This window comes from Nostoc sp. ChiQUE02, assembly GCF_034531305.2.
Taxonomy (GTDB): domain Bacteria; phylum Cyanobacteriota; class Cyanobacteriia; order Cyanobacteriales; family Nostocaceae; genus Nostoc.
In genome coordinates, this window is sequence record NZ_JAVRBN020000015.1 from 1 (window position 1) to 57,671 (window position 57,671).

At 42.2% G+C, this 57,671-nt stretch carries 53 protein-coding genes and 2 pseudogenes (1 of these 55 running past the window's edge); 27 read left to right on the forward strand and 28 right to left on the reverse strand.

The features are described 5' to 3' along the window. A pseudogene (locus RM347_RS16965) lies at positions 1-88 on the forward strand (IS200/IS605 family transposase); the annotation flags it as partial. A gap of 244 nt (positions 89-332) precedes the next feature. Here the strand turns inward: RM347_RS16965 and RM347_RS16970 are convergent. From RM347_RS16970 to RM347_RS17005, 8 genes and pseudogenes are all read right to left on the reverse strand, one after another. Next, entirely contained in the window at positions 333-545 is a 213-nt protein-coding gene (locus tag RM347_RS16970; protein ID WP_322717578.1) for a hypothetical protein, read from the reverse strand. A gap of 28 nt (positions 546-573) precedes the next feature. Then, entirely contained in the window at positions 574-1,011 is a 438-nt protein-coding gene (locus RM347_RS16975; protein ID WP_322717579.1) for a DUF6918 family protein, read from the reverse strand. Positions 1,012-1,397: 386 nt separating this feature from the next. Further along, positions 1,398-2,789, reverse strand: coding sequence for a malic enzyme-like NAD(P)-binding protein (locus RM347_RS16980; RefSeq protein WP_322717580.1), 1,392 nt, complete (start codon positions 2,787-2,789; stop codon positions 1,398-1,400). 326 nt (positions 2,790-3,115) lie between these two features. Continuing rightward, positions 3,116-4,219, reverse strand: coding sequence for a photosystem II q(b) protein (gene psbA / locus RM347_RS16985; RefSeq protein WP_322717581.1), 1,104 nt, complete (start codon positions 4,217-4,219; stop codon positions 3,116-3,118). 255 nt (positions 4,220-4,474) lie between these two features. Beyond that, positions 4,475-5,164 (reverse strand): annotated as a pseudogene (locus tag RM347_RS16990) (Uma2 family endonuclease). Positions 5,165-5,368: 204 nt separating this feature from the next. Next, positions 5,369-6,451, reverse strand: a complete 1,083-nt coding sequence (gene psbA, locus RM347_RS16995; protein ID WP_322717582.1) for a photosystem II q(b) protein — start codon at positions 6,449-6,451, stop codon at positions 5,369-5,371. A gap of 351 nt (positions 6,452-6,802) precedes the next feature. Then, positions 6,803-8,302, reverse strand: a complete 1,500-nt coding sequence (locus tag RM347_RS17000) for an MBOAT family O-acyltransferase (protein ID WP_322717583.1) — start codon at positions 8,300-8,302, stop codon at positions 6,803-6,805. 137 nt (positions 8,303-8,439) lie between these two features. After that, positions 8,440-11,454 carry a DUF1574 family protein gene (locus RM347_RS17005; protein ID WP_322717584.1) on the reverse strand — a complete coding sequence of 1,005 codons (3,015 nt, stop codon included), beginning with the start codon at positions 11,452-11,454 and terminating at the stop codon, positions 8,440-8,442. A 431-nt stretch (positions 11,455-11,885) separates the two neighbouring features. Between RM347_RS17005 and RM347_RS17010 the strand changes: the two genes are divergently transcribed. From RM347_RS17010 to RM347_RS17020, 3 genes are all read left to right on the forward strand, one after another. Continuing rightward, complete coding sequence (locus RM347_RS17010; RefSeq protein WP_322717585.1) at positions 11,886-12,122, forward strand: hypothetical protein; 237 nt, start codon at positions 11,886-11,888, stop codon at positions 12,120-12,122. A 102-nt stretch (positions 12,123-12,224) separates the two neighbouring features. Beyond that, complete coding sequence (gene ppc / locus RM347_RS17015) at positions 12,225-15,296, forward strand: phosphoenolpyruvate carboxylase (RefSeq protein WP_322717586.1); 3,072 nt, start codon at positions 12,225-12,227, stop codon at positions 15,294-15,296. A 104-nt stretch (positions 15,297-15,400) separates the two neighbouring features. Further along, positions 15,401-15,655: a hypothetical protein gene (locus RM347_RS17020; protein ID WP_322717587.1), complete on the forward strand. Its 255-nt coding sequence runs from the start codon at positions 15,401-15,403 to the stop codon at positions 15,653-15,655. 122 nt (positions 15,656-15,777) lie between these two features. On the opposite strand, the gene RM347_RS17025 is transcribed toward RM347_RS17020, so the two are convergent. Further along, the gene (locus RM347_RS17025) at positions 15,778-16,452 is read right to left on the reverse strand and encodes a DUF1997 domain-containing protein (RefSeq protein ID WP_322717588.1); all 675 of its coding nucleotides are present in this window, start codon (positions 16,450-16,452) and stop codon (positions 15,778-15,780) included. 178 nt (positions 16,453-16,630) lie between these two features. Between RM347_RS17025 and RM347_RS17030 the strand changes: the two genes are divergently transcribed. Together RM347_RS17030 and RM347_RS17035 are read left to right on the forward strand one after the other, a co-directional pair. Then, positions 16,631-17,287 carry an NAD(P)H-binding protein gene (locus RM347_RS17030; RefSeq protein WP_322717589.1) on the forward strand — a complete coding sequence of 219 codons (657 nt, stop codon included), beginning with the start codon at positions 16,631-16,633 and terminating at the stop codon, positions 17,285-17,287. A 464-nt stretch (positions 17,288-17,751) separates the two neighbouring features. Continuing rightward, a complete protein-coding gene (locus RM347_RS17035; protein WP_322717590.1) occupies positions 17,752-18,402 on the forward strand; it encodes a glycoside hydrolase family 24 protein in 651 nt (216 codons plus the stop codon). A 14-nt stretch (positions 18,403-18,416) separates the two neighbouring features. Here the strand turns inward: RM347_RS17035 and menH are convergent, their stop codons facing one another. From menH to metG, 5 genes are all read right to left on the reverse strand, one after another. Further along, positions 18,417-19,235: a 2-succinyl-6-hydroxy-2,4-cyclohexadiene-1-carboxylate synthase gene (gene menH, locus RM347_RS17040; RefSeq protein ID WP_322717591.1), complete on the reverse strand. Its 819-nt coding sequence runs from the start codon at positions 19,233-19,235 to the stop codon at positions 18,417-18,419. Positions 19,236-19,658: 423 nt separating this feature from the next. Further along, entirely contained in the window at positions 19,659-20,060 is a 402-nt protein-coding gene (locus RM347_RS17045; protein WP_322717592.1) for a metal-sensitive transcriptional regulator, read from the reverse strand. A gap of 198 nt (positions 20,061-20,258) precedes the next feature. After that, positions 20,259-21,470: an LPS export ABC transporter periplasmic protein LptC gene (lptC, locus tag RM347_RS17050; protein WP_322717593.1), complete on the reverse strand. Its 1,212-nt coding sequence runs from the start codon at positions 21,468-21,470 to the stop codon at positions 20,259-20,261. Then, entirely contained in the window at positions 21,470-22,099 is a 630-nt protein-coding gene (locus tag RM347_RS17055) for an NYN domain-containing protein (protein WP_322717674.1), read from the reverse strand. Before RM347_RS17055 ends, lptC begins: the two co-directional genes overlap by 1 nt. 167 nt (positions 22,100-22,266) lie before the next feature. Further along, positions 22,267-23,871, reverse strand: coding sequence for a methionine--tRNA ligase (gene metG, locus RM347_RS17060; RefSeq protein WP_322717594.1), 1,605 nt, complete (start codon positions 23,869-23,871; stop codon positions 22,267-22,269). Between the two features lie 380 nt (positions 23,872-24,251). On the opposite strand from metG, the gene RM347_RS17065 reads away from it, so the two are divergent. The 7 genes from RM347_RS17065 to fabD all read left to right on the forward strand — a co-directional run bounded on the left by RM347_RS17065 (position 24,252) and on the right by fabD (position 32,431). After that, complete coding sequence (locus RM347_RS17065) at positions 24,252-24,977, forward strand: lysophospholipid acyltransferase family protein (protein WP_322717595.1); 726 nt, start codon at positions 24,252-24,254, stop codon at positions 24,975-24,977. A gap of 88 nt (positions 24,978-25,065) precedes the next feature. Beyond that, the gene (locus tag RM347_RS17070) at positions 25,066-25,887 is read left to right on the forward strand and encodes an alpha/beta fold hydrolase (RefSeq protein WP_322717675.1); all 822 of its coding nucleotides are present in this window, start codon (positions 25,066-25,068) and stop codon (positions 25,885-25,887) included. Between the two features lie 235 nt (positions 25,888-26,122). Next, positions 26,123-27,268 carry an EcsC family protein gene (locus RM347_RS17075; RefSeq protein ID WP_322717596.1) on the forward strand — a complete coding sequence of 382 codons (1,146 nt, stop codon included), beginning with the start codon at positions 26,123-26,125 and terminating at the stop codon, positions 27,266-27,268. 223 nt (positions 27,269-27,491) lie between these two features. After that, a complete protein-coding gene (locus RM347_RS17080) occupies positions 27,492-28,973 on the forward strand; it encodes a leucyl aminopeptidase (RefSeq protein WP_322717597.1) in 1,482 nt (493 codons plus the stop codon). Between the two features lie 232 nt (positions 28,974-29,205). Next, a complete protein-coding gene (plsX, locus tag RM347_RS17085; protein ID WP_322717598.1) occupies positions 29,206-30,228 on the forward strand; it encodes a phosphate acyltransferase PlsX in 1,023 nt (340 codons plus the stop codon). A 114-nt stretch (positions 30,229-30,342) separates the two neighbouring features. Next, the gene (locus RM347_RS17090; RefSeq protein ID WP_322717599.1) at positions 30,343-31,335 is read left to right on the forward strand and encodes a beta-ketoacyl-ACP synthase 3; all 993 of its coding nucleotides are present in this window, start codon (positions 30,343-30,345) and stop codon (positions 31,333-31,335) included. Positions 31,336-31,549: 214 nt separating this feature from the next. Next, on the forward strand, positions 31,550-32,431 hold the full coding sequence (gene fabD, locus RM347_RS17095; protein WP_322717600.1) for an ACP S-malonyltransferase: 882 nt from the start codon (positions 31,550-31,552) through the stop codon (positions 32,429-32,431). A 57-nt stretch (positions 32,432-32,488) separates the two neighbouring features. On the opposite strand, the gene RM347_RS17100 is transcribed toward fabD, so the two are convergent. The 3 genes from RM347_RS17100 to RM347_RS17110 all read right to left on the reverse strand — a co-directional run bounded on the left by RM347_RS17100 (position 32,489) and on the right by RM347_RS17110 (position 40,064). Next, positions 32,489-33,691 carry an ATP-binding protein gene (locus RM347_RS17100; RefSeq protein WP_322717601.1) on the reverse strand — a complete coding sequence of 401 codons (1,203 nt, stop codon included), beginning with the start codon at positions 33,689-33,691 and terminating at the stop codon, positions 32,489-32,491. A 21-nt stretch (positions 33,692-33,712) separates the two neighbouring features. Further along, positions 33,713-34,063 carry a hypothetical protein gene (locus RM347_RS17105; protein ID WP_322717602.1) on the reverse strand — a complete coding sequence of 117 codons (351 nt, stop codon included), beginning with the start codon at positions 34,061-34,063 and terminating at the stop codon, positions 33,713-33,715. 178 nt (positions 34,064-34,241) lie between these two features. Further along, positions 34,242-40,064 (reverse strand): ATP-binding sensor histidine kinase, encoded by a 5,823-nt coding sequence (locus RM347_RS17110; RefSeq protein ID WP_322717603.1) that lies wholly within the window; start codon positions 40,062-40,064, stop codon positions 34,242-34,244. Positions 40,065-40,198: 134 nt separating this feature from the next. On the opposite strand from RM347_RS17110, the gene RM347_RS17115 reads away from it, so the two are divergent. From RM347_RS17115 to RM347_RS17130, 4 genes are all read left to right on the forward strand, one after another. After that, positions 40,199-40,837: a lysophospholipid acyltransferase family protein gene (locus RM347_RS17115; protein ID WP_322717604.1), complete on the forward strand. Its 639-nt coding sequence runs from the start codon at positions 40,199-40,201 to the stop codon at positions 40,835-40,837. Between the two features lie 154 nt (positions 40,838-40,991). Beyond that, entirely contained in the window at positions 40,992-42,029 is a 1,038-nt protein-coding gene (locus RM347_RS17120; RefSeq protein WP_322717605.1) for an AI-2E family transporter, read from the forward strand. A gap of 105 nt (positions 42,030-42,134) precedes the next feature. After that, positions 42,135-42,431, forward strand: a complete 297-nt coding sequence (locus RM347_RS17125) for a DUF2288 domain-containing protein (protein WP_322717676.1) — start codon at positions 42,135-42,137, stop codon at positions 42,429-42,431. A 202-nt stretch (positions 42,432-42,633) separates the two neighbouring features. Continuing rightward, entirely contained in the window at positions 42,634-45,051 is a 2,418-nt protein-coding gene (locus tag RM347_RS17130) for an endonuclease MutS2 (RefSeq protein WP_322717606.1), read from the forward strand. A gap of 99 nt (positions 45,052-45,150) precedes the next feature. On the opposite strand, the gene RM347_RS17135 is transcribed toward RM347_RS17130, so the two are convergent. Continuing rightward, entirely contained in the window at positions 45,151-45,549 is a 399-nt protein-coding gene (locus RM347_RS17135; protein WP_322717607.1) for a hypothetical protein, read from the reverse strand. 633 nt (positions 45,550-46,182) lie between these two features. On the opposite strand from RM347_RS17135, the gene RM347_RS17140 reads away from it, so the two are divergent. From RM347_RS17140 to RM347_RS17150, 3 genes are all read left to right on the forward strand, one after another. After that, the gene (locus RM347_RS17140) at positions 46,183-46,788 is read left to right on the forward strand and encodes a DUF3038 domain-containing protein (protein WP_069069205.1); all 606 of its coding nucleotides are present in this window, start codon (positions 46,183-46,185) and stop codon (positions 46,786-46,788) included. Positions 46,789-47,037: 249 nt separating this feature from the next. Further along, positions 47,038-48,669, forward strand: a complete 1,632-nt coding sequence (locus RM347_RS17145; protein ID WP_322717608.1) for a DUF4335 domain-containing protein — start codon at positions 47,038-47,040, stop codon at positions 48,667-48,669. 302 nt (positions 48,670-48,971) lie between these two features. Beyond that, positions 48,972-49,256: a YiaA/YiaB family inner membrane protein gene (locus tag RM347_RS17150; RefSeq protein ID WP_322717609.1), complete on the forward strand. Its 285-nt coding sequence runs from the start codon at positions 48,972-48,974 to the stop codon at positions 49,254-49,256. A gap of 176 nt (positions 49,257-49,432) precedes the next feature. Here the strand turns inward: RM347_RS17150 and RM347_RS17155 are convergent, their stop codons facing one another. From RM347_RS17155 to RM347_RS17165, 3 genes are read right to left on the reverse strand one after another with little or no spacing between them, the layout of a single operon-like run. Then, positions 49,433-49,891 (reverse strand): ferredoxin, encoded by a 459-nt coding sequence (locus tag RM347_RS17155; RefSeq protein ID WP_322717610.1) that lies wholly within the window; start codon positions 49,889-49,891, stop codon positions 49,433-49,435. Continuing rightward, positions 49,891-50,277 carry a DUF1257 domain-containing protein gene (locus tag RM347_RS17160; RefSeq protein ID WP_012406942.1) on the reverse strand — a complete coding sequence of 129 codons (387 nt, stop codon included), beginning with the start codon at positions 50,275-50,277 and terminating at the stop codon, positions 49,891-49,893. Before RM347_RS17160 ends, RM347_RS17155 begins: the two co-directional genes overlap by 1 nt. 39 nt (positions 50,278-50,316) lie before the next feature. Next, positions 50,317-50,526 (reverse strand): DUF2997 domain-containing protein, encoded by a 210-nt coding sequence (locus tag RM347_RS17165; RefSeq protein WP_012406943.1) that lies wholly within the window; start codon positions 50,524-50,526, stop codon positions 50,317-50,319. 568 nt (positions 50,527-51,094) lie between these two features. Here RM347_RS17165 and RM347_RS17170 point away from each other — a divergent pair. Together RM347_RS17170 and RM347_RS17175 are read left to right on the forward strand one after the other, a co-directional pair. Beyond that, positions 51,095-51,661 carry a protein-tyrosine phosphatase family protein gene (locus tag RM347_RS17170; RefSeq protein ID WP_322717611.1) on the forward strand — a complete coding sequence of 189 codons (567 nt, stop codon included), beginning with the start codon at positions 51,095-51,097 and terminating at the stop codon, positions 51,659-51,661. Between the two features lie 45 nt (positions 51,662-51,706). After that, entirely contained in the window at positions 51,707-52,396 is a 690-nt protein-coding gene (locus tag RM347_RS17175) for an SAM-dependent methyltransferase (protein ID WP_322717612.1), read from the forward strand. 77 nt (positions 52,397-52,473) lie between these two features. Here the strand turns inward: RM347_RS17175 and RM347_RS17180 are convergent, their stop codons facing one another. The 7 genes from RM347_RS17180 to RM347_RS17210 all read right to left on the reverse strand — a co-directional run bounded on the left by RM347_RS17180 (position 52,474) and on the right by RM347_RS17210 (position 55,394). Continuing rightward, complete coding sequence (locus RM347_RS17180; RefSeq protein ID WP_322717613.1) at positions 52,474-52,818, reverse strand: type II toxin-antitoxin system PemK/MazF family toxin; 345 nt, start codon at positions 52,816-52,818, stop codon at positions 52,474-52,476. Next, the gene (locus RM347_RS17185) at positions 52,791-53,051 is read right to left on the reverse strand and encodes an AbrB/MazE/SpoVT family DNA-binding domain-containing protein (RefSeq protein ID WP_322717614.1); all 261 of its coding nucleotides are present in this window, start codon (positions 53,049-53,051) and stop codon (positions 52,791-52,793) included. Before RM347_RS17185 ends, RM347_RS17180 begins: the two co-directional genes overlap by 28 nt. Positions 53,052-53,247: 196 nt before the next feature. Continuing rightward, positions 53,248-53,595 (reverse strand): type II toxin-antitoxin system RelE/ParE family toxin, encoded by a 348-nt coding sequence (locus tag RM347_RS17190; RefSeq protein WP_322717615.1) that lies wholly within the window; start codon positions 53,593-53,595, stop codon positions 53,248-53,250. After that, the gene (locus RM347_RS17195) at positions 53,592-53,846 is read right to left on the reverse strand and encodes a hypothetical protein (protein ID WP_322717616.1); all 255 of its coding nucleotides are present in this window, start codon (positions 53,844-53,846) and stop codon (positions 53,592-53,594) included. Before RM347_RS17195 ends, RM347_RS17190 begins: the two co-directional genes overlap by 4 nt. A gap of 105 nt (positions 53,847-53,951) precedes the next feature. Further along, a complete protein-coding gene (locus RM347_RS17200; RefSeq protein WP_322717617.1) occupies positions 53,952-54,200 on the reverse strand; it encodes a DUF4926 domain-containing protein in 249 nt (82 codons plus the stop codon). Positions 54,201-54,303: 103 nt separating this feature from the next. Then, positions 54,304-54,756 (reverse strand): hypothetical protein, encoded by a 453-nt coding sequence (locus RM347_RS17205; RefSeq protein ID WP_322717618.1) that lies wholly within the window; start codon positions 54,754-54,756, stop codon positions 54,304-54,306. Between the two features lie 239 nt (positions 54,757-54,995). Next, positions 54,996-55,394 (reverse strand): hypothetical protein, encoded by a 399-nt coding sequence (locus RM347_RS17210; RefSeq protein ID WP_322717619.1) that lies wholly within the window; start codon positions 55,392-55,394, stop codon positions 54,996-54,998. A 152-nt stretch (positions 55,395-55,546) separates the two neighbouring features. On the opposite strand from RM347_RS17210, the gene RM347_RS17215 reads away from it, so the two are divergent. From RM347_RS17215 to RM347_RS17235, 5 genes are all read left to right on the forward strand, one after another. Then, positions 55,547-55,675, forward strand: a complete 129-nt coding sequence (locus RM347_RS17215) for a hypothetical protein (protein WP_322717620.1) — start codon at positions 55,547-55,549, stop codon at positions 55,673-55,675. Between the two features lie 58 nt (positions 55,676-55,733). Continuing rightward, on the forward strand, positions 55,734-55,979 hold the full coding sequence (locus tag RM347_RS17220) for a UPF0175 family protein (protein ID WP_196521128.1): 246 nt from the start codon (positions 55,734-55,736) through the stop codon (positions 55,977-55,979). After that, positions 55,976-56,464 carry a DUF3368 domain-containing protein gene (locus RM347_RS17225; RefSeq protein WP_322717621.1) on the forward strand — a complete coding sequence of 163 codons (489 nt, stop codon included), beginning with the start codon at positions 55,976-55,978 and terminating at the stop codon, positions 56,462-56,464. Before RM347_RS17220 ends, RM347_RS17225 begins: the two co-directional genes overlap by 4 nt. A gap of 245 nt (positions 56,465-56,709) precedes the next feature. After that, positions 56,710-57,561: an ABC transporter ATP-binding protein gene (locus tag RM347_RS17230; protein WP_322717622.1), complete on the forward strand. Its 852-nt coding sequence runs from the start codon at positions 56,710-56,712 to the stop codon at positions 57,559-57,561. After that, positions 57,518-57,671: the 5' end (the start) of an ABC transporter permease gene (locus RM347_RS17235; RefSeq protein ID WP_322717623.1), read on the forward strand. 701 nt of this gene lie beyond the right edge of the window; 154 of the gene's 855 nt are visible here — the first part of the coding sequence; its start codon is at positions 57,518-57,520; its stop codon lies beyond the right edge, outside the window. Before RM347_RS17230 ends, RM347_RS17235 begins: the two co-directional genes overlap by 44 nt.

A 57,671-nucleotide genomic window follows, 5' to 3' on the forward strand; every position in this document is an offset into this window, starting at 1 on the left:
GTGGACACATTCATATATGTTTGACACCACAGGAAAAGTTAGCACCCAGAAAGTTCTAGAGTATATAAATGATCCACATCACGGCTGAATAAATTCAGCCTGTTCGCTTATATCCCCCGGCTAGAAGCGCGGGGGCTTTACGCATCACAACTCGTAAGTACCTAGTAAAATTAATATCAGCCAACTCAATGCTAAGTAAGCGTTTGAATCATCAGGATGCTCAATTGTGTATTCAATAACTCTCACTGCTAGCGGCTGACAACCTTTTTTTCTTCGCTTTCCACATGGATAAATCCACGATAGATAGGAACCGGTTGTGGTCTGTGGAAAGTTTAGACCAATTCTTGGTGCAGGGTTGCAATTGGCTGCATGATTATTTGCAGAATAACTCGAATCTTAGCGATCGCGACAAGCGTCTCTGCGATGATATCAAGTAGGAGACAAGAGGCAGCGATCGCATCTCCAAGACTCTCCCCGAAAACTTTGGTGCTACCAGTGTAATATCTGCCCCGTATGCCAGCCACCGACGCATCGAACGGCGGCATACGTTTATTGTGATTATTCCCTTCTGGCTCAAGCCTTAGTGTAATTATCGATGACTTTGGCTAAGTCTGGCACTGCTTCTTCTACGTGCTTTTTGGCTGAACCACGAAGTTTTTCATAGGTTCCTCGCACGATTTGGCGCTTTACGTTCTTGGCTCTCGCATCGGTGACACTCAGTAGCGCGTCTGCCGTATGAGAGCGATTCGCACTCAGGTGTTCAATTGGGTTGCCTTTCTGTACGCCTTCACTCCAGATGGGATCAAGTGCCGTGAAGCATTGCGGTAGAATCTGCTCAACGACATAGGGGATATACCCTGGCTTGACTCCCTTTAGGGCGGCGAAGGCAGTTTTCAAAGCGATGCCGCTCATTCCTGACTTGGATGCAAGCTGTCCTTCAATCATGTTGCAACATTCATCTATGACCATAGCTTTTTTGGTCGGGTTTAAAAGTCCGTCACTAAGTCCCATTTCACTTTTCCTTATCTAAGTACTTAATTTATATTCGACTAATTTTTTTAGCAAGCAGGAAATTATAGAAAATGCTATCAGAGTTAGAGAATGTTATGGATATAAGCCTTTTGTAGGGGCGCACAGAAGTCCATTGGTGTCAATTTAACGTAGAAACTAGTAGAGCACAACGTAAATCCAGCTACTATCTCAATTAACTAGACTAACAAGTTTTTCTGAGCAACTTGTTAAAAATAGGCAAACTTCCACCACGGTGTTCTAGTACTCAAGCAACCCAAAAATTATGGGTGAAGAGAGGCAGAGGGCAGGGGAGGCAGAGGAAGCAGGGGAGGAATTTTAGAAGTTGCCAAATCATCCCGCTTTCTCTGCAACGCCCATTATTTTAATTAATTTCGAGCGATACCTTCTTGACGCGCGGCTTGTTGCACAGCAGCAGCAACAGCAGTGACGACGCGCTCATCAAAGACTGAAGGAATAATATGTTCCCGATTCAAATCTGAAGGCTTGACTAAAGAAGCGATCGCACTTGCAGCTTCCAGGTACATTGTGGTGGTAATTGTCTGAGCCCGACAATCTAAAGCACCACGGAATACTCCAGGAAAAGCTAAAACGTTATTGATTTGATTCGGGTAGTCACTGCGACCGGTAGCGATGACAGCAACATCTTTACTGATTAATTCTGGCTGAATCTCTGGAATGGGATTTGCCATTGCAAACACTATTGGGTCTTTCGCCATCGAATGCACCATTTCTGGTGTCAAAACTCCCGGTGCGCTGACTCCAATAAACACATCTGCCCCTTGCATTGCACCCGCTAAGGTACCCTGAGCTTTCACGGCAAATTCGAGTTTTTCGTCTGTTAAGTCGTTGCGACTGGTAGAGATAATCCCTTTAGAGTCGCACATCCAGATTTTTTCTGCCCCAGCTTTCCGGAGTAACCGAGCGATCGCTACTCCCGCCGCCCCAGCACCATTAATCACGATGCGGATTTCCGCCATTGACTTATGTACCAGTTTTAGCGAATTAAACAATGCTGCTAAGGTGACAATTGCTGTACCATGCTGGTCATCGTGAAAAACGGGGATATCTAACTCTTCGCGCAATCTTCTTTCAATTTCAAAGCAGCGAGGTGCAGCGATATCCTCTAAATTCACACCCCCAAAAACTGGCGCGATATTCTTGACTGTCTGGATAATCTCATCTGTATCTTGAGTGGCCAGACAGATGGGAAAAGCATCCAGCCCCGCAAATTCCTTGAATAGCATTGCTTTGCCTTCCATGACTGGGAGAGATGCTGCTGGACCGAGATTTCCCAAACCCAAAACGGCACTACCATCGGTAACAATGGCAACAGTGTTTTGTTTAATGGTTAACTTATAAACTTCCTCTGGGTCTTGAGCGATCGCAGTACAAATTCGACCCACTCCGGGCGTGTAAGCCATTGCTAAATCAGACACACTCTTCAGAGGAATTCTGCTAGCAATGCTGATTTTGCCACCACGATGCAAATTAAAGGTGCGATCGTAGACACTGAGTAACTTGATGTCTGGCAATACTTTGACTGCTTGCACAATGGTTTCCGCGTGCTCAGTACTAGCAGCATCAACGGTAATATCGCGGGTAGACTCTTTGCGGGTTTGCTCGATTAAATCAATTTGACCAAGATTACCACCAGTGGTTGCGATCGCCTGAGTTACCGACGCCAACATTCCCACACGATTGGGAATCTGCAAGCGTAGCGTCAAACTAAAACTAGAATTAGGAGTTAGGTCTGCCATGTTGATTTTGGATTTTAAGTTTTAGATTCTATATTGAATTGAGACGAAAACTAAAATCTGAGATTTGTAGTCAGTGGAAATACAATGAATGTAAACTCCTGGAATAACCTTCAGTAGTTAGTTTACTCACTACTCACAGTTTTAATAATTATTTTTATTTATACCAATGCATTTACTAATATAAATGAGTAACAATTTAGTAATTGTACCCAAATACACCAGATATTTTTTATATATTTTATCTATGTAAATATTTGTATAACTATAGTTTCATGCATGAAAAAAGCGCCCTCTAGATAGAGAGCGCAGTGGATTTTAACTTACAATTAACCGTGAATTACAGGTGCGTAGGCGTAGCCCGTCGTAGACATCGTTGCCACAGGTACTGTCTCATCAGCAGCCAAATCCAGGGGGAAGTTGTGAGCATTGCGCTCGTGCATCACTTCTATACCTAAATTGGCCCGGTTGAGCACATCTGCCCATGTATTAACTACACGACCATTGGAGTCCAGAATTGATTGGTTAAAGTTGAATCCGTTGAGGTTGAACGCCATTGTGCTGATGCCCAATGCCGTCAACCAGATACCAATTACAGGCCAAGCTGCCAAGAAAAAGTGCAAGGAACGCGAGTTGTTAAAGCTGGCATATTGCCAAATTAACCGCCCAAAGTAACCGTGAGCCGCGACGATGCTATATGTTTCTTGTTCTTGACCAAACTTGTAACCATAGTTTATGGATTCAGCTTCTGTTGTCTCTCTGACTAGAGAGGAAGACACCAAAGAACCGTGCATTGCTGCGAAAAAAGCACCACCGAACACCGCAGCTACACCTAATTCATGGAATGGGTGCATGAGAATGTTATGCTCGGCTTGGAATACTAACATGAAGTTAAATGTGCCGCTAATGCCTAGAGGCATCCCGTCAGAAAAGCTACCTTGACCAATTGGGTAAATTAAAAAAACCGAAGTCGCAGCAGCTACAGGAGCAGAGTAAGCCACGCAAATCCAAGGACGCATTCCTAGACGATAGCTTAACTCCCATTGCCGACCAAGCCAGCAGAAAATACCAATCAAAAAGTGCAAGACAATGAGTTGATAAGGCCCGCCGTTGTAGAGCCATTCATCCATTGAAGCAGCTTCCCAAATGGGGTAGAAGTGCAAACCAATGGCATTAGATGTGGGTACAACAGCACCAGTGATGATGTTATTGCCGTATAATAAAGAACCAGAAACTGGCTCCCGGATGCCGTCAATATCAACGGGTGGTGCAGCAATAAAGGCAATAATGAAACAGATAGTAGCGGTCAATAGGGTAGGAATCATTAAAACGCCGAACCAGCCGATATAAAGCCGATTGTCGGTGCTAGTAATCCATTGACAGAAACGATCCCACAGGTTGCCGCTTTCGCTTCTTCCTAGAGTTGTGGTCATAACTGTGTTGTTTATAAATCGCTGACAACAAACTTTCCCAATTTTTAAGAATTGAGAATTAAGCTGTTTTCAAAGATTTTCGCCAAATACCTTCCCCCTAATCGCCGGGACTCTCTGGAATTACCTCACACCAAAAATGCTGTTAACTAATTTCCCAAGGGAGACTGTCTGAAAAAAGGGAAAACTTTCCCGGCTTCTAACATCACGTTTTACATTAATAATTTGTATTTTTCAAGACATTATTTTTAAGTTTTGCTAAGTTAAACCCTCAACAAACTCAGCGTGTGCTTCTGAATTCAATCCTTGTTGCAGCACTGCTAAAACTTTCGTCATATCTCCTGTAATTAGTGAGGTGACAGCTAACCACAAACCCGGAAATACTCTACTTCTAATCACACCATCTGCATCTGCCACCAGTGGCAAATATTCCCCATTCTGCAAACAGAACCAGTCGAGTTTATTCTCTAAAGTCTGCCAAACGATATATTCCTGCACTCCGTTGCGACGGTAGGCGCGTTTTTTGTCGTACAAATCAATCGATGCACTACTGACTGCTACTTCTGCTACTAATTCTGGTGCGCCTTCTACGTACTCATCTTCACTTATTTGTGCCTGTCCTCTAGCTGGTTTATCTATCAACAACAAAACATCAGGCTGTGGTTCATTATCTAAATCCAAGCGCACGGTAGCATTGTCACCTAGTGCTACGCCTAGAGTGGAAACTTGATAAACTCCCAACCAGGTAATTAACTGTCCATGAGGTTAGCCATGACTTCTAAAACGTAGTGGTGATGCCACGTAGACAACTCCTTCGATTAATTCTGCTTTTTTATGGGGCATTGCTGTATAACGACGCTCGAATTCATGGCGGGTTAAGCGATCGCCACTTTCTAAGGGAGGAATAAAAGCGCTATTATTTAAGCCATGTTCCACAGAAGTCGTCATTACCTGATTCCTCATCACAGGAGTTGTAGCTTGAATCTAACATAGTGGAGTGCCATGTTTTCTCGTGTGGTCACTGCTGCACATAGCTTGCTTCCACATAGGAGTACGACAAACCTCATAAATCTTTCTTATTTAAAGATAATTACAACTAAAAAGCGCCCCCCATTTCTGGAGGGCGCTTTTTATTTAGCTAATACTGAAGTATTAACCGTTGATAGCAGGAGCAGTCATTGCTACAGGAGCAACTTCACCAGCAGCTAAGTCTAGGGGGAAGTTGTGAGCGTTACGCTCGTGCATTACTTCCATACCCAAGTTAGCGCGGTTGATTACGTCTGCCCAGGTGCTGATAACGCGACCTTGGGAGTCAATGATTGATTGGTTGAAGTTGAAACCGTTCAGGTTGAATGCCATCGTGCTGATACCCAAAGCGGTGAACCAGATACCGACGACAGGCCAAGCTGCGAGGAAGAAGTGCAGTGAACGGCTGTTGTTGAAGGAAGCGTATTGGAAGATCAAACGACCGAAGTAGCCGTGGGCTGCAACGATGTTGTAGGTTTCTTCTTCTTGACCGAACTTGTAACCGTAGTTTAGTGATTCGGTTTCGGTGGTTTCACGCACCAAAGAAGAGGTAACCAAGGAACCGTGCATTGCAGAGAACAATGAACCGCCGAATACACCAGCCACACCTAACATGTGGAAGGGGTGCATCAAGATGTTATGTTCTGCTTGGAACACAATCATGAAGTTGAAGGTTCCAGAGATACCCAAAGGCATACCATCAGAGAAAGAACCTTGACCGATGGGGTAGATCAAGAATACTGCGGTAGCAGAAGCCAAAGGTGCGCTGTAAGCTACGCAGATCCAAGGACGCATACCTAAGCGGTAAGAAAGTTCCCACTGACGACCCAGGTAGGCAGCGCAACCGATCAAGAAGTGGAAAATTACCAATTGGTAAGGACCACCGTTGTACAACCACTCATCTAAGGAAGCAGCTTCCCAGATTGGGTAGAAGTGCAAACCGATAGCGTTTGAAGAAGGAACAACTGCACCAGAGATGATGTTGTTTCCGTAAATCAAAGAACCTGCAACTGGTTCGCGGATACCATCAATGTCCACAGGAGGAGCAGCGATGAAAGCAATTACGAAGCAGGTTGTAGCAGCTAGTAGGGTTGGGATCATGAGTACACCAAACCAACCGATGTATATGCGGTTGTCGGTGCTGGTGATCCACTCGCAGAAGCGATCCCATACGTTAGCGCCGGAGCGCCGTTGTAAGGTTGTGGTCATTGTTTTATAAGTGCTATGGGTTGTTAAATATGGAACAAGCGGATTTATTTTCGCCTGTTGAAATACAGTCTACATGAATTTACTTTGACGCAATCTGTGACTTAATATTCTGTAATATAATTCTTTAACAAACTCATCGAACTGTAAAGTTTTCCTACTATCAACAATAGTGATAAAAGTAATGGATTAAGGGTTTTTAAGCGATTTCAACACCAAACTAGCTATCACTTTAAATGACGCGATCGCCTAGTTATCTTCCTTTACACTTCTTTACAATTAGCCTGTAACAACAATTTTAATTCTTGATGATTTGTAACGAGATATTAAGTTCTATATTGTCTGATATTTCAGTTAAAAATCAAAGTAGATATAGGGCAAACTGCCTTCAGGAGCTAATAACCAAACAGCGTAGAAACACAGGGGAACGAAGACAAGCTTAAGGGGCCAGTTAAACTCTAACTTCAGTATTCGGTTGAAGGCATAGACTACAGCCATAAGGGCAGCTAAAGCTAGAAGTATCCAAGTCAGTTGGTATTGGCTGATATTTAAGGCATCCACATAGACCTTTTGAGCAAACTGTGAGTCAGCAGGGTAACCCCAAAGATGCCTAATTACCAAGGAAGAGTCTTGGAGGTTAGGTAGACGGAACCAGATCCAAGAGGTAAAAACCATCAGTTGGGTCAAGAACCAAGCGACGAAGATACCCAGAGGATTTTGCCAGAATTGTTCCAGATTTTCAAAGCGATCGCTCATGGTATCTGTCAGCCGATGAACCACCAAAGCTAACCCGTGGAATATGCCCCAAACTACATAACCCAAGGCAGCACCATGCCAGATACCAGCGATTAGCATCACAATAAATAAATTCCAGCAGGTACGGACTAAACCCCGACGGGAACCACCCAAAGGAAAGTAGACATAGTTACGTAGCCAATCTCCTAAAGTCATGTGCCAGCGCCGCCAAAATTCTGCAATATTGGTGCTGAAGTAGGGAAAGTCAAAATTCTCAGGTAGAACCAAGCCGAAAAGCATAGCACTACCACGGGCAATGTCTACATAGCCATTGAAATCTAGATATAACTGTAAACCGTAGGCGAATGTCGCTAACCAGAGATCGGTACTACCTGCGCGTTGCAGGTTCCCAAAACATAAATCGACGAAAATACCCAGGTGGTCTGCCAAAATACCTTTTTTGACTGCACCCCTAGCAATCAACCACAGCGCCTCAGCTACTCTATCAGTACTGGGTAAGTCTAGTGTATTGAATTGATTTGCTAAGTTGTGGTAGCGCGTAATTGGGCCTGAAATGAGTTTGACGAAAAATAATTTGTAAGTGGCAAATTTGAGAAACTGCTCAGTCGCAGGTGCACCACGATAGACATCGATTAAATAGGCAATGCATTCAAAGGTAAAAAATGAAATACCCAAGGGTGCAATTAATTTAAAAGAGCTATCTGGTGAGTTTGTTTGCACATGAAAAACAAATTTGAATAAAGGAGTAAAATACTTAAAAGCTAATAAAAGTAAAACATTTAGAATTATCCCCAGCCACAAAAGTTTTAGACGACGACGATTCCAGTCACCTTGGGCAAATTGCCACTCTTCATTAGAAATTCGCCAGTCAAGAGAATGTTTTCCTGGTGATGTGTTTTTCCCAATCTCCAGTCCCACACGGAAATTAATAAACGTCAATGCTAATAGTAATGGTACGTACTGGATGTGCAGAGATCCATAGAAAACCAAACTGGCAATTAGCAGCGTCCATAATCGCAATTTCTGTTGTGCTAAAGGCCAGTAAATTCCTAACACACTCAACAAGAACAGCCCATAGAAAATTGATATAAAGTTCATTTTTTAGTCATTAGTTATTAGTCATTAGTCATTAGTCATTAGAATGGGGCATAGGGCATAGGGCATTGGGTAATAACCAATAGTTATTCTTCCCCTGCCTCCCATGCCTCCTCTGTTCCCCCTGCTCCCTGATCTCCTTACTTAACTGGCCAAGGAATCATCGGGTCATTAGCCAGCTTTTTCGAGACTTCGTATGCTCCAAAGCGGTTGAGGTGGCTGGGGTCAGAAAAGTAGTCATTTGTTTTTGGCCACTGTTGGCTCAAATCACGATAAATAAAGTTGGGATTAGTAGCCAAACGCAACATATATTGCTGAAATTCTTGCTCATATTGTCTACGCACTGGATCTAAATAATCTGCCGTCAGAGGCATGTTGACAAACACTAAAGAAATTTTCTGAGACTGGGCAAACTGAAGCACTTCTTGAAAGGCAGCATCTTGCTGTCCTTCTACTTGGAAAGATTTATAGTCGTTGTCGTAATTTCCAGGAACTCTAGAATGTTTTTGATAGTATCTAGCGGGATTGAAGCGAATGGACAAAGGTAAAAAGCCATCAAAATCAACTGCTTGCTGGGAAGTACTCTCGTCTGAAGTCCCGTCTGTTAGCTGTTTTTGTGATGCAACTGTCTGATTATGACCAAATATTAGGAGTTGTTTTTGCAGTAAACTTTTAATTTGGTCACGGTTTTGATAGCTAGCGGAAGCAGATGCTAGAGCTTGATTTAATGACTGATTAACGGCTTCATAGGTACTAAGCTCTGGTTTTTCCTCGTTTGTCTTTTTTTCTGCCGAATCTATCGTATTCTCGGGTAAATCATTGCTATTCGCAGTTGTTGGTGTTTTTTGGAATGCTTGTTTATAACCAGCTGATGCAGCGATCGATTTAAAGGTAATATCCTCGCGTCCACCGTTGAAAGCACGGGCACCATCTGCACAGATAATTATTTTGGGCAGTTCCGATGGTTCCAGTACGTGGCGAATCACAAAGTCGACAACTTGTGCGGTAGCACCGTTGATTCCAAAGTTAAACACGTCAATATTTGGATATCCCTGAGTCGCTAAAGCTTTAGAAAGTGCTGCTGGATCTACTCCTCTGAGAGCGCGGGAGGAACCAATAATCAACACATCTGGCGGACTACCAGTTCTAGCCAAACGCTGTTTATATAATGCTAATTGCTCGTCTAACTGCCTGACATTGAAACTTGGCATCTGCGATCGCGCTGCTAAAAGAATAGCTGTTGCGGTTGCTTTTTCCTTCAGTGGTGCGGCTGCCAAATTCTTGGTCGGGGTATCATCATTTTGGGTAAATTCGGAAGCATTAAATACAGAACTCTGATTTGGAGGAGATTTTGTCTTGGAAGTGCTGGTAAAAAATGTTGTTTTCTCACTCTGATTTTTACCAGATGTCAAAGATGCCTTGTGCTCAGAAGATGATGGGAGCGAGACACTAGCGACTTTTGGCGAACTCGGCGTATTACGTGCAATCATTCGACCCAACACCCAATCAGTTTGGAGGGTGAGTAATAATCCCAATGTTCCCCAAACCAGAGCAATTTTAAGTCCTTGATCGTCAAAGTTATGTTCTGCTGACTGATGGGTTTCGGTAAATAGCTGGCTTTTCAACAGGAATTTTTTCGCTGTTGCACTCGCCGTTGCCATCCAATCTCGCGCTACTTCTGTTACAAAACTTTGAACTTCTTCTGTGGTTAAATCGGGGCGCAAAATTGGCTCACTAGTCTCAGAGGTTACTAAATCATTAACGTATTTAGAAGTAGCAGCAAATTCTGGGGTTGCTTCTGGCACTAAACGTTGGCGATGTTCAAGATCAACGCCATAATGCCAAAAAGGTTCTTTATTCCCAGCACGGCGACCGTAGACACGTACTCCCATAATACCGGGAATTTTTAAATGGCGGATAAACTGCGTAATTTTACTTGCTACTTGTTGACGCCCTGGACAAACTGGTGCATCACACATGATGTGTAATAAATCATGTTTGTTTAGCAGCAGTATACGAATTCCACCTGTCAATAGACGCCAATCCAAGTCAGGATTGAGTAAGCGCTCCAGTAAAAATATGATGGCTGGTTCATCGCCAGTATTTGCCAAATCTAGCGGTGATGCGGCAAAGGCGGGATACTTTGCAGCGGGTAAAGCCAGCCAATCAATCCAAGTTGGTTCCTTGTCGCCTGCTTTTTGTCCGTATACGGTGGCGGCGAGAATGCCTTGAGGAGCGATCGCTTCTAGCTGGGGTAAAATCGCCTCTAAGCACACTTCCTTGTCGGGTATTGGCGCAGTTCCTAAGGGATCAAAAGCTGGGATACAAAAGATATGTAGCGTTGATTCTTTCAGAGAAACTTGGACACCAACTTTTAACCCTGACAATACCTCAGTTAATAATCGCGCGATCGCTTGGACATCCCCCCAACGCGCCCATTCCTTCAACATCACCTCTGGTGGTGTCAAATCCACCCGCAGTAGCCAATCAGGGGCAGTTTCGCCACTCACCTGGGAAACAATTACTGCGTCTTGGTAGCCGGAAAGCTTGAGGTAACGCAACTTCTGTGCTATCGGTTCAGCAAGCAACGATGCATCAGGGCTATAACTCGATTGGCAAAATATCCACAGGCGATTTTCTTCCGGCTGAGAGTTCTTTGGCTGATATGGCTTAATCTTTGCCTGTACCGATACACCTAACGTACTCAGAGTTTCGCTGAGATAGCGAGCGATCGCCTCTGGGTTCCCTTGGCGTGCCAAACTTTCGTTAGAGACAATCAGCGCCCCACCCGACTGTTTTGATTTTTCCGAGTCTGCTAGCAAGGCTTGCTCCACCTGCTCCAGATGCTTATCTATTTGATTCAAGTAAACCCGATGGCACCATTTGGGGCGCTGTTCCCCTTTTCTACGGCCATAGACAAATACTTGATATATTGAGGGTTGTTCGTTGCTTGTAAGGATATCTAAGTTTGTTTGCTGTAGTGCTTGCAGCAAGTCAGACAAAGTACGCCAACGCTGCGGACATTCTGTACCTTCACAAAGAATATGAAGGTCATTTCCCCGTAACCGGACTTTCACCCCGAAAGTGTTGATCCCTGTTGCTTGGCTTACCCACTGCACTAAGGATTGCTGGCGATCTGGTAATACTGTTTTCATGCTCAGTTAACTTTACAGGTAGCGATTGTTAGGGGATAGTGCCTGCACTTGTAAACTAGAACCATAGGTCTATCACACTCTGACGTTTTTTTTTAACAATTTTGTTACCTTCGTAGCTCACAAAATCGGCCAAGATAGTCTTGTACAGGTTGCAAGTCTGACTAATGTTGAGTTTTGCGTTTATTTTACTAATAGGGAGTCAGAATTTAGAAGTTAGAAGCCAGGAGTCAGAATAATTCTATATGACTGGCTGATGACTTGTCGTTTAAAGCCGGACTCGCGTCCCACTAAGCTAACAGCCCTGATGGACGAAACAAACAACAAGCTTATCTCATTTAAACTCCATCCCTTTATTGTTGGAGTCATCTTAACTCCTGTACAGACGCGATTAATCGCGTCTCTACTCATATTCCCATAACCAAGAATTAGCAATGCCTCCTGCCAACCAACAGCCTTCAACTAACCCCGCATCCAATCTGGATTTGTTTAGCATTCCCCAATCTTTCCTTTTACAAATAGGTACAGCGTCTATATTACTGCTGCTCATTACCGGAAAAACCACAGTAAGAGCACTAGAAGCCGTAGGGGAAGCCAGTGAAGAATTATTTCGAGGCGATCGCCTACCCATTCTCGACTTCCCAGAGGATGACGAAACTAATCAAACTTAGAAAACATACACCAAATAATTATTTGCTCAGGAACAACCTGGTGAGCATTAAGTGCAAAACCTAGAAGCGTAAACAGTAATTAGCTTTACAACAATAGAGAATATGGGTTCCCTTTTATACTCTTCGTCTCAAACTGCGGATATATACCCGGTGTCGGAATTATTTTTGCGTCATCGTCTCCAGGTAGTGGAAGAATTGTGGGAGTCAGTTCTCCGGCAAGAATGCGGTCAAAATATGGTAGACTTGTTGCGGCAGTTGCGCGATTTATGTTCACCAGAAGGACAAGCAACAAATGACCAAGCATCCTCAGCCGTCAAATTAATTGAACAACTAAATATCAACGAAGCAATTCGCGCGGCTCGTGCTTTCGCTCTGTATTTTCAGTTGATTAACATCATAGAGCAGGAATACGAACAACGGCAGCAATTGAGTCGCTATGAGGCAGAAGTAGAGCCAGAAATACCATCCAATGTCAACTATTCGTCCAACCAAAGAGAAGATGACGCGCCTGTTAGCAGGGGAATAGCAGCAGACTTGCTGAGAAAGAGTTATCTAGAAAAAGCACAAGTCCAACCAAAAGGTACTTTTGCTGCCTTGTTTCCTTATTTATTCAAACTGAATGTACCACCCCAACAAATTCAACGTCTAATTGCCCATCTGGATGTGCGCTTAGTTTTCACAGCACACCCAACGGAAATTGTTCGTCATACCATCCGGGATAAGCAGCGACAGGTGGTACAACTATTGCAAAAACTGGATGCCTTGGAAAACCATTCTGGTACTACACCAGGAGCATATCCTTGGGAAGCAGCAGATGTCCGCGAACAATTGCTCGAAGAAATTCGCCTGTGGTGGCGCACAGACGAACTTCACCAGTTCAAACCCACGGTGCTAGATGAAGTAGATTATGCCCTGCACTATTTCCAAGAAGTTTTATTTGATGGCATTCCTCAACTATATAAACGTTTCAAACACACCCTATCCAACACCTTTCCTTGGCTAGAACCACCGAGTAAAAACTTTTGCTCTTTCGGCTCCTGGGTAGGCTCAGACAGGGATGGAAACCCATCAGTCACACCCGAAATTACCTGGAAGACAGCTTGCTATCAGCGCAAAATGGTGCTGGGGAGATATATTCAGTCAGTGAAAAATCTGATTGAATTGTTGAGTGTGTCGATGCATTGGAGTGATGTCTTACCAGATTTGCTGGAATCTCTAGAATTGGATCAGTCCCAGTTGAGTGAGGTATACGATGCATTGGCGCTGCGTTATCGACAAGAACCATATCGGCTCAAACTGGCTTATGTGCTGAAACGGCTAGAAAATACTCGCGATCGCAATCTAGCTTTGTACAATCGGGAAACGCCAAAAAATCAAGATAGCCCCCTGTATCTTTCGGGAACCGATTTTTTAGCAGAACTGCGGATGATTCAGCGCAACTTAACAGAAACAGGTTTAAGCTGTCGAGAATTAGAAAATCTCATCTGTCAGGTAGAAATTTTTGGTTTTAACTTGACACAGCTAGATATCCGCCAAGAATCATCTCGCCACGCCGATGCGCTGAATGAGATACTGGAATACCTGCAAATATTACCCCAACCTTACAACGAACTATCTGAGGAGCAAAGAGTTGCTTGGCTTACAGGAGAACTGCAAACCCGCCGTCCGTTAATTCCGGCAGAATTGCCATTTTCTGAAAAAACCAACGATGTAATTGAAACCTTTCGCGTCGTGCGATCACTGCAACAAGAATTTGGTCTAAATATCTGCCAAACTTACATTATCAGCATGTGCCGCGACGTAAGCGACGTGCTAGAAGTATTGCTGTTAGCCAAAGAAGCCAGACTTTTTGACCCTGCCATTGCTGTCGGAACAATTCAAGTAGTCCCCTTATTTGAAACAGTAGAAGATTTACAACGCTCCAGAAGCGTCATGCGGAAACTGTTTGAACTACCCTTGTATCGCGCTTTATTAGCTGGCGGTTACGAACAGACAAAAACAGAGAGTGTTGTTGTGGATGAAAATTCATCCCTCCCTGCCTCTCCAGCACCTTCCCCCCTCTCCCCTAACTTGCAAGAAGTAATGCTGGGGTATTCTGATAGCAACAAAGACTCTGGGTTTTTAAGCAGCAACTGGGAAATTCATAAAGCCCAAAAATCACTGCAACAAATAGCAGAAAACTATGATATAAATTTGCGGATTTTCCACGGACGCGGTGGTTCTGTGGGACGAGGTGGGGGCCCTGCTTACGAGGCGATTTTGGCTCAACCTGGTCATAGTATCAATGGGCGAATCAAGATTACCGAACAAGGAGAAGTTTTGGCTTCCAAATACTCCTTGTTGGACTTGGCTTTGTACCACATGGAAACCATCACCACTGCTGTGATTCAAGCTAGCCTGCTGCGGACAGGGTTTGATGATATTGAACCCTGGAATGAGATTATGGAAGAATTAGCAGTGCGATCGCGTCAACATTATCGTGCCCTAATCTACGAACAGCCTGATTTTGTTGACTTCTTCCACCAAGTAACTCCCATTGAAGAAATTAGCCAACTGCAAATTAGTTCCCGTCCAGCCCGCCGTCCATCTGGTAAAAAAGATTTAAGTAGTCTGCGAGCTATTCCTTGGGTATTTAGCTGGACGCAAACCCGCTTTTTGCTGCCTTCATGGTATGGCGTTGGTACAGCGTTACAAGAATTCTTGAACGAAGAACCAGAAGAACACTTGAAATTGCTACGCTACTTTTACGTTAAGTGGCCCTTTTTCAAGATGGTGATTTCTAAGGCCGAGATGACCTTAGCAAAAGTAGACATGCAAATGGCACAGCACTACGTCCAGGAATTATCAAAACCAGAAGATCAACTTCGTTTTGCTAAGGTTTTTGACCAAATTGCCAGCGAGTTCTATCTCACAAGAGATTTAGTGTTAAAAATCACCGATCACAATCGACTGTTAGATGGCGATCCTGTATTGCAACGATCTGTGCAGTTACGCAATGGCACAATTGTACCCTTAGGATTTATCCAAGTTTCACTACTCAAGCGCCTACGGCAGTCCCTAAATACTACCGCTACTTCTGGAGTTATCCACTCTCGTTACAGCAAAGGCGAGTTACTGCGAGGGGCACTGTTAACTATTAACGGTATTGCAGCCGGGATGAGAAATACAGGTTGATTGGGAATGGGGCATTGGGAATGGGGCATTGGAGCAAACAGAAAGTTCTTCTCTCCTGACTAATGACTAATGACTAATGACTAATGACTAATGACTAATGACTAATGACTAAAAACAGAATTTTAATTTGCACTTTTTTGGCGCTGTCATCAGGTTTTTTTGGTGCTTACACCAGCGGGCAAATCACGATAATGCTGCATAGCCAAAAGTGCCAAAACCAACCTTGGGGTTTAAAGGAGATGTGCAACGCTTGGATGACACCAGGAGCAATATGGCAAGGTAGCACCACAGGACTATGGACAGGCACAATCTTAGGGGCGTTTGTTGGTGGTTTGGTGACGCGACAAGCTCGTGATTAGTCTTGTTGACTACCTAATCAAAAGTGAGTTAGACGAACCTCTCCCTGCCTTGAACTTCAATTCAAGTCTGCCCCTTTCCACTTGTGGCTATCCATTAGTCACATTTTTCTTAACTCTTTCGTTCACCGCTTTTGCTTGGAATTGGCACTAAAGGGTATTTCCAAAGATTTATGAAAATCTTCCTGAACTTTGCGAGTTAAGCGGCGGGAGACTTGGCGGACGATTTGGTTAAGTAAGCGATCGCCTGTAGATTGAACTATAGACTTGGGTAATCGCTGAATAAACCTGGGAAAGTGAAGATAAACTATCAAATCCAATTCCCATTCAACTCTTGTAACCTCATCAATACTAGAGGAAACATCAGTTTCTATTAACTTGAGGGCTGCGTGATAGTCTACGTCATAACCAGGCGGCTGATAGTCAGGAATGGGGATTGTACGGATGCGGTAAATACCTTCCTCTGGGGGCAACAATTCCAAACCAACTTTCGGTTCTACTTCATAACCAAAAGAACCAAAACGACCAATTGTTAAAGCATAGCCATTTTCCCCAAGTGATTGTACCTTCATGGGTTCAGCGCAGCGCGAAAACCATGAGGCGTGAGAATTGAGATACTCAGCAACCTTCTCTACTGGGGCAGCCATTTCCATACAGTCTTGATAACGACCGTAAAATTTTGTGAGCGTCGCTACATTTGCTTCTGTTAATGTGTCCTCGGCTTCTTCTTGGCTGGACGCTACAGGTAAAACTGCTTCTGTTATTTCCCAGGATTTATATTCGCTTTTTCTTGAAAGCATAAATGCATTACTGTATACTATGGCGTTCGTCTATATTAATGATTCCCCACCTACCTGGGTTATTTCGCACTAAGATCCCATTTTGACCGAAACCTCATTAATCTGCCATCAACTCCATAGAATTACTAAAATAAAGAACTGAACAAGCACACAATAGTTTCCCAGGATAGCATTTTTCATGAAAGCATTTGTAGCAGGGGCAACGGGTGAAACAGGTCGCCGGATTGTGCAAGAGTTGATAGCGCGGAATATTCCCGTCCGAGCCTTGGTGCGGGATACAGAGAAAGCTAGGGGTATTCTGTCTCCTGAAGCCGAATTAGTGGTAGGCGATGTGTTACAACCAGAAAGTTTGAATGCTGCGTTGGGAGATAGCACAGTTTTGTTGGTTGCGACTGGTGCAAAACCTAGTTTTGACCCCACTGGTCCCTATAAAGTAGATTTTGAAGGGACTAAAAATTTAGTAGAAGCTGCCAAGGCAAAGGGGATTGAGCATCTTGTCTTAGTTTCTTCTTTGTGTACTTCCCAGTTATTCCATCCGCTGAACTTGTTTTGGCTAATTTTGGTGTGGAAAAAGCAAGCTGAAGAGTATATCCAGAAAAGTGGTCTTACTTATACGATTGTGCGACCTGGTGGATTGAAGAATGAAGATAACTCAGATGCGATCGTGATGCAGAGCGCTGATACATTGTTTGACGGTAGCATCCCCAGGCAGAAAGTCGCTCAAGTTGCTGTTGAGGCGCTGTTTGAACCAGATGCACGCAATAAAATTGTCGAAATTGTTGCCAAACCTGAAGCAGCTTCAAAAAGCTTTCAGGAGCTATTTCAACAGTGCTGATATCCCAGAGGATTCTATCTTCCAAAATGATCGGCTCACATCTTTATATATATGCAAAAGCGATGACTACGGCTGGCTACGCCTAAGCACTTTGTCAAGTAGCTTGCTTCATCTAAATTGAGCGATCGCTCCATCCCACGCTCAAAAGGGTTTAGCAATGCTAAACCCTACACTCATTCACGATAGACTAGCGATCGCTCTCTTATTCTCTTCATATTCACAAAAAGCAATACAAAATACTTCTCTCTGTGGTTTAAAAAAATAGGGTTCTTTTTTCCTAATTCCTAAAAGAATGAGTAAATGGGGAATAATAACTAACAATCAGGTGTGAACTTTACTGGAATAAGTTCGTCGATGATTTTTGTTAGCAAAAAGAGCGAATTTGAAGGAGTCGGATTCTGAAAGGTTTTGAATTCAAAGGTGTTGAAAAACTTATTGGGCCAATAGCCGCGCTTCTCGGCTTTGTGTATTTGTTGCAATGGTATATTGGAGACTTGCGATCGCCTTCCGATCCCATCTTTGAAGATAAACAGCCGCCTTTAGTCATGAAACAGGGCGACCCCTATATCCGCGCTTTAATGCGAACCATCTCGGCGAGTGAGGCCAGTGGAAACCGTCCCTATTCGCTGTTATACGGTGGACAGCAAGTCAACGACCTTAGCCGGCATCCTGAGATATGCGTCACAATTGTCACAGGTCCCAACACAGGTAATTGTTCCACTGCTGCTGGCAGATATCAAATTATCAACATTACTTGGTATCGTTTAGCGCCCCGTTATCACCCAAATCCAATGCAGATGATGTTTTGGACTTCTTATAGTTTTGAAGCAGAATATCAAGATATAGTAGTTTACCGTTGGTTAAATGATTCTAAAGTTTGGGGAACTGATATTTCTCAACTGTTGCGTCAGGGAAAGTTAAATGATGTTTTGCGGCGACTCTCTCCCACCTGGACAAGTCTGGGATATGGCATAGAAACTAATTCTGTTAGTAACTCTTTGCCTAAGGTTTATCAAAAAATGTTGCAAGAGGAATTAACCGCAGCTAAACAACCAACAACCCCAAATTTGACACCATCCCCAACTCCTTCTAGTAAGGCAGTAAAAAAGCAGTGAGGTTATCTTAATTTTTAACTTGCTGCGGACAAAAAATCTTTGATACTTTCTACAAATGCCAAGGTATTTTCAAAGTGGATATTATGTCCAGCATTACTAATTATTTTTATCTGGGCAAATTCAGATATTTTAGCCATTTCTGTATTAATATATCTAAATTTTTGATCGTATTCACCAGCTAGTAAGAGCATGGGAATTGTATTATCTTGTAGCTTTTCCCATAAAGAAGGTTGGCATCCAGTACCCATAAAGCGCAGTGATTTATCTAATTCCTGTGGAATATTTTGCAATCGGCTTCCTACCATGTGTTCATATTCTGGATGATTTTTTAGATTACCAAAAATCGTCTGATTATACCAATTTGATAGAAACGTGGCAAAATCACTTCTGGCAATACTTCTGATTAGCTTTCTACCTATTTGCGTATCAGATTTAATCCGTTCTAATCGTTCTGTTTCTGTTGGCAAACCTGGGGAAGCTGATTCCAATACAACTTTTAAGAAACGTTGCGGGAAATGCAGTGCGAGGTATAAAGCTAATCTTCCACCCATTGAATAACCAACTAAAAAGCATTTAGCAATTTTTAACTCATCGAGTAACTTGATTAAGGCATAGGCAGTATTTGTCATTGTATAGCAATCATCCCCACCCGAAACTTTAGTGTTGCCATGTCCGGGAAGGTCAAGTGTTAAATAATAAAATTCCTCAGATAGTAATTTTATAGCTTTATCAAATTCATCTATGTTACCCATAAAACCATGCAGAAAAAGAATTGGTGGTTTGTCTGGGTTGCCAATTAAAGAATAGTAAAATTGATAATTTTCTATAATCATAGTCTCGCTAAAAACCATTGTTGCTGCACAGCGCATTATCATATGGAATAAGCTTTTTTTCTCGCTCCCGACTTCTAGCTTACGGTATAGATACAAGCCTTATAGGTGTTGTCCCACAGCGTTTAGATCCTGCCTAACTCATTTTAAAAAAGGGGAACCTGAGTCAGAGTCCCTCAATTTATCGGGGGATTTAAGGATATCTACAACGATTTTGATTTTGTACAGAGATGTATGTACACGGTAGCTACTTCTAGGAGAGAACGAGGAAAAAGGAAGGAAAGTTTATTGAAATAGGTTGGCTACCAGTTAGTTTGTAACATGATGTTGCCGTGGTGAATATCACGATGCACTATTGAAATTTGATCTATCAGTGTTAGTGCATCGCCAATTTGGCGAATGAATTTTAGATTATTTTTCTAATTTTTAAGGTAAAAATCGGTCTAAAGCAGCTTTTAACTGTTTAATTTCAACGTCAATATTACCTTCTTGTGCGGCTCTACCAATACACTCAGTTAAATGTTCATCCAAAATAATTCGTGCTACCCGATCCAATGCGCCGCGCACTGCGGCAATTTGTAGTAGAACATCAGGACAAGGGGTACTTTGCTGCACCATTGCCTTAATGCCACGAACATGTCCTTCTATACGGGATAATCGATTGACAATTCGCCGTAAAGACTCTTCACTATGGACGTGAGGATGAGCTGACTCTTCAGTCCCATGACTATGATCTGTATGTTCGTGGTCTGTATAGTGATGGTGGGAATGTTCTGCTTGCTGGGATGTTGACAAGGATTCCTTACCTAATCGGTTTGATCCATTCATGGGTTATCAAAGGACTTGTAGTACTAAGATCCTAGCCTAGTACTCGACCAAAATTTATAAGTGGGGAGTGGAGAGTAGCAGGATGAGGAAGATGAACAGAGTTGGAGTCTGGTCATCTCTCCCAGAATTGTTCATTTAACTCAGACACTTGTTGACTGAGTTCAAAGACTCCCTCATTTCCCCCATTCCCCAACTCCATTACTGACGATTGGCTTTTTCTTGGGGAATAATCTCCGTTACTACCCTACCGCTAGAATTGCCACCTTTGACAACAATATTTTCTGTTTGCAGATTACCAACGGCTGTCTCACCTGCAAAATTTAACGGTGGGTCAACTTGCCGATAAACTACATTTCCTTGAGCTTCAACTAACTTATTGTCTAGATACCAAGTTAGTGTATTGGATCTTAGAGACTGGCGACGCTGACCAACAGCGTTGACATTACCTGTTAAATAAACGGTTTTTTGCGGTATTTTCATTTCACCTTGATTAGCTGTCACTGTAACATTTTCGGCACGCTGGAACATTCGCGTAGGGGAGTTTGTGGTGACAGTTTCTGCATTCATGTTCCAGGTCATAGAGTTACTAGCTATTTGCAGTGGTGGGTCTAGTAATTCTAGTTGGGCATTTTGCTGGACAGTGGCAATTTTTGTTTTTAAGTTGACTTCGGCAGAATTTCCCTTGCCGCGATCGCTAATTTTATTATTTTTGTAGCGGTCAATTTGTATTGGGCGATCGCCAATTAGTTTTTCTTCTTTAATATTCCAGATTAAATGCTCAGTTCTTACTTGCATCTGAGGATCGGTAGAATTTGCTACTACCCCTCCAGAAAATTCCATGCGCTGTTCGCGGGTTTTAACTCGCGCTTCCTGCGCCACTGCTTGTAGTTTTTTATGAGTACCATTAATTTGGTTACGGACAATCAACAAATCCTCTTTGGGACGCCATTCTAATTCATTACCTTGCAATACAATCCCATTACTAGGATCTGTGGCAAATATCTTACCTTTAAGAAACAACTGCTTTCCATCTTGTTCAATGTCTGCAACATCTGCCTTGATTTGGTAAACCACTTTCCCATCTTGGTATAGTTCACCATAAGGATTTTCAGCCTGGCCAATTTGTTTTTCTTTGGTGTATTTTGCGGTTTTAGCCCTGACTTTCCAAATCGGTCGTCCCACTTCATCTGCTTGTTCTAGAGTGACATCAAAGAAAGTCAAATTACTATCTCGATCGCCAGATGAAGCCGCAGTATTTTGTTGGGAAGCTGGAGGAGATTTCCCCCCGCAGCCAACTAAACCAAATACCAAGAAAAAGGTCAAAGGTAAAATAAGAAAAGAGGGAGTGGAGGAGAAATTTTGAATTTTTTTCTTTCCCCGTCTCCCCTTTTGATGAAATTGATGCGCCATTATTCTTGGATTTCTAGGTGTCCATCACTAGTTCTGGGGTCTTCCAAAAAACCGATACCAGTTAACGGCCGGTATGGATAGCTTTGGCGAGGGGTTTTTTGAATATCTTCTTTGATAGCTTCTAAATCAATGTAGCGATCGCTTACATTAATTAAGCTGTCGCTGGTCATTGAACGCAAGCTCACTACTTCTACCCGCACACCACGATAGCTCACTGAATTGACTGCGTAAGCTAAATCCCCATCACCGCTGACTAAAACTGCGGTATCATAAGAATCTACTAGCGCCATCATATCGACTGCTATTTCTACATCCAGGTTAGCTTTTTTAGAGCCATCTGGTAGCTGGACTAAATCCTTAGCAATGACTCGATAGCCATTGCGACGCATCCACAGCAGAAACCCCTGTTGCTTCTCGTTTGTCCGATCTACCCCAGTATAGAAAAAAGACCGCAGTAGTCTAGAACCTCCAGTTAATCGACACAATAGCTTCGTGTAATCGATTTCGATCCCTAATTGCAGTGCAGCGTAAAATAGATTTGAGCCATCAATAAATATGGCGACCCGACCCCGATTCTCCAAAACTTGTTCTGGCGTAAAGATTGAATCGTTTTCCAAATTATTCAACATCATTGTGATACCTCAATTTTTATCCCTGTTATTTTTGATACAAATTACCAACTTTTAGATGCTAGTCACAGCGGCTTATGATAATGTTCTGGGGCTAATATTAAGTTCAGCCCCGATAAATTTTTTGAGAAAATAAGAAATTGAACAAAATCAGAGTTTGATAAGGACTAATCGTTTTTCGGGGGTTCTATTCGCTTAAAAATGGGTTGGGGTGTACCCAACTGTTGTTTACTGGATAATATCCCCCATGTTGCATGGGTGGCAAAAGGAGCGGTAATTGAACTTTGTATTTGCTCGTTAAAGTTTATTCCGAAGCCTAGCTGCTGATAAATATCGCTACTAATGTTCGGAATAATTGGGGATAGCAGATAAGCTGCTAGTCTAACTGATTCTAGAACTGCGTAGAGAACTTTTTCCACCGACTCCTGCTGTCCCTGTTTATATAATGACCAAGGAGCTTGTTCATCAATAAACTTATTACTGGCTTGCACCAGTGAAAGGATAGCCCCGCAAGCTTGATTAAAAGCTAGCTCCTGGTATGCTTGTTTCACCTGCTCTCCAAGACGTAAACCAATTGTTTTCAAAGGATTTTCGTCAGGAATCGCTTCATTGCCGATTGATGGGACATTATTCTCAGCGCAGTATTTTTTCACCATGTTCAAGGTGCGATTGAGCAAATTACCTAAATCATTTGCCAAATCTGCATTCAGAACATTAATGAACCTAACTTCATTAAAATCTCCATCCTTGCCAAATTCGATTTCCTTAAGGAAGTAATAACGAACGGCATCACTACCATAGCGCTGAACTAACGCTATAGGATCAAGGGTATTACCCAGACTTTTGCCCATCTTCTGCCCATCTTTGGTCAAAAAGCCATGTCCAAATACTCTTTCTGGCAAGGGTAAGCCAGCCGACAACAGCATTGCTGGCCAATAAACTGCATGGAAGCGCAGAATATCTTTACCAATTAAGTGCAAGTTAATCGGCCACCATGTTTCTAAAGCATTTGCTAAAGTCGGTTCTGCATCTGGTTCTAATAATGCCGTGACATAACCTAGCAGCGCATCAAACCAGACGTAAAGGGTGTGTTTGGGATCAACTGGTACGGGAAAACCCCAATCTAGATTCACCCGTGAAATGGAAAAGTCTTGCAGCCCCTGATTGACAAAGCTAAGGACTTCGTTTCGCCGACTTTCTGGTTGAATAAAATCCGGTCTAGATTGATAAAATTCTGTCAGCTTAGTTTGATATTTGGATAAGCGGAAAAAATAGTTTTGTTCGTCTCGCCACTCCACTTCTTTGTTAGTGTGAATCGGGCAACGGTGTCCTTCTAACAGATCCCGTTCTTCTTTGAATTCTTCGCAGGATACGCAATACCAGCCTTGTTGTTGTCCCTGGTAGATATCACCAGATTCCCAGACTCGCTCAAAGAATTCTTTGACGATCGCTTCATGACGAGGTGCTGTAGTCCGACTAAAGCGATCATGTTGAATGTCTAGTAACTTCCATAAACTAACGAAGCTAGGGACAATTTCATCACAAAAATCTTGTGGTGCTTTCCCTAAGCTTTCTGCCGATCGCTGAATTTTTTGCCCATGTTCATCTGTACCTGTAATCAGCAATACCTGATGTCCCAGCAGCCTCTGAAATCGTGCTACTACATCTGCTGCGATCGTCGTATAAGCACTGCCTATATGGGGGACATCGTTTACATAATATAGGGGTGTTGTTAGCGCAAATGTCAATTCTTTTTTATTCACTAGATTCATGCAAAATAAAAATTAACTTATTAAAACGTTTTACATCTTTGCTTTCAGTGGCAAAACCACGTAATTATACAATATTCTTCCTATTTTTTCCAATAACATCTTCATAGTAGCAAATTTATCCGGTCAAGAATTGTTTTGTAATATGCATCAATTCAGCTTATTTTTGCCTAAAAGATCAAAATTAACTAATCATAATTTTTTTGAATAGTTTCTATTAGATATTATTGTGATCGGGAATACATAATCGAGAAGGAAAAAAATCTGGCTACTTTTGGAGATTAGATATTTCTATCTTAAGACGGTCATGGCAATAGTAAAGAAATGTAAAAATTAAGTTAAGATAAACCGCCATATTTACCAGAAAAATATATTGATTAGGTATGAGTCGAAATAGCCCCCTAGAGATTTCTCGCGCTTTGGTGGCGGCACTCTCAACGCAAATGTTTCGCTATTACGAAGACCGCATTCCCCAGGATGCCAGCGTGTTGGTAGTCAGCAATCACCGCAGCTTTATGGATGCACTGATTTTAATGGCAGCGTTATCCAGTCCGATTCGCTTTGCTTGCCATCACTACATGGGACAAGTCCCAGTCATGCGGGAGATTGTCACCGGACAATTGGGGTGTTTTCCCTTGGAGGAAACTCAAAACCGCCAGCAAAGCTTTTTTTCACAGTCGCAGGTGCTATTACAGTCCAAGCAGATGGTAGGAGTATTTCCCGAAGGGACTGAACCAATGGTGAAATTTACCCAGCCAAATCATCTGGGTGAGTTTCAGCGGGGATTTGCTCATTTGGCATTGCGAGCCGATGTCCAGGATTTAGCTATTTTGCCGATCGCGATCGCCTCTTTGGAAGAGGTAAACACTTCTGGCTTCCCTTTAAGGCTTTTGAGTCTGTTTGACCCTTCAGAACCCTTATTTAACCAAGGTGGTTGGCATCCTTTAGTAATTTATCGACGGGTTGCTGTGTTAATCGGTCACCCTTATTGGATTACGCCCCAACATCAAAAAAAATATCACGGCAAACAAGCCAGAACTGTTGTGGCTGAACTAACAGAACACTGTCACGGCGAAATTAGCAATTTACTGCGTCAAGGTTGCTATTAGAATCAAAAGTACCGAAGCTTTTATAAATAACAATCAGCATTACAAAAGTTTTCTACCGTTTTATACCATTGACTACTGACTAATGACTATCCCAGAAGTTGAGCTAAACCCTTGTTTCCTGACTCCTAAACGAGTACAGCCAGAGTATCCGCTGTTGGTATATTTGCCAGGAATGGATGGAACAGGTCAACTATTGCGATCGCAAACCGCTGGATTAGAAGCTGGCTTTGATGTCCGTTGTTTGGCGCTCCCACGGAAAGACCTGAACACTTGGGATGTGCTAACTAAGAGTGTATTGGACTTGATCCACGCTGAATTAGAAAAAAGCTCTCAGAGGCCAGTTTACCTGTGTGGTGAGTCATTTGGTGCTTGCTTGGCAATGGAAGTAGCGATCCAAGCACCCCATTTATTTAAGCGAATTATCCTAATTAACCCAGCTTCTGCCTTTCGTCTTCGCCCTTGGTTGACTTGGGCATCCCAACTTACTTACTTAGTACCATCAGAGTTGTATGATGTTGGTGCACTGGGGTTGTTGCCGTTTCTAGCATCTTTGCCACGCATTTCCCGGAGCGATCGCCATGAACTGTTAAAAACTATGCGTTCTGTACCGCCAGAAACAGTTCTTTGGCGGTTGTCTTTACTGCGAGAGTTTGAAGTTGATGAGGAACAGTTAAGTCGTTTGACTCAACCGGTTTTGTTGATTGCTGGTGGTAGCGATCGCCTTTTGCCTTCTGTAACTGAAGTGAAGCGGATAGCGAACATCTTATCAAATACCAAGATTGTGGTGTTGCCCAATTGCGGACACGCTTGTTTGCTAGAGGAAGATATTAATCTCTATGAAATTCTTAAGGATAACGACTTTTTAGAAAGTAAAGCTGATATCGGTACGGGGCTAGAGGTAAGAGGATAGAGTGAGGAGCGATCGCCTATACTACTCCTTTTGATTGGTGAATTTACTTCTGAAGGCAGACAATGAACAATCGGAAAGATTAATTGCCTGTCAAAAAATGAAATTAAAACTAACTGGAGTCAGGACAAGAAAATAGTTAATTTGAAACTGATATTTACGTTTATAGAGAGATGTAGAGCCGCTCAGACTTTGTTACAAGTTTAAAGAGAGAGGCTTTAGAAGATGGTGTCAAACAATGGCAGACAAACCCCAAAAGATAGAGGTGAATAAATCAATTAATTCACCCAGAGAAACTTCAGAAGTAAGAATCCAGGCTCAATCATCAGTAGAAAATAAACCGTCTATATTAGAGTCTTTTGTTAAAGCAGTTTTAGACACAGCAGTGGGGGTGGGAGAAGCCACAACGAAACAGACACACAAATTAATTGAGCAAACAACTCAAAGCAGCGGTCAGATTGTGAATCGCCTCAGTGAAAATTGGCTGATTAGAAGACTGTCTGGAGTGTTAAATCTCAATTGGCTAATTGGTAATACTGATATTGTTGATTTAGAAAAAGCAGAAGCGGCGGTAAAGAAGCTCAAGCAAAAGTATCCCAATGAATCACCCAGCCAGATTGCTCACCGAATCATGGTGGAAAAAGCAACTAAAGCAGGCACAGTTGGACTAGCCACTAGTATTTTGCCAGGAGTAGCGGTGGCATTGTTGGCAATTGATTTAACAGCGACAACAAAATTGCAGTCAGAAATGATTTATGAGATTGCATCCGACTATGGACTAGATTTAAAAGATCCTGCCCGGAAAGGTGAAGTTTTGGCAATTTTTGGTTTGGCCTTGGGTGGAGGGCGTCTTTTGAAAGCTGCGGGATTAGGCTTGTTGCGAAATGTGCCCTTGGCGGGTGCAGTGATTGGAGCTAGTTCAAATGCGACGATGATCTATTCATTGGGGTATGCTGCTTGTCGATTTTACGAAGCCAAGCTAGATGAATCAACTTCCCTGGCATCACCACAGACATTGGCAACATTAAAAGCCGAAAGTGAACAGTACTTAGAAAGTGCGATCGCTCAACAAACTCTTATGGATCAAATCTTAGTTCACATGATCCTGGCCAGTCATCCAGAAAAGACTTGGGAAGAAATTTTGCCAGAATTAAAAGCTGTAAACCTCAGTCCTAATTCATTGGATGCTATTGCTCAAAATATCAAATCACCTAAGCCTTTAGATGTACTGCTCAATCAGCTGAATCGTGATTTTGCCATACCCTTGTTAGCTCAATGTTACAAAATTGCCCAGCTTGACAAGCAGACTACACCAATTGAGCAAGAAATAATAGAGGCGATCGCCAGCAAATTTGACATTGATAGAAATGGAATTGGGGCATAGGGAATTGGACATGGGGAAGAGGCAGAGGGGCAGGAAGCAGAGAGCAGAGGGGAAAGAGATAGTTTTTTGGCATTGCATATTTGTGGAATGATTTAGCAACTTTCAAAATTTCTCCCCTGCCCCCTGCCCCCTTGCTTCTTACCCAACCCCCACTCCCCTGACCATGAAACAAGAATTTTGAGCAATACTGGTACAGGAAGGAATATTTACACAAAATCCCAAAATGACAATTCAACCTAGTGATAAGTCTTTGCTAGAGTGGGCAGGCGACAGTTTGGCAATTGGATTATTTGAAGATGCAGTAGAGTTAACCGGAGAATTGGCAACTTTAGATCAAAAATTTTCCGGGGTTTTAAAAGAACTGATTGCTGAAGAAGAATTTAAAGGTAAAGCTAACAGTACAATTTTTACCCGTGTGAATGCTGGTAGCCCAGTGCGGAAATTGATTTTGGTAGGTTTGGGTAAACCAGATGCACTAAAACTCGACACTCTGCGCCGCGCTGCGGCTGCTGTAGCCAGAGTAGGAAAAAAGCAAAAAAGCAAAATTCTGGGATTTAGTTTTCCATTGTGGAATAACGATCCAGCCGCTAGTGCCCAAGCGATCGCAGAAGGTGTTGAATTAGCACTGTATCAAGATATTCGCTTTAAATCAGAACCAGAAGATAAAGGTTCACAAATAGAAACCGTAGATTTACTAGGATTTGGTGGACAAGAAGCAGCCATCACCCGCGCCAATCAAATCGTTTCCGGGGTAATTTTGGCACGGCAGTTAGTAGCAGCACCAGCTAACGCAGTAACACCAATTACTTTGGCAGAAACTGCTCAAGCGATCGCAAACGAGCACGGTTTACAAGTAGAAATTCTGGAACGAGAAGACTGTGAAAAGTTGGGGATGGGTGCTTTTTTGGGAGTAGCCCAAGCTTCTGACTTGCCACCTAAATTCATTCACCTGACTTACAAACCAGCAGGTACACCCAAAAAGAAACTGGCAATTATTGGCAAAGGATTAACCTTCGACTCCGGCGGACTCAATATTAAAGGTGCTGGTAGCGGTATCGAAACCATGAAAATTGATATGGGCGGTGCAGCAGCTACCTTGGGTGCGGCAAAAGCAATTGCTCAAATTAAGCCAGATTCGGAAGTTCACTTTATCTCAGCGGCTACTGAGAACATGATTAGCGGTCATGCTATGCACCCTGGAGACGTTCTCACAGCATCAAATGGCAAAACAATCGAAGTGAACAACACGGACGCTGAAGGGCGTTTGACCCTAGCAGATGCCTTGGTGTATGCCGACAAACTGGGATTAGATGCGATCGTGGATTTAGCCACCCTGACTGGTGCCAACGTCGTTGCCTTGGGTGAGGATATTGCTGGTTTGTACACTCCCGATGATGCTGTAGCTTCCCAAATCGAGAAAGCTGCTGAAACTTCGGGAGAAAAGATTTGGCGGATGCCAATGGAAGAAAAATATTTTGAAGGACTAAAGTCTGGTATCGCGGACATGAAGAATACAGGCCCGCGTCCAGGTGGTGCTATTACCGCTGCTCTTTTCCTCAAACAATTCGTCAAAGAAACCCCTTGGGCGCACTTAGATATTGCCGGCCCCGTGTGGACAGATAAAGAAAATGGCTACAACGGCGCAGGGGCAACTGGCTACGGCGTTCGGACGCTAGTTAATTGGGTACTGGGGACTGCGGAGTAGGGAGTAGAAGGAGCAGGGGGGCAGGGTGCAGGGTGCAGGGGGAAAGTTCCTCTCCTCTGCACCCTTCCCTCTGCCTCTTCTGCCCAATGCCCCATGTCCAAATTCGTGCTATCTTGAGCTTGCCAGCAAAAATTGTTGCAATAGTAACAGAAGTAATTTGGCAGTCAGAAAGTTAAGCTTTTTCGGCAAAGCCATCTGGTAAAATTTGTAAGGTTTCTAAAAGCTCTGAGCAATGGGATCGACTCGCGTACGGATCGCAATTGACGCAATGGGAGGGGATCACGCACCCGGTGAAATCGTTGCTGGCGCACTGCGAGCACGGGAAGAATTGGGTGTAGATGTATTACTGGTTGGTGATCCCCAACAAATAGAAGCTGCCTTGCCGCCAAAAACGAATTTAGGGCAGGTGGAGATCGTTCCTGCTGAGGAAGCGATCGCTATGGATGAGGAGCCTTTACATGCAGTTAGACGCAAACGTAAGGCTTCCATCAATGTGGCGATGGATTTAGTCAAGCAGCAAAAGGCAGATGCCGTATTTTCTGCTGGTCACTCTGGGGCAGCTATGGCATCAGCTTTGCTCCGCTTAGGACGATTGCCGGGAATTGACCGCCCAGCCATAGGGACTGTTTTTCCCACGATTATTGCTGGTAAGCCAGTGTTAGTACTTGATGTTGGCGCAAATGTAGATTGCCGTCCTAAATTTTTAGAGCAGTTTGCCGTCATGGGATCGGCTTACAGTCAATATGTTTTGGGTACAACTGAACCTAAGGTGGGTTTGCTGAATATCGGTGAAGAAGACTCTAAGGGCAATGACGCAGCCGTTCGTGCCCATCAACTGCTACGCGAAAATTCCCAAATTAATTTTATTGGCAATGCCGAAGGGCGTGATGTGCTTTCCGGTCGCTTTGATGTGATTGTTTGTGACGGCTTTGTAGGCAATGTATTATTAAAATTTGCCGAAGCAGTCGGAGAAGTAATTCTGCAAATTCTGCGGGAAGAATTACCCCAAGGATTGCACGGTCAAATCGGTTCAGCACTCTTAAAACCAAACCTAAAGCGGATTAAGCAGCGGATGGATCACGCAGAACACGGTGGTGCTTTGCTATTAGGCGTGGCAGGAGTCTGTTTTATCGGTCACGGTAGCTCACAAGCTCCTTCAATTTTTAATGCAATTCGGATGGCAAAAGAAGCTGTTGACAACCAGGTGCTACAACGAATTCAGTCCCAATATATCTTAGAGCGCGAGAGCGGTTAGCGATTCAGTTATTGAGTCATAAGCCATTTGTCATTTGTCATTTGCTAGGACGAAAGACAAAGGACAAAAGACAAGGGACAAAAGACAAAAAGCTGATAGCTGGGGAGATTAGGTGTGCAAAATTTAGGCATAGCAATTACAGGAAGCGGCTCGGCAGTACCAGCAACTTCCCTACACAACCAGACATTGACTGAACTGGTTGAAACATCAGACGAATGGATTGCCACAAGGACGGGAATTCGCCAACGACGATTAGCGCTGCCATCTGAGTCCTTGAGTGTACTCGCTACTGCCGCTAGCAGTCAGGCGATCGCAGCTTCGGGAATTAAACCAGAAGACCTAGACCTGATTCTACTGGCGACTTCCACCCCTGATGATTTGTTTGGTAGTGCTTGTCAAGTACAGGCTCAATTGGGAGCCTGCAACGCAGTAGCCTTTGACTTGACCGCTGCCTGCTCCGGCTTTGTGTTTGGACTGGTTACAGCAGCCCAATACATTAGGACTGGTGTCTATAAAAATGTACTGTTGATAGGGGCAGATATCCTCTCTCGCTGGGTAGATTGGCAAGATCGGCGCACTTGTGTACTGTTCGGTGATGGTGCAGGGGCAGTAGTATTGCAGGCCAACAAAAGCGATCGCTTATTGGGATTTGCCCTTAAAAGTGATGGCACTCAAAACCATCACCTCAATCTTGCATATACAGGCGCTTCCCAAGAACTACTCCCCGGTGTAAATATCACTAAAGGCACTTATCAACCTATTACTATGAACGGCAAAGAAGTCTACCGCTTTGCTGTCCAAAAAGTGCCAGAAATTATTGACAAAGCCTTGTTTCAAGCAAACCTCAACGTTGACCAAATAGATTGGCTGCTGTTGCATCAAGCCAATCAGCGGATTATTGATGCCGTTGCCCAACGCCTGAATGTCCCAGAGCATAAAGTTATCAGTAATCTTGCCCAGTACGGCAATACCTCTGCTGCTTCCATTCCTCTAGCTTTAGATGAAGCAGTACGGCAAGGCAAGATTAAACCCAATGACATCGTTGCTGCATCCGGCTTTGGTGCCGGTCTTACCTGGGGCGCAGCAATTTTTCAATGGGGAAGATGAATATTTTGTCCTTTGCCATTAGTCATTTGTCCTTTGTTAATGACCAATACAACTCTTGGAGAGGCTGCGCCCTAAGCGTAGCTATGCCGCAGGCTTTACGGCTTCTCTACGAGACGCTACGCGTAGCTTGCTTCCCCGCAGGGGTACGCTCAGTACAAGTGACCAATGACTAATGACCAATGACTAATGACCAATGACCACTGACTAATGACCAATGACAAAAACTGCATGGGTGTTTCCCGGACAAGGTTCCCAAGCGCTGGGAATGGGAATGGACTTATTAGATATACCGTCCGCTAAAGATAAACTTGCCCAAGCCGAAGAAATTTTGGGCTGGTCTGTGACTGAAATTTGTCAAAACGAAGAAGAAAAGTTATCACAGACGCTATACACCCAGCCAATTCTTTATGTGGTAGAAAGCATTCTTGCTGATCTTCTCCGAGAACGTGGACACCAGCCAGATTTAGTTGCTGGACACAGTTTGGGAGAATATTCTGCCCTTTATGTAGCGGGTGTCTTTGAGTGGTCGGCTGGTTTATATCTAGTAAAGCGCCGTGCAGAACTCATGGATAGTGCCGTCGGTGGGATGATGGCAGCTTTGATGAACTTTGACCGCGAACAGTTAGAAAAAGTCATTGCCCAAACACCTGATGTGGTGCTAGCAAATGACAATAGTTCGGCTCAGGTGGTAATTTCAGGTACGACTGAGGCTGTACAAACGGTAATGACTCAAGTTAAAGCAAAGCGTGCTATTCCCCTAAAAGTTTCTGGAGCATTTCACTCACATTTAATAGCACCAGCGGCTGCGGAATTCCAAGATATTCTAGAATCTGTGGAATTTCAGCCAGCTATTGTACCAGTGTTGTCTAATGTCGAACCAATTCCGTCTATTGATGCTGAGATTTTAAAGGAACGCCTGAACAAACAAATGACTGGTTCTGTAAGATGGCGAGAAATTTGTCTGCAATTACCAGCTAACGGTATCGAGCGAGTAATGGAAATTGGCCCTGGTAAAGTACTAACTGGCTTGATTAAACGTAGTAGTCCTGATTTAATATTACAAAATATCCAGAGTGCTGCTGATTTACCTGTTTAATTTTTTTAGATTCTTGCAAATGTAGTAATCCTTGCTTTCAGGGACTACTCAGACTAATCACAATGCTTCTAAATTTTTTAAAGAGCTAACCCTGTACGCCACAGGAAGGTGTGTGGAGTTGTCACCTTCTATCGGTAGAGTTACAACAAATTCTGCTCCCTTTCCTAGTGTGGAATTACAATCAAGTTTACCTTGATGTAGTTCAGTCACAATTTGATAGCTGATAGATAAACCCAATCCAGATCCTTTACCCACATCTTTAGTCGTGAAAAAGGGGTCAAATAACTTTGTTAGATTTGTGTCTGGAACTCCAAGACCATTATCTCTGATGGAAATCATGATTTGGTTTTCAGATACCAAGCGAGTATGAATCCAAATTGTGTTGGGATGTGAAGCAATTTCTGTAGGCGTGCGTTGCTGATTTGCATCTTCTAACGCATCAATCGCATTAGACAGAATATTCATAAATACCTGATTGAGTTGGCCGGGATAGCAGATCGCTGAAGGTAAGTTACCATAGTTTTTTACCACTTCTATTGCTGGACGCTTTGGTTGATCTTTCAGACGATGTTGCAAAATTAATAACGTACTATCAATGCCCTCATGAATATCAACCGCTTTAAATTCAGCTTCATCTAAACGAGAGAAATTGCGGAGTGATAGCACAATTTCGCGAATGCAATTAGTGCTAATTTTCATCGAAGACAGCATCTTGGGTAGATCGTCTCGAATAAATTCCAGATCCAATTCTTTAGCCTCAGTTTGAATTTCAGCGACTGGATTGGGATAGTGATACTGATACAGTTGAATAAATTCCAACAAATCTTGGGCGTAATTTTGTATATGGGTGAGGTTGCCGTGAATGAAGTTGACAGGATTATTGATCTCATGTGCCACGCCTGCCACTAGTTGCCCCAAGGCTGACATTTTTTCACTCTGGATCATCTGGGCTTGAGTACGACGTAGTTCTTCAAGTGTCTTTTGTAATGTTGTTGTCCGCTCCTCAACCCTTATTTCTAATGCACTGTTTACCTGTTCTAGTTCGATGAAAGAAGTCTTTAACTGACTTGCCATGCTATTGAAAGAACTAGCAAGCCCTCTCAGTTCATCCTGTCGCGTAGTATCGAGATTGATCGCAAAGTCACCGTTGACAAGTTGGTTACTAGCGGCGGTTAATTGCTGGAGGGGTTTAGCGATTTGTTGGCGCAATACCGACAAGAGCAACAACACTTCAACCAGCAGCGCTACTGCACCGGACATTAAGATAAATTGAGCCGTATTCTATGCTGCCCCCAATAGCAGTGATTTGGGATAGACTGTGACAAAATACCAGTCTGGGAACGGTCGATTTTGGGGAAAATTGCGTCGGGTACCATCGTTCCAGGAAAAATACTGTCGCTCAAATTCAGCCTGAAAATCAATATTAGTGGGTTGCTTGAATTCCTGCAAAAGCCGATCTCGCAGCAAAGCGAGGTTATCCTGTGCGAGTTGAAAGATATTGCTTTCTTGCTCTCCCCGCCCGCTGATGTACTTTTCTAGCTGGGTTTGGGTCTCGGCTTCTAAACGGGATATGACATGGACATAGCTCACCCCAGCAGACACGAGTACCACCCTCATTACTCGCAGTGCCATATTAATTAGTGTTTTGTGGGTAAGTGAGGTAGGGCGATTCTTAACGATATGGACAGACTTTAAAGACCACTGTTTTTTAAGGGTTTGTCTAAATTGGGTAAGCATGGAGTAGCACAGATAAGTATTTAGGCTGAAATTTTCATGAAAGTTAGTCTGGATGTGCAGACGGATGTATGTGCTACAGCGGTAGCTGGATCACAAATTCAGTACCTTCGCCTAGTCTAGAATTTACCTCAATCACTCCTCCATGTTTTTCTGCGACAATCTGACGAGCGATCGCTAATCCTAATCCCGTGCCTTTACCCACACCTTTCGTAGTAAATAAGTGGTCAAAAATCTTTTGTTTCACTTCTTCATTTATCCCATTACCATTATCAGCGATCGCAATTTTTATCCCTCCGTTTTCCAGAGAGGTTTTAATTATAATTCGGTTAGGATTGGTCTTAATTTCCTCAAAACTTCGCCCTATATTCGATTCTTCTAACGCCTCAATAGCATTTGCCAGAATATTCATAAATGCCTGATTTAATTGTCCAGAAAAACAATTAATTTTAGGTAAATTACCATACTCAGTTATCACCTCAATTGCTGGACGTTGTTCATTAGCTTTCAGGCGATGTTTGAGAATTAAAATTGTACTATCGATACCTTCATGGATATTAAACGGTACTTTGTAATCTTGATCGGCACGAGAAAAAGTGCGGAGACTTGTGCTGATATTTTTGAGGCGATCGCACGCCATCATCATTGAATCAATAATCTTGGGTAAGTCTTCTAAGCTATAATCCAAGTCAATTTCTTCGGCATGTTCTTTGATTTGATCGTCGGGATTGGGGAGATTTGCTTGATATAGTTTCAAGTGTTCAACAATATCTGCAAGGGTGGGTTTAGCTTGTTTGAGACTAGCAGCAATAAAGCCCAAAGGATTATTCATTTCATGGGCTACCCCAGCAACTAAATTACCCAATGCAGACATTTTCTCACTCTGAACCATTTGTAATTGTACTTGTTGTAATTCTTCTAAAGCTTTTTTCAATTCTTGGGATTTTTGAATTACAGCGGCTTCGGCTTGTTTGCGTTCTGTGACATCTAACAACAAGCCATCCCAAATAATTGAGCCATCAGCTTGTTTAATTGGACGGGATGCAGCTTGAATCCATTTTAACTGACCGGAAAGGGTAATAATTCGTCCTTGATATAGCCAAGGCTCCAAGGTTTGAGCAGAAATGGTAATAGATTCTAGATAACGCTCCATATCCTCAGGGTGAGTCAGAGACATCAAGCTGCTAGCATCAGCTACCGCCTGCTCTGATGAGACTTCGTAAATTTCATAACAACCAGTGCTAACATAGCTTAACCTGGCGGTATCATCTGGTAAAAGTTGGAATTGATAAATCATCCCCGGAACATTTTCTGCAAGGCGGTGAAAGCGGGCTTCGGTGTCCTGTAAATTAGTGTACAATTGGGCATTTTCTAAGGATATTGCTGCTTGGGAAGAAAGTAAGTTAATAACGCTGAGGCGATCGCTAGTAAATACCCCTTGAGTCAGTTGATTTTCTAGGTAAAGAATCCCTACCAAATGCCCTTGATTAATAATCGGGGTACATAATACACTCTGAGGTTTTGTTAGATGCATATATTCCCCAATTAGACCAGGAATATCTGTTTTCAAGTTATCGATCGCAACTGTTTTTTGAGTATTTTTGACATAATTGATAATTGTTGTGGGAATATCTTGACAAGTATCTAGTGGTTGTGGATTAAGAATGGTTTGTATCTCAATCTGAGAATTTAATCCATGATTAATAAAGGTAATTGCCTTAACTTGCCAAGTATCTCCTTGGGGAAGAATTAGTGCAGATTTTTTCGCGCCAGAGTTTTCTAGGATAATGCGGGTGAGGCTAGCAATAAGTTGATCTAATTCTAGAGAACTGGAAATAGCTTGAGCGGCTTTCAGGACAGAGGTAAAATCCAGACTATCAGAAATACAGGTGCTATCAGTGCTAGAAGTGCGAGTAGATGAGGAAGTGCCACGAAAGCTAATAGTTTCTAGGGGGTTGAGGTTAATTCGTTGCTGTTCTAGGATGAGTTTAAGCAGTTGGGGATAGCGTTTTTCTAAGTCATTGGTTTTGGCTTTTGCACCCCAACGAGCGTAGCAGTAGTATGCTTCTTGCATATATGCTTGGGCGACTTTTTCTTTACCCCAGTCGAGGTAGAATTTGGCTGCTAGTTCATTGCTAAGTGCTTCTTCTTGGATGTAGCCGTTGGCTTTGGCGAGGGAGATGGCGCGATCGTAATATTCTATTGCCTTGAGCTTATCTCCCATTACCCGCGCTGTTTCTGCTTCAACTAAGTCATACTTGTGTTGAAAATTAACAGCAGCATAGCCAGCCCAGTAGTGCATCAGTTTTTGGTTGGTAACTACTTGATTCAGCGAACATTCTTGCCGATCCCGTAGCGTTTCACTATCGCAGCTAGAATACTTTGCAAGTAAGCACAAAGAGTAGTAAAAGTTATGTGCCACAACTAACAGTAGACCAAAGGCTCCATCCACATATTCGGTGGCTTTTTCTGCATTGCTTGCAGCCTCTTCATACTGGTCAAAGGTATAAAGGATAGCTGTTTTGGCAACATAGATGGCAAATAGTGACTGATGATTGTGGGTGTTATGAAAATGCGGCAGCATTTCTGTCTCATCAAAATCAATACCAGTCAAGTAATATTGGTGAGAGGATCTACCGAGTAAATTTAAGGTGACTTGCCTCCAAATCTGGGCATAATCAAAACAATGTTTTTGTTTGAGTTTTAAAAGTAGATCGATATATCTTGCTTGCCTTTCTTCAACAGCATCTAGAGTTTCTCCAATTAAGAATAAATGCGTACACTCAGCCATCATTGAATAGCTAGCGTGTTCGATATCTCCAACTTCTAGCCCACACTGGATACTTTCCCGTAAAAATGTGAGTGTATTTAGACCATGCTCCTTGTAAGCACAAATAAAAACACCAAAAATCATATAAATTTTTGGACTGAGTTCTTTACTGTGGTATTGCTCTAATAGCTTTAAAGATATCTGACCTGAGTGATAACCTGTATCGACATCTCCGATTACAGCACAAAGAAATACACCATAACTTCCATAGGCAAAAGCAGCCAAGGATGAATGTCCCTGTTCAAGACAAAGATGGAGCTTTGTTAGTGCTATTGACGGAAACATATCCGGTTTGACATGATGAACAGGAGGCGTAATGCTAATCAGCAACCGCAATGCAGCCAGAGATTCCAGATTGGTCATTTCTGGAATATTAGCTAAGTTTGTTAAAATTGGTAGTTGAGCTAAACGATTCTTCTGTTCTACATCAGGTGATATCAAAGAAATTTTTAATTGCTCCAGTGCTTTTAACCCTGTTTCAATGGCTTGAACTTGCCGATCTTGAGCAATATAAATCTGAATTTTCAGTTCATAAGCTTTAATTCTGTCTAATATCTGCGTAGTTTGCTGCAAGATTAGGTCTGTAAATTTGATAGCCTGTTCAAAGTTGGTGTTTAAGTATTCTGCTTTTGCAGCATCTTCATACAGTGCCAGGGTGAGATCGTACTGACTTTGCCAGCTATCTGCTGTTAGCAGTTCCATTCCTAGTGTCAGATACTCAATCGCAGCAGTGTAGGCAGTGGCAGCCATAGCTTTTCGTCCAGCTAACAGATTTAACTGAACTAGTTGCTCTCGTTCAGTCTGTTGAGTAATTAACCTTAACCCCAGATTCAATTGACTAACAATTTGAAATATTTTCTCTTCTTGCTCGCTTGCAGAAATATTATTTAACAGTAGCCGACCCAGTTTTAAGTGAGTAGTCTGCTTCTGATCTTCAGGAATTAAAGAATAAGCAGCTTGTTGGACGCGATCGTGTAAAAATTTATAGGTGGGGACTTGAAAATTGGAATTAAAAGACTTTGAATCAGAATCCTGTCCATTGTGTTGAAAGAATTTATAAACTTCACCAGTAGTTAAAAGCAACCCTTCTTCCAAAGCTTTCCACAAATCAGCAGCCGTTTTGATTTCTGATGATTCTGAAACAATTGCCAAAGTTGCTAAATCAAACTGATTGCCAATACAAGCAGCTAACTGCAAGACGTTTTGAGTTGATTGCGGCAGTCTTCGTAGTTGAAATGCCATAAAAGCAACAACATCATCTGTAACCGCTTGCTGATTTACTTGGGCGATGTCACATTCCCAACAAGCTGATTCAAAATTAAATTTAATGAGCTTATCTTGATGTAATGCTTTGATAAATTGTGTAGCGAAAAATGGATTACCTTCAGTTTTTTGAGATACTAGTCGAGAAAGAGGCAACGCTAAATATTCAGAACACTTAAGTGTGTCAGCAACTAACTGATTCACTTGTCTTTGACTTAGTGATGCTAATGTAATCGTATTAATTGTTGCTTGTTTTTTTTCAATTTCACTCAAAGCTAACATTAACGGATGTGCTTTTTCGACTTCATTATCACGGTATGCACCAATTAATAAAAGATGCCCTGTATCAGCCATTAATAACTGTATTAACTTCAGCGATGCTGAATCCACCCATTGTAAATCATCTAAAAATATTACTAATGGATGTTCTAAGCTGGTAAAGACTTGGGTAAAGTTTTTGAATAATAAATGAAATCTAATTTGTGCTGCATTCCCTGATAATTCTGGAGCCGATGGTTGTTGACCAATAATTCTTTTTAATTCAGGGATAACTTCAATAATTACTTGTCCATTTTCACCCACAGCCTCTAATATTTTGCTTTTCCATTGCTGGATTTGGGTATCACTTTCTGTTAATAGTTGCCCCATTAAATCTCGAAATGCTTGCACCAATGCACTTAAGGGAATATTTCGTTGAAATTGGTCAAATTTGCCTTTGATAAAATAACCGCGTTGTCTAACAATCGGTTTATGAACCTCATTAACAACCGCAGTTTTACCAATCCCGGAAAATCCAGCTACCAACATTATTTCAGTAGCGCCCAGACTGACTCTTTCAAATGCTTGGAGGAGAGTTTTTACTTCGTTTTCTCGTCCATAAAGTTTGTCGGGGATAATAAAGCGATCGCACACATCTTGTTGAGCAATTGCGAAATTATTAATGTTACCTGTTGACTGAAGTTGAGTTAAACAATTTTCTAAATCAAATTTAATTCCTAATGCACTTTGATAGCGGTCTTCGGCATTTTTTGCCATCATTTTCATGACAATATCTGAAATCACTTGCGGAATTTCTTCCCTGAGAACTGAAGGTGGTTGTTTAGCAATATGACAATGCACTAACTCCATCACATCGTTTGATTGAAAAGGTAACTCTCCTGTCAGTAATTCATAGAAAGTGATACCTAAAGAATAAAAATCAGTCCGGTAGTCAATCCCCCGATTCATTCTTCCTGTTTGTTCTGGGGAAATATAAGCGAGTGTCCCTTCTAACACATTGGGACTGATGAGCGTTTGAGTTTCGCGTGGCAGTAAAGATGCAATACTAAAGTCAATTAGTTTAACCTGTTGAGTTTCTGGATTAATTAAAATATTCGCGGGTTTGATATCTTTATGAATAATGCGATCGCGGTACAGTATATCTAAGGTATTGCACAGTGCGATCGCAATTCGTAAAAACTCCATTAGAGATTCTACACTTCCCCCCACTCCCAACTCTCCACTCCCAACTCCCCATTCCTTCAAGGAAATTCCCCCAAAGTCTTCCATCACCAACGCATAGCCATTTTGATATGCTTCCAGGCTATAAGTTTGGATGATTAAGGGTGAGTTGAGATTCTTCGAAATGGTGTACTGATTGCGAAACTGTACTAGTTCGCTGAAACTAGGATAAGGATTCTTCAGCAATTTAATCACTACAGGTAATGAGTCAGCCTCTCGATAACCACGATAAACCAGAGTTCGAGAACCGTTATAAAGTTGTTCGCTAACTTGATATCCGGGAATATTGACTAAAATGCTAGCCATACTGCTAAATCCTAAAGATTTCTAAATTTAGTTTTCCCAGATGGATGAAGCAATTCATGTCTACAGCTTTTTTGCGTTTGATCTGAGCGTTGCGATCGCTTATGCTAAGTTCAGTTTGATTTGCATAATCTTCTGTGGACAGAAACCGCGAACCGTTTATCAGTCTGGCACTTTACCACGCCTTTAAATGGTCAGTCGTCAGCCCCATGCTTCACACTTACTTTCGGGGCCAGATTTATGGTGCGGAAAATGTCCCTCAATCAGGGCCGCTACTAATAGTCAGTAATCACGCTAGTTACTTTGACCCGCCAATTGTCTCCAACTGTGTACGTCGTCCAGTGGCGTACATGGCTAAGGAAGAGTTATTTAATATTCCGATTTTGGCGCAAACGATTAAATTGTATGGTGCTTACCCAGTTAGTCGGGGAAATGTCGATCGCAATGCCATCCGTTCAGCCCTAGAATATCTAAATAAAGGTTGGGCTGTCGGTGTTTTCTTGCAAGGTACTCGCACCCCAGATGGTCGAATTACAGACCCCAAAAGAGGCGCATTGTTGCTGGCGGCGAAAGCAAAAGCCCCAATATTGCCGGTGAGTGTTTGGGGTACTGAGGAGATTTTACAAAAAGGATCGTCCCTACCTCGTGCAGTTCCCATCACTGTGAGAATTGGTAAATTGATTGATGCTCCTGGTTCTACTAATAAAGAGGAATTGGAAGCATTAACACAAAAGTGTACCAAAGTAATTAACGAGATGCATGATTTAGGAAGATGAGTTAGACAAGTAAGAGATATATGCTTTAGGGAGGTAGCGATCGCCCCTTAGCCTCTGTATGTTTAAGGTCAATGTGCTCTAGCAATGAAGTCTAACTTTATGCTTAAATGCAACTGCTAGGCAATTCTACCATCAATTTCACCCTAAACAGCATATGAGCGGCTTTGAAGCCAAGAATTTTTGGGAGCGATTAAATAATCTGGCGTTAGTCCGCTTTTTGCTTTTAGTTGCTTCTGGCTGGGCAATTGTACAGCTTTTAGCTTACTTTGAAGCGGTCATTGTTATTTTTACATTTGCTGCAATTTTGGCCTTTTTACTCAGCTATCCTGTAGAGTGGCTGCGGCGTTTTTTGCCTCACAGTGTAGCTGTTGGTGTCGTTTTCTTGCTCAGTATTGTGATTATAGGCGGTCTGATAATTACCGTAGGGTTAACGGTTTTATCTCAAGGGCAACAATTAATTGACAGTATAACTGGGTTTTTAAATTCTTTACTACCTTTATTAGACCGACTAGAAGGATTTTTGCGAAGTCGTAATTTGCAGATAGATTTAAGTTTTATTCAAGAACAATTACGAAACCAAGCTGTATCTAGCCTTGTTACTAGCTTGGCTATTTTACAAGGATTTATGACGAATTTTATTACATTTATATTAATTGCAGTTGTAGCTTTTTTTATGTTATTAGATGGAGACAAGCTGTGGAATTTTATCATAAAAATAGTACCAAAACAGCGCCGCAATAGATTTACAAATATAATAAGACGCTCTTTTCTAGGATTTTTTAGAGGTCAGTTATTATTAAGCGTATTTCTCACAAGTACGACCTTCCTAGTATTCTTAATATTAAAAGTACCTTTTGCTTTGATATTGTCGGTGATAGTCGGAATTGTTGATATCATCCCTGGTATAGGAGCAACATTAGGAGTAAGCATAGTTACTTTAGTTGTGTTGTCTCAAGGTGTTTGGTTAGCATTAAGAGTATTGATAGCTTGTATTGTCCTACAGCAGATACAAGACAACTTGATTGCACCTAGAATTATGCAAGGTGCGCTGAATCTTAATCCAGTAGTAGTGTTTTTTGCTTTGCTAGTAGGCGCTAAAGTAGCAGGATTATTAGGTGTTTTTATATCTATTCCAATAGCTGGAGTAATTGTATCCTTATTTGAAATTGATGAAATGAAATCAGAAGTTTAGTTAGGAGTTTGGAGAGACGCGATTAATCGCGTCTGTACAAGAGTTAGGAGTTGGAAGTAGTAATTAATGTAAAATAGGTTGTTAGGCAATACAAATTGAGGAATGATGTCGGATTTAAGAGCGGAATTAACAGAAATTTTGGATGAGGCAGAGTGGGAGTGGCTAATTCCTCATGTACAACGAGATGCAGTAATTTTGGTGGCACTTGAGCTAAACTTGGTGGATGTTGGAGTAGCGATCGCCAGTGATAACATCCCATCAGTAGAACAGTGGATTGATAAACAATTGATTGCCAAACCCACGACAGTACAAGTGGGAGAATGGAATGGCGATCGCACTAAGCGATTTAATACTCTCATCGTTCAGCCTTACGTTCTGGCGCAAGAAATAGTTGCTGCTTAATCAGTTTTTGTGGCGTTTTCGCTCAGAGTCGGAGTCAATAGAATATTTATGTAGCATAAAATACACCAATATATAAAAAATGTAAGTAAGCAGAGGGTAAATATACTTCTTGACTATTGACTAAAGCAAAATTTTCTCCTTTAAGATTTAGCCATCTAGGAGCTAGAATTGTTACCATAATTTCAGATTAGATGTTGAAACCTTGATCCAATCTGAAACCTTAGAACTATTAGAATGGCATCGCCTCTGCCAGCACCTTGCCACCTTTGCGGCAACTAAGCTGGGGGCGACAGCTGCGCGTCATCTGAAAATACCTGATTCTCAGACCCAAAGCGAACAGTTGTTAGAGCAAACCAAAGAAATCTACCAACTCGAAAGTCGCCTGACCACGGGACTCTCATTTGAGGGAATTCAAGATATTGGCGATTCCCTAGAACGGGCGGAACGCAGTGGAATTTTGGCAGGGGATGAACTGTTAGCGATCGCCACCACCCTCGCTGGTGCCAGAAATTTGCGCCGTGTCATTGACAATCAGGAAGATTTGCCGATATTGACTGATTTGGTTGCCGATTTGCGGACTTATCCAGAACTAGAACAAGAAATTCACCGCTGTATTGATGAACGGGCCCAGGTAACTGACCGCGCGAGTCAAAAACTGGGGGAAATTCGCACAGACTTGCGGCGAGTACGTAGCCAAATTACCCAAAAGCTGCAAAATATCTTACAGGCAAAATCTGGGGCAGTTCAAGAACAGCTGATTACGCAACGGGGCGATCGCTTTGTCATTCCCGTAAAAGCACCCCAAAAAGATGCCATCCCCGGTATAGTCCATGATACCTCTACTAGCGGTGCCACCCTTTACGTGGAACCGAATTCAGTGGTGCCCTTGGGCAACCAACTGCGGCAGATAATCAGGAGAGAGCAAGCGGAAGAAGAAGCGATTCGCCGCATTTTGACGGAACAAGTAGCCGCAGTCAAACCAGATTTAGAGAGATTATTAGCGATCGCTACCACTTTGGATCTGGCAACCGCTAGATCGCGATATAGTTACTGGCTAGGAGGGAATCCGCCGCGATTTATTCAGCGCGAAGACAATGAAATCATTACCTTGCGGAATTTACGGCATCCACTGCTAGTATGGCAGCAACAGCATGAACAAGGGCAACCAGTAGTTCCTGTAGACTTGCTGATAAACCCGCTAATTCGGGTAGTCACAATTACCGGGCCAAATACTGGCGGTAAAACAGTAACCTTAAAAACTTTGGGTTTAGCAGCATTAATGGCCAAAGTGGGTTTATTTGTTCCCGCCCGCGAACCAGTGGAAATACCTTGGTTTGATAAAGTGCTGGCAGATATTGGCGATGAACAATCCTTGCAGCAAAGTTTATCTACATTCTCTGGGCACATCCGCCGGATTAGTCGGATTTTAGAAGCATTGGGAAATGGAGAATCGGGAATCGAGAATGGGGAAAAGGAAATACCCAGTCTCCAATCACTCGTTTTACTCGATGAAGTCGGCGCAGGAACCGATCCCGTTGAGGGTAGTGCTTTAGCGATCGCCTTGTTGCAATATTTAGCCAACCATGCCCAGCTAACGATCGCCACCACTCACTTCGGCGAATTAAAAGCCCTGAAATACGAAGATGATCGGTTTGAAAATGCCTCTGTAGAATTTGACGAAAGTACTCTCTCACCCACTTACCGTCTGCTGTGGGGCATCCCCGGACGTTCTAACGCTTTAACTATTGCTCTACGCTTGGGATTAAAACCAGAAGTGGTAGAACAAGCAAAAACTCAAGTGGGAGAGGCTACAGATGAAGTTAACCAGGTGATTGCTGGGTTAGAAGCGCAACGCCGCCGTCAGGAAACCAAAGCGGCGGAAGCCCAAAGTTTGTTGCAGCAAGCGGAACGTTTATACAAACAAGTATCAGCAAAAGCCGCAAGTTTGGAGGAAAGGGAAAGCAGTTTGCGGGCTTCACAGGAAAAAGCAGTCCAACAAGCGATCGCTCAGGCAAAAGGTGAAATTGCCCAAGTAATTCGCCGTTTGCAGAAAGGTACGCCCACAGCCCAAGAGGCCCAGCAAGCAACCAATGCTTTGAATCAAATTGGCCAGCAATATCAGCCAGCAGCACCAGCAAAACCAAAAGCTGGGTTTATGCCCAAAGTAGGCGATCGCGTCCGCATTCCAAAATTGGGACAAATCGCGGATGTGATCGCTGCCCCTGATGAAGATGGCGAGTTAAGCGTTCGCTTTGGGCTAATGAAGATGACTGTGAAGTTGGAAGACGTAGAATCTCTAGATGGTCAAAAAGCAGAACCAATCGTCAAACCCAAACCAGCCCCAGCAGCAGTAACACCGCCACCGCAAAGTATCCCAGAAATTCGGACTTCCCAAAATACCATCGATTTGCGTGGTAAACGGGTGGCTGATGCCGAATACATTTTAGATAAAGCCATCTCGGAAGCTACAGGCCCAGTCTGGATTATTCACGGATACGGCACTGGAAAGCTGCGACAAGGAGTTCACGCCTTTTTGCAACAGCATCCCAGAGTGAACAACTACGAACCAGCAGAACAATCTGATGGCGGCAGTGGTGTTACCGTTGCTTATATCAAATAAAGTTCACTTGCAAATGGTAATCTTGAGAATCTTTAGAGAGAATACCAACTAAGATTTACTGTTTGCAAGTCTCTTATTAAAAAGTTGGTATATTAGTTTCTACCACGGGCTAATTGTACATTTCCTCTTAGTTGTAAAATCGGACACTAATAGATAAATAACAGCAGTAGCCGCTAACATACCAAAAGTTGAATCCGATTCTGGAACTGCTAAGACTTTACCAGAACCACTGATTGTATTGGTAAAAACACCAAAATCAGCTACCCGACGTCCAGTTGTAACTAAAAAGTAATTTCGTTGAGCGATTAATTGTCGGCTGAATGCAAGACTACCATCATTGGGAGTAGTATTTGCTATGAGGACATTAGTCAATTGGTTAGTAGGATTGAAACTGTCCTGATATAAAACTAAAAAATTATCCCAGGCTCCATCAATAGATGTCGTGGCTCCAGGTACAGTACTTGCAAATGTATATGAACTCGATTGTTCTCTACCCATCAAGTTTATAAATGAGTTTTGATATATGCGTGGTTTGCGATTAGAGCTATAGTACCAACTAAGTTGGAAAAATCAATTAGTCAATATCTTGAAACGCTGACTTTATCAAATTTTTAAGTTTGCGATCAGTTTCATGGAAGCATCAATCGTCCTGATGTTGCCTAGCCTGTTCTGAAATAACAGGCTACACCAAGCAAAACTGAGGTGAGCTGATGTCCAGCAGCAAGAAGCACCTTTAGCAAACAGGCAAAATATTTGTATAGTAATTATGTATACATAAAGACCAAATAATAAACATCAAGAAAGTTCAAAATTTAAAAGCGCAAATAAATTAGGAGGTATTCTACATAATTACTTGGCGAGAATTAGCGGTTAGCATTCTTAAGATTGTTTATTTATACTCTTGTACGGAGCTAGCAGCGAAAGTCGGGTAAACCTTAACTAGAATTGATAATTTTCTACTTTGTCAAAAATAAATTTTCATCTAGAGTAGGACAAAGATACCTGCTGTTTACCACATAGAAAAAATCTAGCTGAAGCCTCTGGCTCATAGCTATGGGAAACCAAGCTTGATGCTTGAGAGTCTGGTTTCAAAATGGGTAACAGCAACATCCCCTATCAGCTTGATCACCTATGCTAAAAGTTATGCACTCGGCCGCCAACTCAGCCACTCCAAATTCCCAGTGGGAGGATTTAATCAAGCTTCCAGCCCCAAACACAGTTCAATGGGACAATATCAAAACCCAATTAGATTTGGTGCTGTTGGCGCTAGAAACCTTAACTGGGATTGGTTCAGAGGCAATGCTTTCGGCGGCAACCGATCTGAATTTAGAGTCAAGAGTGCCAGACCGCGTAGCTTTATGGCGACTACGCCAATCAAATCCCCTACGCAAAGGTCAAGGAGGGCGAAAAAAGCTAGATGTCGAAGAAGCGCGATCGCTTGTTCTGATCATCTGCTATTTAGCCAAACAGCACCAGGAATTGATTCGCCGCGCTGTCGGCCTGTTGGAACAAATGGCAGAAAATAACCGGGAACCTCACCAGGCTGCTTTACTTGGAGATTATATTGATGCTTTTTGCAACACCTACCAAGAGCGGATGGAAGAGGACGAGCAAATCTCAACAGATTTACTAACCAACCTGGCTCTAAAACTGCTTGTAGATTTACTTTTTTACAGTGCTCCTGGTGGGCATCGCCGTCTCTGGCTAGCACTTATAGACCGTTCAACAAAATTTTAAATTTTAGATTTGAAATTCCTCAATCAAAATTCGTTCATGAAAGTTTGCTAGGTCAGGAAACTCTTTTGATAGTTGTTAGCTCTTGGGCAATGCACTATCAGCACTGCTTCCTCCTTGCACTCCAGTTTGCACAAGCAAAGGAACGTGACAAAGTTCTGAGTGGCAAAAGCCGCCGTTCCAACTTTTCTTTGCAAATAACTGGCTCAATTTTTTGCAAAATCCCAAATAGTCTTCCTCGCAGTTCCTGTCATGCCTCTATCAAATTCTGTCATTCGTTGCTATACACCTCCGACTTGCACGCTAGAAGTATTCGCGCAAAGCTCACCTCTGTCCCGTTGGATGGGGAAAACTGTCCTCAAACACCTAAGTTTTGAGCTACGTTTCGATGATCCCCGGCTACCAGAAGACCACAAAGTTCCAATTCGGGGCGATCGCGAACAACTCGAAGCTTTATGTGATGCCGTCACAAGCTACGTACAAGAATTCCTCCAACAGCCTCCAGAAAGCTTTTGGGTCAGTTTCTCCGGTACTCAGCAGTCAAGCACAGCACTGGATGAGCCGGAATTAAAGTCTTCAACAAAAACATTAAATTCATTTAGTAACCAGATTCCAGGGGCAAATATCCACTTAGAACCAAGCAGCTATTTAACTCACAATTTATTTCTCGGTTCTCTCGCCAATCACTCATCTGGCCCCGTAATTCAACTCAGTCTGCTGCAACTATTTGATTTAGCAAGTGCTTTAGATGAATACTCGACTGATGTCATGGCACTCCCAACTCTCAACAGCACGAGTTCGACTCTGAGGTTCCCTGCTTGGGCCCCTATTGCCGCAGTATTAGTATTAGGTGTAGGTTTTTTACCAGTTACTTGGCAATATGCTAACAACATTAGGGAAAAGCAACAGCAGACAGCTAAAACATCAGATCCAGCAGCGGTAAAGACTGCTCTAGAACCTTCATCCTCACTAAACTTTCCCACGCCTCAACCCGGACTTACCACTCCATTAGATAATTCGCTAGGTTCCACGCCTCCACTTCCTACATCTAGTTTACCCCAAGCTCCTTTAACAGCTCCTAGTTCCAGTTTATCTACAGCACCACCTCTACTTCCAAATACTTCACTCACAATACCTCAGGGCAAGACTTCAACCCTTCCCAATAATCGAGCGATGCCTCCGGCGAGCTTTGCTAACGCACCATCCAGCAAAATCCCAGGCCAGGAAATTGCCATATTACCAAATCTTGGACAGAACCCTACAGGGTCAAGTCCCCAATCTGGTGCTCTCCCTCAGCTGCGGAATTTGCCACCTAGACTATCTTCTAACGCAGGTAGCTTACCGACTAATATCTCACCAGTCTCTCCCCCGTCTCTTGACACCATACCCAATAATAATCGTGGCAATACCCTTACCAAACCCTCCTCACTAAGCTCACAACAGCTAGACGAAACAATCAATTCCTTACAGCAATCTTCTCCTGGGGAGAAACCTGCTTCACAACTTCCCTCCTCTAGAACTGCGGCGAATAATCCCTTTATCGATCAATTAGGGGACGGACGCAAACCCCCCACATCCACAGAAGTGGCTACTGGCACATTATTTGATACACCTCAAGTAGCAGAAGCTAGAGAATATTTAAGAAAGCGTTGGCAACCACCCACTGGACTAGGACAAACATTAGAGTACAGTTTGATAGTCAGTGTTGATGGCACAGTTGAACGAATTTTTCCCCTTAATAAGGCAGCCAGAGAATTCGTTGATAATGCTGGGATGCCTGAAGTTGGTAAACCTTTTGTTTCCGCCAATACACGCGGACAAAATGTCAGAATTCGAGTTGTTCTCAGTCCTGATGGCAAAGTACAAACTTTTCCAGACGAATAAGTAAACTAATCCGTTTAATGCCACTTGTAAAACTGGTACAAACCTTGTGCCAGTTTCTATTTAATCCAATTGCTCTTGAGCTTGCCTTTTGGAGTCCAGTTACCAAACTGGTCTTACTATTAATACCAGTAAAACTACCGCTCAATACAATCACTGTTAATACCAATTCTCCAAAATCAAACTATAGATACAAGTCTGGAAATCCAGATGAAATCTAACGCCTTCTTAATTACGTAGCTTGCTTATCGCTGGAGGCGAGTATTACGAATTGGTACAAATCACCCAGAGCAAAGGTAGGGAATATGCAAACAATTGGTTCTCAAAAAGACAGTGCAGCTTGGATTATTCAAACTTGGGCAGCTTTTATATTTTCTATTTCTATGACCACCTTCGGAATTGTAAACTTACCTGTTGATAGCTGGGTGAAAGGCTTTATGGGTATGGGTTTAGCTTTTTCTGTTGGCTCAACTTTTACTTTGGCGAAAACTACTAGAGACTTGCACGAAACTAGAAGATTAACCGCTAGGTTAGATGAGGCAAAAGTCGAAAAATTGCTTTCACAACACGATCCTCTCAATTTAAAATAAAGGCAGTCATACCAATTTTGGATTAAAAGGCATTACCAAAAAGCTGTTTCAGAAATATCAAACAATACTACCTTTTCCTACTTGATGTAATCTAGACATCAAAAATTAACTATATTACGAAAAACAAAAGGACTGGTATATCCAGTCCTTTACTGTATTAATTTAAAGTTTTTATCTTAATAACGGGATTTTTTGGTCTTTAACTTTTGCTTTTTACGCCGACGTTCGCTAGCAGCAACTGCCTGTTCTACTGGATAACCCACTACAGGAATTACCTGATATTTGCGCTCATCTTCTAACTTTTTCAGTTCAGTGTAATCAACCCAGTGAATGCAATCAACCGGACAAGTATCAATTGCTTCTTGGATAATTTCCTCAGCATCCCCATCTTGCCGAACCACGCGCGATCGCCCATAATCTGGTTCAATATAAAAGGTGTTACGCGCAACATGAGCGCAATGCTTACAACCAATACAGGTGATTTCGTCAACATAAACACCATTTTGGCGCAGCACACCACCCAATTCCGGTTCTAAACCAGAACGTCCTGGGGCATCCCGTAAAAAACCCCCTAATTCTGGTTCCAAACCGGAACGTTTGTCTTCTTCTTCCGGCGACGGCAGAAAATCAGCCATTACGCACTCCAGCGCTGTACTACCAGGCGAATTGAACCATCTTCATTTTTTTGTTGTTCAGAAACTTGAAAGCCAACACGAGCGGTTTCTTTGACAACTGTTTGATAAGCATAGCGCTGTGTTACCTGGCGCAAAAATCCGTCCACAGACAGGTCTTGTTGCCAATATTGCAAGTCAGCCACCAATTCATATTCTTTGCCATTCCATCTAAAACCGATGTCATAGCCATTTTCCTGCTCAATACTAACTTCCGCAGGATGGGTTTGACCGCGATAGCCACGGACTTCTCGTGGGCCGGGTTTCCAGTCTACGCCCAATTCAGTCAAAGCATCTTTCAAAGAATCAAGGTTACGGATTTGAGTCTTAATTTGGCTAAAGTGTGACATGGTGGTTGTGAATTAATTACACTAAACTACTGTGAAAACTTACCAATCGCTGTAAGTGGTATGTGTATTCGCCACATTAGATTGCTGCACCTTAGCAGCGAAATATTCTGAGGTTGGCTCATGATTAAGTACTTGCCCCAGCTGCGCCTCTATTGCTGCTGTAACCTCAGCGCAAGAAGCACCCACAATGCCAGTGACTTTCTCTTGTACCCGACCGTCTGGATAAATTATGAACTCTAATGTCTCCATTCTTTTGGCCAACCAGGATAAGTACGCTTAAATTGTACTGCCTTAGCAGAAGGCTACAAATATAGCCGTAGGAACATTTTTACTTAGATACAAACTTGCCATTTGTTAACTAATGTTCCATTTTTCAACACATATATCTCAGAATCTTTACAAAACTTATTAAGATTATAAGCACACACATCAGTATTTAGTTAGTTTCTCTTAACCTCATTGATTAGTCAAGGTAACTACTGGAGTTAGCTAAGTAAGCTGCAAAAGTCCTAAAGATAAGCATTAGAGGTACTATAGCCAGCAAGACAATTCACAAAAATATAAAATTTCTTGAAAAACTTTATTATTACCGTACGATCTAGTTTATTGTCTTAAGATTTTTCAGGAAGGTTTGATGCAGCGCAGTGTCAGCCTACAGCAAGATAGTGAGGTATACCTACGTAGGCATAGCATTAGGTCTTTGATTAATAACTTTAGCTTGCATTGAGTGTAAAGAGATTTTGAGACTGCGATCGCTATTTTCTGCCATTGGTGAGATTTACCAACCTCAACTCTAGACAGTTAAAGACAGTTAAATATGTACAATTTTGCCCCAGCTTGGGAGAAAGAGCAAGTAGTCTTTGGTGCTGCGCGGCCTGGATACACTGACAATAATGTTCAGGATTGGATAGAATTCATGAAGCGCCAAAATATCAAGCGTGTTTGCTGTCTTCTTGATGAACAACAGCTAGCTTTTTACTCCGATCTTCTAAACACATACAAACAGGAATTTGGGAATCAACTAGTTTGTTGGGCACCAATTGCAGATTTCCATTTATCTGATTTAGAAACCCTCACACAGAAAATACTTCCTTTCTTAATAGAAGCTGATAAACAAAATGAGAAAGTTGTTGTACACTGTTCTGGTGGAATTGGACGTACTGGACATATATTAGCGGCATGGCTAGTTAGTGTCCGAGGATTATCAAATCAAGCTGCAATAAATGCTGTCAAAAGAACAGGTAGAAATCCCTATGAAGCTGCGTTAGCGAAGCTTACCGAAGGTATCGCTGCTGTATTTAGAGGTAGAAATCCCTTGACAGTTGTAAAAGAACTTAACGTGCTTCTGAATGATTGCCGTCTAGCAGTGGATAAAACATTTTGAGTTTACTATTATCTTGTTTAATCAGTCCTTTGCGAGGTAAATTCTATGGCAATGGTTCTAGATAGAGTAGTTCCTTTTGGGAGGTCAATGGATGAATATATAAAAATATTCAATTTAACAAATACAGATTTAAATAAAAAAATCATTGGGATTGGGGATGGCCCAGCAAGCTTCAATGCAGAAATGACACGTCAGGGTAAAAGTGTAGTTTCTGTTGATCCACTGTACCAATTCTCCGATAATGAAATATTGCAAAGATTTAATGAAGTGGTAGATAACATTATTAACCAAGTCAAGGCTACATCAAATGATTGGGTATGGAGCTATCATAAATCTCCAGATGATTTGCGACACAATCGAGTGAAAGTTATTCAAGAATTTCTGTCTGATTATGAAACTGGCAAAAAGAGCAACAGATACACAGTCGGTGAATTGCCAAAATTGGCATTTAATAATCAAGAATTTGATATAGCCCTTTGTTCACATTTATTATTTTTATATTCAGATCATCTCGATTACGATTTTCACTTAAATTCAGTAGGTGAGATGTTGCGTGTTGCTAAAGAAGTCAGAATATTTCCCCTGATAACTTTAATGTGGAAACATTCACAACATTTAGATGAAATTGTCAAATATTACACTTCAATTGGTTATAAGGTAGATATTGAAATGGTTGAATACGAACTACAGCCTGGTGGAAATAAAATGTTGAAGATAACGAAAGATTTTATATAATTCGTATTCATAGAGAATTAGTATAACCATTAGGCTGGAATTTCATAACCATCAGGTGTATAAGATTATTAGGCATATTATTCTGCAAACATTTCAGTTAAGGTATCTAAAACTGCTTTTTGTTCATCAGAGTCAATCTGACCTAGCTTTTTGACTAATCGAGTTTTATCAACTGTACGAATTTGATCTAGAACTATTTGCCCATCCTTACCCTGAAACTGACAAGCAACACGAGTCGGATAAGATTGTCCTTTAGTTGTCATTGGAGCAACAATAACCGTGGCAATATATTTATTCATCTCATCTGGTGAAATTACTACACAAGGTCTTGTCTTCTGAATCTCACTGCCAATCGTTGGGTCGAGGTTAACCAAAAACACATCAAATCGATTGACTACCACTCCCACTCTAGATGCTCCCACTTTGTAGTTACGCCATCATCGAGCAGTGCATCGTCATGTTGCTTCGCCATTCTTGCAAATGCTTCATCCCACCCCTGACGCGATTGAGAGGCAGCACGGACAATTAGTTGACAATCTTGAATTTCAATTTCTACCTCTTCACCAATACCACTTTGTTCTAGCAGAAGTTTAGGAATGCGGATACCTTGAGAATTCCCGATTTTAACGATACGGGTTCTAATTGCTGTCCCCATGAGGATACTTATTCTTGATTGTAATTACATTGTGGCTACCAATGAGAGTTTTGTCAACAAGCGCTCAATTTTTCAATAATTTTTAATGCGTAGGCGTAGCCAGCCGTAGGCATCGCTCTTAAAAATTACCAGATGCGATCGCTTTGCTGGTATATGTTTAATATGCTCCAGCCTAGCCCCTTGTAGTTACTAGTCTTTAGGTCGTCTCAGAGTCATCCAGTGCTTCACCAAGGGTCTGCTGTGCAGCGTGACGGATATGAAGAACACGCACTGTCGATATTTCTTGCCCTGCCAAAATTGTGAAAATTATTCGGTATGAGTTACGTCCTCGACCGTAAAGTATCTGGCGAATTTCTTGGCTAAAATAATCATTTTCTCTAGCTAGAGAACATCGGCTTGGCATTTGCGATAAAGACTCAATGACTTGTAGTAATCCTGCACACCACAGACTTGCCCTTTCTGGAGAAGTAACTTGAGATAACTGCAAAAATGCGCTGTCTGCTTCTGCTTCAGCTACACTAGAGATTTCAATGCGGTATTTCATAAATCGGCTGGCAGATTATACTTGCGACGTTGCTCGTCAGCAAAATCATCAAATGAACGGAATCTACCTGCTTCAAAGTCTTCTAATCCTTGCTGAATACCCTTAATAGCTGCTTCTGAGTCTTGCACCTCCCACTCTAGGACAGCCTCTAGCAATTGTGTTGCAACGAAACTAACGTCTTGTCCTTGCTGTGCAGCTTTCTCGCGCAGTCGTGCTTCTAATTCTGGGCTTAGGGAAACAACGATCGCCATAATCGGATATTTTGCGGAAGGTTTATAGATATGATTTTATTTCAGAATATCTGATAAAGCTGCGTAGGCGTAGCCAGCCGTAGGCATCGCTCTTAGCAGAACTACTTATGCTGTCACCATTGATCGTACTGAATCAGTGGATGCTGGCTCAAAATGTAACACCATAATTTGCTCTGGGCGTAAACCGACAGATTCATAAGTGCGGCCAGAGCGATCGCTAAATTCAACCTCAAATGCAGCACCGCCAGCTAATAATTCTACTACAGTACCAACTTGACCACGGTACAGGTTGTATTCAGGCAGATCAACTGTCAGTGCTAATACATCCAGCAACTTGATTGGACTTTTAGTCATCTTGTATAACTTCCAGATATTACAGAGGATAGCAGGTTGTTAATCTTGGGGTATTAGAACTATTTTCGATAATCCAAGCACGGCGAATCGTTACACTTTTTACTTAATCACTTTTTGGGTCATAAATTCCAAGTGTAATGCGAATTTTTTTAGCTCTCTCTAAATTAGTATTTACCAAATCAATTGGCGACTTGAAAACACCATTTGAAAGACAAATTAGTTCACTGGTAGCTTCTACCATATTATTTTTTGAAGGTAATTTAAATAGTTTTGAAATAGTTCTGTAACCTGGTATCAAATAGATTTGAGCATTCAGACGTGATGAGAGTTTCCTTAACTCTTGTGAGGCTTTATTTTCAAGTTCATTGCCAGCATATCCTGGATTTGAATAAATATTTGCATATTCGATTAAAGCAAAAGCGATATCGGCTACAGTTTTTCTAAATTCTTGAATAGGCTCGATAATAAACTTGAGTACTAATTGTCCTAAAATGAATACAAATACCCCTGAAATAATAGTCATAAATATCTCCATTACTAAAATAAAATTATTCATGAAAAATTTTTCATTTTAAACAAAATAGGATTTTTATGAGAATAATCGCTGTAGATAATCTGCCAACTATTACTTGCTAACTCCTGCTCAGAAACTGATAAATCGATAGTTACACCAATCTTATTCGCACAAAATCGATATGCGTCTATAAAACATCTATCAAACTCGTTATAGTTGACTTTTGCTAAGACTCTGATTCGATTCTTTTCTTGTGCCTCAAGAATACTATTGATAAATCCTCAAAAGAACCTTGCACACAAAAATGCTACTAAGCCTTGCCATCCTACTGAGTACCATCCGAACACAGTAAGTCCTATCGAAATTATTCCAAATGTCCCAATAGAGTTGAATATCACACCTAAATTCACGACATAATCAATAGATTTACTCCTAATATGCATTCCACGCATAATTGCTGGGAAAAGGAGAACATTTATAAAAATTATAATGGGTGAAATTTGCACTGCAAATAATATAAATCCCAAAAGATATGCAATAGCTTCAGGCGCTTTATCCATACCTTCAGCTATCTTTAAAACCTTATGTGGACGATACTTCGGATAAAGTCTTGCGAGTAAGCTAAAAGCATAGCTCATCGGGAAGCTGATTGGCATTACTCCAGGTGTGTAAATTGTCATACTTAATTATTAATACTGCTATATTAAAGGTTTAAGTTATTACATATCGCGCTTCTTGGAATTTCCCGGTAAAAAAACTATCCTTCATCCTCATCACCTAGAAAAATAAAGCATAGTTAACCTTTACAGCCATCAGCCACAGTAGAATCACTATGAATACACAACCAATAAACCAACCTATCCGCGTCGGAGTCATGAGTTTTGACGGACTAGGACGGCAGCCGCTAAGGTACTTTACTTATCTTGCTAATAATTTAAATACTGACTGCAAATTTACTTGATTATCACTTGGCGATGCCCAAGCTGCTTAGAATAGTAGTGATAGAGAGGATTGTAATTATGAGCGTCGTCATTCCTAACGAAATATTAACCGCAACTCGGATGACTGAAGGCGAAATGAAGCAGGAAATTGCAGTGATGCTCTTTCAAAAAGAAAAGTTAACCCTAGCTCAAGCCAGTCGGTTTGCAGGTATGAATCGTATAGCATTTCAGCATCTACTCGCAAGTCGTCAAATTTCAGTGCATTATGGGGTCGAGGATTTTGAACAAGATATAAAGAACTTGCGGGCGATGGGTAGACTGTGATCATTGTCAGTGATACTTCACCCATTAATAACCTCGCCGCCATTAACCATCTTCATTTACTACAACAGCTTTATGGAACAGTCCTAATTCCTGAAGCTGTCTACCGAGAACTGACTGATCCTAACTTTCCAGTTGCAGGTGCAATTGAAGTCCAAACTTCTATCTGGATTCAAACTCGTCCAATTCAAGATCGAACATTGGTTGAAGCACTCAGCAATGAACTGGATATTGGTGAAGCTGAAGCGATCGCTCTAGCGTTGGAAATGAAAGCAGAGCAGGTTTTGATTGATGAACGTCGTGGCCGCACGGTTGCAGCTAGGCTAAATCTTGGTTACACAGGGATTTTAGGGATCTTGGTTGAAGCTAAAAGCCAAAGGCTGATTTCTGCTGTGAAACCTTTGTTAGATGCTCTGATTAACCAAGCAGGATTCTGGGTGGCAGAACCTTTATATAAGAGGGTTTTGCAGCTTGTTGATGAAAATTAAATGCAGCATAGACTTTATAACTGAGCAGCAGTAGGCACTCTAAAAATTTTTCACCTATTAGTTCTCTTAGCAAGTGTTTGCGGTTAATTTGTCAGTGATACTTTGCCCGTCAATAACCTTGTCGCCACCCTACTGAGTTTTCTTTTACTCTGATTCAAATTTCCGCCAGAAGTCTATTGACTTCTAGCAAATCTATTGAGAAGCTAATAGTTAGATTTACTAATTAATAGAAGTGCATCAAACTTGTGACAATACTGACGGGAAAAATAAATCGATCGCAACCTGCTAGCGAACCAAAACCGTTGATTCTGGAAACTCAGGGACTCACACGCCGTTTTGGGAAGTTAACCGCAGTTAATAACCTGAGCATATCTGTAGAACAGGGCGAAGTTTTTGGACTGCTTGGTCCCAATGGTGCAGGGAAAAGTACGGTTATTAAGATGTTGACAACCTTACTGCCTATCAGTGCAGGGAAAGCAACCTTAGCTGGCTATGACGTGGCTCGTCAATCTAATCCTGTGAGACGGGCTATCGGCTATGTACCCCAGGCGCTCTCTGCTGATGGTAGTCTCACTGGTTACGAAAATCTCTTAATCTTCGCCAAGCTATATGGAATACCTGCCAAAGGACGCGATCGCCGCATCTATGAAATTTTAGAATACATGGGTTTGCAAGATGCAGCGAAACGCTTGGTACGAAACTACTCTGGTGGGATGATCCGCAAGCTGGAAATCGGCATATCAGTTCTACATCAACCCCAAATTCTGTTTCTTGATGAGCCGACTGTCGGATTAGATCCCATCGCTCGAACTCAAGTATGGCAGCTTGTACTACAATTCTCTGCTGATTATGGCACAACTATATTTTTAACAACCCACTTTTTAGAAGAAGCGGACAGCTTATGTAACCGAGTGGCGATTATGCAGCAAGGTGAAGTTGTTACCACAGGTTCACCGAGTGACTTAAAAGCTTCTTTAGATAACCCAAATGCAACTTTGGATGATGTCTTTATTCACTATACAGGCGACCAATTAACATCAGGAGTGAACTACCGTGACACAGCAAGAACCAGACGTACTGCTCAACGGTTGGGTTAAATCACCACCCACTGTCCGAGTAAATTTGATCTCTGCAATTAAAGAGCTAGTTACAAAAACCCTGGCGATCGCAGAATTAGAAATACGTAAACTCCGCCACGATCCCACTG

Excerpts from the sequence above, each read along its gene's own strand:
- RM347_RS17215 (WP_322717620.1), top strand. The coding sequence starts at position 55,547 with ATGAATACACAACCAATAAACCAACCTATCCGCGTCGGAGTCATGAGT.
- RM347_RS17190 (WP_322717615.1), bottom strand. The coding sequence starts at position 53,595 with ATGAAATACCGCATTGAAATCTCTAGTGTAGCTGAAGCAGAAGCAGAC.
- RM347_RS17165 (WP_012406943.1), bottom strand. The coding sequence starts at position 50,526 with ATGGAGACATTAGAGTTCATAATTTATCCAGACGGTCGGGTACAAGAG.
- RM347_RS17110 (WP_322717603.1), bottom strand. The coding sequence starts at position 40,064 with ATGGCTAGCATTTTAGTCAATATTCCCGGATATCAAGTTAGCGAACAA.
- RM347_RS17155 (WP_322717610.1), bottom strand. The coding sequence starts at position 49,891 with ATGGCTGATTTTCTGCCGTCGCCGGAAGAAGAAGACAAACGTTCCGGT.
- RM347_RS17140 (WP_069069205.1), top strand. The coding sequence starts at position 46,183 with ATGCTAAAAGTTATGCACTCGGCCGCCAACTCAGCCACTCCAAATTCC.
- RM347_RS17145 (WP_322717608.1), top strand. The coding sequence starts at position 47,038 with ATGCCTCTATCAAATTCTGTCATTCGTTGCTATACACCTCCGACTTGC.
- psbA (WP_322717582.1), bottom strand. The coding sequence starts at position 6,451 with ATGACCACAACCTTACAACGGCGCTCCGGCGCTAACGTATGGGATCGC.
- RM347_RS17075 (WP_322717596.1), top strand. The coding sequence starts at position 26,123 with ATGGCAGACAAACCCCAAAAGATAGAGGTGAATAAATCAATTAATTCA.
- RM347_RS17150 (WP_322717609.1), top strand. The coding sequence starts at position 48,972 with ATGCAAACAATTGGTTCTCAAAAAGACAGTGCAGCTTGGATTATTCAA.
- RM347_RS17210 (WP_322717619.1), bottom strand. The coding sequence starts at position 55,394 with ATGACAATTTACACACCTGGAGTAATGCCAATCAGCTTCCCGATGAGC.
- RM347_RS17220 (WP_196521128.1), top strand. The coding sequence starts at position 55,734 with ATGAGCGTCGTCATTCCTAACGAAATATTAACCGCAACTCGGATGACT.
- menH (WP_322717591.1), bottom strand. The coding sequence starts at position 19,235 with ATGATTATAGAAAATTATCAATTTTACTATTCTTTAATTGGCAACCCA.
- psbA (WP_322717581.1), bottom strand. The coding sequence starts at position 4,219 with ATGACCACAACTCTAGGAAGAAGCGAAAGCGGCAACCTGTGGGATCGT.
- RM347_RS17105 (WP_322717602.1), bottom strand. The coding sequence starts at position 34,063 with ATGGCACTGCGAGTAATGAGGGTGGTACTCGTGTCTGCTGGGGTGAGC.
- RM347_RS16975 (WP_322717579.1), bottom strand. The coding sequence starts at position 1,011 with ATGGGACTTAGTGACGGACTTTTAAACCCGACCAAAAAAGCTATGGTC.
- RM347_RS17200 (WP_322717617.1), bottom strand. The coding sequence starts at position 54,200 with ATGACTAAAAGTCCAATCAAGTTGCTGGATGTATTAGCACTGACAGTT.
- RM347_RS17065 (WP_322717595.1), top strand. The coding sequence starts at position 24,252 with ATGAGTCGAAATAGCCCCCTAGAGATTTCTCGCGCTTTGGTGGCGGCA.
- RM347_RS17120 (WP_322717605.1), top strand. The coding sequence starts at position 40,992 with ATGAGCGGCTTTGAAGCCAAGAATTTTTGGGAGCGATTAAATAATCTG.
- RM347_RS17010 (WP_322717585.1), top strand. The coding sequence starts at position 11,886 with ATGCCTCCTGCCAACCAACAGCCTTCAACTAACCCCGCATCCAATCTG.
- RM347_RS17020 (WP_322717587.1), top strand. The coding sequence starts at position 15,401 with ATGACTAAAAACAGAATTTTAATTTGCACTTTTTTGGCGCTGTCATCA.
- RM347_RS17175 (WP_322717612.1), top strand. The coding sequence starts at position 51,707 with ATGGCAATGGTTCTAGATAGAGTAGTTCCTTTTGGGAGGTCAATGGAT.
- RM347_RS17170 (WP_322717611.1), top strand. The coding sequence starts at position 51,095 with ATGTACAATTTTGCCCCAGCTTGGGAGAAAGAGCAAGTAGTCTTTGGT.
- fabD (WP_322717600.1), top strand. The coding sequence starts at position 31,550 with ATGACAAAAACTGCATGGGTGTTTCCCGGACAAGGTTCCCAAGCGCTG.
- RM347_RS17185 (WP_322717614.1), bottom strand. The coding sequence starts at position 53,051 with ATGGGGACAGCAATTAGAACCCGTATCGTTAAAATCGGGAATTCTCAA.
- RM347_RS17135 (WP_322717607.1), bottom strand. The coding sequence starts at position 45,549 with ATGGGTAGAGAACAATCGAGTTCATATACATTTGCAAGTACTGTACCT.
- RM347_RS16970 (WP_322717578.1), bottom strand. The coding sequence starts at position 545 with ATGCCGCCGTTCGATGCGTCGGTGGCTGGCATACGGGGCAGATATTAC.
- RM347_RS17030 (WP_322717589.1), top strand. The coding sequence starts at position 16,631 with ATGAAAGCATTTGTAGCAGGGGCAACGGGTGAAACAGGTCGCCGGATT.
- RM347_RS17045 (WP_322717592.1), bottom strand. The coding sequence starts at position 20,060 with ATGAATGGATCAAACCGATTAGGTAAGGAATCCTTGTCAACATCCCAG.
- metG (WP_322717594.1), bottom strand. The coding sequence starts at position 23,871 with ATGAATCTAGTGAATAAAAAAGAATTGACATTTGCGCTAACAACACCC.
- lptC (WP_322717593.1), bottom strand. The coding sequence starts at position 21,470 with ATGGCGCATCAATTTCATCAAAAGGGGAGACGGGGAAAGAAAAAAATT.
- plsX (WP_322717598.1), top strand. The coding sequence starts at position 29,206 with ATGGGATCGACTCGCGTACGGATCGCAATTGACGCAATGGGAGGGGAT.
- RM347_RS17080 (WP_322717597.1), top strand. The coding sequence starts at position 27,492 with ATGACAATTCAACCTAGTGATAAGTCTTTGCTAGAGTGGGCAGGCGAC.
- RM347_RS17005 (WP_322717584.1), bottom strand. The coding sequence starts at position 11,454 with ATGAAAACAGTATTACCAGATCGCCAGCAATCCTTAGTGCAGTGGGTA.
- RM347_RS16980 (WP_322717580.1), bottom strand. The coding sequence starts at position 2,789 with ATGGCAGACCTAACTCCTAATTCTAGTTTTAGTTTGACGCTACGCTTG.
- RM347_RS17195 (WP_322717616.1), bottom strand. The coding sequence starts at position 53,846 with ATGGCGATCGTTGTTTCCCTAAGCCCAGAATTAGAAGCACGACTGCGC.
- RM347_RS17205 (WP_322717618.1), bottom strand. The coding sequence starts at position 54,756 with ATGAATAATTTTATTTTAGTAATGGAGATATTTATGACTATTATTTCA.
- RM347_RS17000 (WP_322717583.1), bottom strand. The coding sequence starts at position 8,302 with ATGAACTTTATATCAATTTTCTATGGGCTGTTCTTGTTGAGTGTGTTA.
- RM347_RS17100 (WP_322717601.1), bottom strand. The coding sequence starts at position 33,691 with ATGTCCGGTGCAGTAGCGCTGCTGGTTGAAGTGTTGTTGCTCTTGTCG.
- RM347_RS17025 (WP_322717588.1), bottom strand. The coding sequence starts at position 16,452 with ATGCTTTCAAGAAAAAGCGAATATAAATCCTGGGAAATAACAGAAGCA.
- RM347_RS17055 (WP_322717674.1), bottom strand. The coding sequence starts at position 22,099 with ATGTTGAATAATTTGGAAAACGATTCAATCTTTACGCCAGAACAAGTT.
- RM347_RS17160 (WP_012406942.1), bottom strand. The coding sequence starts at position 50,277 with ATGTCACACTTTAGCCAAATTAAGACTCAAATCCGTAACCTTGATTCT.
- ppc (WP_322717586.1), top strand. The coding sequence starts at position 12,225 with ATGGGTTCCCTTTTATACTCTTCGTCTCAAACTGCGGATATATACCCG.
- RM347_RS17125 (WP_322717676.1), top strand. The coding sequence starts at position 42,135 with ATGTCGGATTTAAGAGCGGAATTAACAGAAATTTTGGATGAGGCAGAG.